This window comes from Sphingobacterium allocomposti (assembly GCF_008124885.1).
GTDB classification, from domain to species: Bacteria; Bacteroidota; Bacteroidia; order Sphingobacteriales; family Sphingobacteriaceae; genus Sphingobacterium; species Sphingobacterium allocomposti.
The window spans coordinates 173014-230684 of record NZ_VNHX01000003.1; the positions used below are offsets into that span (position 1 = coordinate 173014).

General features: G+C 46.4%; 35 protein-coding genes and 1 tRNA gene (2 of these 36 only partly in view). 11 read left to right on the forward strand and 25 right to left on the reverse strand.

Annotation, left to right across the window (positions count from 1 at the left end):
• Positions 1–415, forward strand: partial view of a peptide chain release factor N(5)-glutamine methyltransferase gene (prmC, locus tag BC792_RS03650; RefSeq protein ID WP_148907630.1) — the 3' portion only. 446 nt of this gene lie to the left of the window's left edge; the window shows 415 of its 861 coding nt (coding positions 447–861); the start codon falls outside the window, past its left edge; the stop codon is at positions 413–415.
• A gap of 143 nt (positions 416–558) precedes the next feature.
• A tRNA-Lys gene (locus BC792_RS03655) sits at positions 559–631 on the forward strand.
• 188 nt (positions 632–819) lie between these two features.
• Here the strand turns inward: BC792_RS03655 and BC792_RS03665 are convergent.
• From BC792_RS03665 to BC792_RS03715, 12 genes are all read right to left on the reverse strand, one after another.
• Positions 820–1458 (reverse strand): DNA alkylation repair protein, encoded by a 639-nt coding sequence (locus BC792_RS03665; protein ID WP_148907631.1) that lies wholly within the window; start codon positions 1456–1458, stop codon positions 820–822.
• A gap of 443 nt (positions 1459–1901) precedes the next feature.
• Positions 1902–3854, reverse strand: a complete 1953-nt coding sequence (locus tag BC792_RS03670; protein WP_148907632.1) for a RagB/SusD family nutrient uptake outer membrane protein — start codon at positions 3852–3854, stop codon at positions 1902–1904.
• A gap of 11 nt (positions 3855–3865) precedes the next feature.
• On the reverse strand, positions 3866–6925 hold the full coding sequence (locus BC792_RS03675; RefSeq protein ID WP_211357464.1) for a SusC/RagA family TonB-linked outer membrane protein: 3060 nt from the start codon (positions 6923–6925) through the stop codon (positions 3866–3868).
• A 297-nt stretch (positions 6926–7222) separates the two neighbouring features.
• Positions 7223–9874 carry a glycoside hydrolase family 3 C-terminal domain-containing protein gene (locus BC792_RS03680; protein WP_148907633.1) on the reverse strand — a complete coding sequence of 884 codons (2652 nt, stop codon included), beginning with the start codon at positions 9872–9874 and terminating at the stop codon, positions 7223–7225.
• A 160-nt stretch (positions 9875–10034) separates the two neighbouring features.
• A complete protein-coding gene (locus BC792_RS03685; RefSeq protein ID WP_148907634.1) occupies positions 10035–12131 on the reverse strand; it encodes a hypothetical protein in 2097 nt (698 codons plus the stop codon).
• Between the two features lie 12 nt (positions 12132–12143).
• Positions 12144–13730, reverse strand: a complete 1587-nt coding sequence (locus BC792_RS03690; RefSeq protein ID WP_148907635.1) for a glycoside hydrolase family 43 protein — start codon at positions 13728–13730, stop codon at positions 12144–12146.
• A 24-nt stretch (positions 13731–13754) separates the two neighbouring features.
• Positions 13755–15665, reverse strand: coding sequence for a sialate O-acetylesterase (locus BC792_RS03695; RefSeq protein ID WP_211357466.1), 1911 nt, complete (start codon positions 15663–15665; stop codon positions 13755–13757).
• Between the two features lie 29 nt (positions 15666–15694).
• Positions 15695–17059: a glycoside hydrolase family 43 protein gene (locus BC792_RS03700; protein WP_148907636.1), complete on the reverse strand. Its 1365-nt coding sequence runs from the start codon at positions 17057–17059 to the stop codon at positions 15695–15697.
• 248 nt (positions 17060–17307) lie between these two features.
• On the reverse strand, positions 17308–19770 hold the full coding sequence (locus tag BC792_RS03705; RefSeq protein WP_148907637.1) for a glycoside hydrolase family 95 protein: 2463 nt from the start codon (positions 19768–19770) through the stop codon (positions 17308–17310).
• 23 nt (positions 19771–19793) lie between these two features.
• The gene (locus tag BC792_RS03710) at positions 19794–20621 is read right to left on the reverse strand and encodes an alpha/beta hydrolase (RefSeq protein WP_148907638.1); all 828 of its coding nucleotides are present in this window, start codon (positions 20619–20621) and stop codon (positions 19794–19796) included.
• A 15-nt stretch (positions 20622–20636) separates the two neighbouring features.
• Complete coding sequence (locus BC792_RS18280; RefSeq protein WP_170249943.1) at positions 20637–20774, reverse strand: hypothetical protein; 138 nt, start codon at positions 20772–20774, stop codon at positions 20637–20639.
• A gap of 12 nt (positions 20775–20786) precedes the next feature.
• On the reverse strand, positions 20787–21671 hold the full coding sequence (locus BC792_RS03715) for a transketolase (RefSeq protein ID WP_246154828.1): 885 nt from the start codon (positions 21669–21671) through the stop codon (positions 20787–20789).
• A gap of 638 nt (positions 21672–22309) precedes the next feature.
• Here BC792_RS03715 and BC792_RS03720 point away from each other — a divergent pair.
• The 7 genes from BC792_RS03720 to BC792_RS03750 all read left to right on the forward strand — a co-directional run bounded on the left by BC792_RS03720 (position 22310) and on the right by BC792_RS03750 (position 36320).
• Positions 22310–25483, forward strand: a complete 3174-nt coding sequence (locus BC792_RS03720) for a SusC/RagA family TonB-linked outer membrane protein (protein WP_246154831.1) — start codon at positions 22310–22312, stop codon at positions 25481–25483.
• A gap of 96 nt (positions 25484–25579) precedes the next feature.
• Positions 25580–27490, forward strand: coding sequence for a RagB/SusD family nutrient uptake outer membrane protein (locus tag BC792_RS03725; protein WP_148907639.1), 1911 nt, complete (start codon positions 25580–25582; stop codon positions 27488–27490).
• Between the two features lie 32 nt (positions 27491–27522).
• Positions 27523–30354 (forward strand): SusC/RagA family TonB-linked outer membrane protein, encoded by a 2832-nt coding sequence (locus tag BC792_RS03730; protein ID WP_246154834.1) that lies wholly within the window; start codon positions 27523–27525, stop codon positions 30352–30354.
• Between the two features lie 20 nt (positions 30355–30374).
• Positions 30375–32132: a RagB/SusD family nutrient uptake outer membrane protein gene (locus tag BC792_RS03735; protein WP_148907640.1), complete on the forward strand. Its 1758-nt coding sequence runs from the start codon at positions 30375–30377 to the stop codon at positions 32130–32132.
• 33 nt (positions 32133–32165) lie between these two features.
• Complete coding sequence (locus BC792_RS03740; protein ID WP_148907641.1) at positions 32166–33227, forward strand: DUF5627 domain-containing protein; 1062 nt, start codon at positions 32166–32168, stop codon at positions 33225–33227.
• A gap of 29 nt (positions 33228–33256) precedes the next feature.
• Entirely contained in the window at positions 33257–35416 is a 2160-nt protein-coding gene (locus tag BC792_RS03745) for an endo-1,4-beta-xylanase (RefSeq protein WP_148907642.1), read from the forward strand.
• A gap of 64 nt (positions 35417–35480) precedes the next feature.
• Positions 35481–36320: a sialate O-acetylesterase gene (locus tag BC792_RS03750; protein ID WP_148907643.1), complete on the forward strand. Its 840-nt coding sequence runs from the start codon at positions 35481–35483 to the stop codon at positions 36318–36320.
• Positions 36321–36404: 84 nt separating this feature from the next.
• Here the strand turns inward: BC792_RS03750 and BC792_RS03755 are convergent, their stop codons facing one another.
• From BC792_RS03755 to BC792_RS03790, 8 genes are all read right to left on the reverse strand, one after another.
• Positions 36405–38153 (reverse strand): glycoside hydrolase family 43 protein, encoded by a 1749-nt coding sequence (locus BC792_RS03755; protein WP_148907644.1) that lies wholly within the window; start codon positions 38151–38153, stop codon positions 36405–36407.
• Positions 38154–38486: 333 nt separating this feature from the next.
• Complete coding sequence (gene xylA, locus BC792_RS03760; RefSeq protein ID WP_148907645.1) at positions 38487–39815, reverse strand: xylose isomerase; 1329 nt, start codon at positions 39813–39815, stop codon at positions 38487–38489.
• 26 nt (positions 39816–39841) lie between these two features.
• Positions 39842–40507: a fructose-6-phosphate aldolase gene (fsa, locus tag BC792_RS03765; protein WP_148907646.1), complete on the reverse strand. Its 666-nt coding sequence runs from the start codon at positions 40505–40507 to the stop codon at positions 39842–39844.
• 166 nt (positions 40508–40673) lie between these two features.
• Positions 40674–42707: an alpha-glucuronidase gene (locus BC792_RS03770; protein ID WP_148907647.1), complete on the reverse strand. Its 2034-nt coding sequence runs from the start codon at positions 42705–42707 to the stop codon at positions 40674–40676.
• Positions 42708–42724: 17 nt separating this feature from the next.
• Positions 42725–43693 carry a glycoside hydrolase family 43 protein gene (locus BC792_RS03775; protein ID WP_148907648.1) on the reverse strand — a complete coding sequence of 323 codons (969 nt, stop codon included), beginning with the start codon at positions 43691–43693 and terminating at the stop codon, positions 42725–42727.
• A 4-nt stretch (positions 43694–43697) separates the two neighbouring features.
• Positions 43698–44849, reverse strand: coding sequence for an endo-1,4-beta-xylanase (locus BC792_RS03780; RefSeq protein ID WP_148907649.1), 1152 nt, complete (start codon positions 44847–44849; stop codon positions 43698–43700).
• Positions 44850–44866: 17 nt separating this feature from the next.
• The gene (locus BC792_RS03785; protein WP_148907650.1) at positions 44867–46279 is read right to left on the reverse strand and encodes an MFS transporter; all 1413 of its coding nucleotides are present in this window, start codon (positions 46277–46279) and stop codon (positions 44867–44869) included.
• 44 nt (positions 46280–46323) lie between these two features.
• On the reverse strand, positions 46324–48930 hold the full coding sequence (locus BC792_RS03790; RefSeq protein ID WP_246154837.1) for a glycosyl hydrolase 115 family protein: 2607 nt from the start codon (positions 48928–48930) through the stop codon (positions 46324–46326).
• A gap of 187 nt (positions 48931–49117) precedes the next feature.
• On the opposite strand from BC792_RS03790, the gene BC792_RS03795 reads away from it, so the two are divergent.
• Positions 49118–53128, forward strand: a complete 4011-nt coding sequence (locus BC792_RS03795) for a hybrid sensor histidine kinase/response regulator transcription factor (RefSeq protein WP_148907652.1) — start codon at positions 49118–49120, stop codon at positions 53126–53128.
• A 182-nt stretch (positions 53129–53310) separates the two neighbouring features.
• On the opposite strand, the gene BC792_RS03800 is transcribed toward BC792_RS03795, so the two are convergent.
• The 3 genes from BC792_RS03800 to BC792_RS03810 form a co-directional block, all read right to left on the reverse strand.
• Positions 53311–53901 carry a YdeI/OmpD-associated family protein gene (locus BC792_RS03800; RefSeq protein WP_148907653.1) on the reverse strand — a complete coding sequence of 197 codons (591 nt, stop codon included), beginning with the start codon at positions 53899–53901 and terminating at the stop codon, positions 53311–53313.
• A gap of 2 nt (positions 53902–53903) precedes the next feature.
• On the reverse strand, positions 53904–54296 hold the full coding sequence (locus tag BC792_RS03805) for a RidA family protein (protein WP_148907654.1): 393 nt from the start codon (positions 54294–54296) through the stop codon (positions 53904–53906).
• A 74-nt stretch (positions 54297–54370) separates the two neighbouring features.
• Complete coding sequence (locus BC792_RS03810) at positions 54371–55060, reverse strand: helix-turn-helix transcriptional regulator (protein ID WP_148907655.1); 690 nt, start codon at positions 55058–55060, stop codon at positions 54371–54373.
• 235 nt (positions 55061–55295) lie between these two features.
• On the opposite strand from BC792_RS03810, the gene BC792_RS03815 reads away from it, so the two are divergent.
• Entirely contained in the window at positions 55296–55766 is a 471-nt protein-coding gene (locus tag BC792_RS03815) for a response regulator (RefSeq protein WP_148907656.1), read from the forward strand.
• Here BC792_RS03815 and BC792_RS03820 read toward each other — a convergent pair.
• Together BC792_RS03820 and BC792_RS03825 are read right to left on the reverse strand one after the other, a co-directional pair.
• Positions 55763–56866 carry a hybrid sensor histidine kinase/response regulator gene (locus BC792_RS03820; protein WP_148907657.1) on the reverse strand — a complete coding sequence of 368 codons (1104 nt, stop codon included), beginning with the start codon at positions 56864–56866 and terminating at the stop codon, positions 55763–55765. The genes BC792_RS03815 and BC792_RS03820 overlap by 4 nt on opposite strands.
• Positions 56867–56940: 74 nt before the next feature.
• On the reverse strand, positions 56941–57671 hold the 3' end of the coding sequence (locus BC792_RS03825) for a sensor histidine kinase (protein ID WP_170249944.1). Its footprint extends 1429 nt past the window's final position; only the last 731 of its 2160 coding nucleotides appear in the window; the start codon falls outside the window, past its right edge — the gene reads right to left on this strand; it ends in the stop codon at positions 56941–56943.

Genomic DNA, 57671 nt, shown 5'->3' on the forward strand with positions numbered 1-57671 from the left:
CGAAGCTATACACCTTGCCCGGCGAAATGCATCTCGGAATAACGTTATTGTCGATTTTATTACTGCCGATATAATGGAATGGGAGTATTTTTTAAGCACGGATCAGCGATTCGATATTATTGTAAGCAACCCTCCTTATATCACGCCTAAGGAGAAGAGCATGATGCATAACAACGTGCTGCAATACGAGCCGCACAGCGCCCTGTTTGTGGAAGAGCATACGCCTCTTCTCTTTTATGACGTGATTGCCGACCTCGGCAGATCCCATTTGACCCCAAAAGGAGCATTATACTTTGAAATCAACGAACACCTGGGGCAGGAAACGGCCGAACTTTTAAGAAAAAAAGGATATCGTACGGTGGTCTTGAAGCAGGATCTCAACGGCGCCGACCGCATGGTCAAAGCCCTATTCTAGCTTATCATTTTTTTTGACTGAAAAACAAGACCTTACCTTGCAGAACAAAAAATATGCTTCCGGCTATTTGGCAACTATCAACATTTTTTCTACCTTTGCATCACTTCAAACAACGAAGGGTACTTCGAAAAACTAAGAAGTAAGATTCCGTAGCTCAGCTGGTAGAGCAATACACTTTTAATGTATGGGTCCTGGGTTCGAATCCCAGCGGGATCACATCTTGGGACAAGTCTAAAAACGATAGACTTGTCCCATTTTTTTCACCTTGTAACTTGCTGTTATTCTGATAAATAAGAGCAATCGCGGATCAAGCAGAATTCTTGGGGGGATATAAATAAATTCTTAGTTTAGCAGTCTTAAAATATATTACCTTGAAGATTCCTTAACACGAAGGATAGGTAATCTCAGATGTTTCGCTTGCTGCTTTCTATTGCGATGAACTCCGGCAAATAATTGGGCGTGCATCCTTTTGACACCATTTCATCTTTATAAAGGCCTGTCTTCTCGCCTAGAGCAATACAACGGCTTCGATACTTCCTTTCGTAAACTCCGATCCAGCCCGCCGTAAAATTCATTGCCCACTGGACTTCCTGCACCTCTCCTTCGATACGGCTCTCAATCTTTGCGAGTAATTCTTCGCTGTTCGACGGCTTTTGCCCTACCCAACGTAAACGAGCTTGATAGTACCAATAAATCCGTCTTTGCAGTGGAGATTGCCTGTTTTCCCAAGTTTCCATTAATGCAATAGTGTGTTTGTCTTTGGAAAGCTGGTTTGCCATTAACCAATCCGCTAGTTGAAGTCTTTCGTCTTCAACGTGCTGTGCAATGTCGTTATCGAGCTTATCAATGAGTTCTTGGGAAAGTTGCTTTTTATCCATAATCAAAATTGCCAGCTGTCTGGGCAAAAACTGGCCCGTTGACCAAAGCTCCAAAGCCAGCTCATGGTTCTTTTTGATCTGCGCCGCAATTTTCCGCAGGTCACCGAGCTTCGTTTCAGTATTGATTTGTGCCAAGATGCTTTCTGCCTGTGAAGAGTGTTGCATATACTTTTGATTTTAAGCTGGATAATGCTGACAGCAAATAACTGTGTGCTCCTTTTTGTTGTGCGCTCCGACAACCATCCTTTATGTTTACTTCGATTATGTTTTCTGCCTGATCAATTCTCCTCCGTCTGTTAAAAAGAGTTGTCCGTTCCCGTACACAGCTTAGAATACCTCTTGTTTCATCTCCGCATTGGAATTTGCTTTAGTAACAAACTTAGATAAATTACCTTTTAGGTGCAAAAAAACCGCGTTTTATAAAAAAAGCAATTATAGATCTCTCCTCTGCCATCAAGCTTCTTTCTAGAGGAAATATAAAAGTTATAATATGCACATCCAAGAGAGAGCCGGGGCATCGTATTTAATCATCATCGGATCAAAAAGTGAAGGTGCCATCAAAAAAATGGCACCTTCGGTTGGAAAAAAAAGTGTAACCGTTTTCTCGCTTAATTGTACCCTGGGTTCTGATAAGCCGTCTTGGCGGCGGGCTCCAATTCCATTGCGTCCATTTGTCCTTGCGGTATTGGGCGTAGATAATGATAGGGTTCTATAGTACGATTAAACGTAACCGGCGTGTGATCCTGGATATTTGGCCCTGCAATCTGATATGTTCTGGCCCGTTCCTGCCATTTTTGTGTTCTTACTAGGTCAAACCAGCGGTACCCTTCACCGAAGTACTCTCTGGAGCGTTCGTCTAGGATATAATCCACCGTTATAGTCAACGGCGTCGCCGCTATCATCTGCGCACTTTGATCCTGATTTTTCTCTACGTTTCCATTATTGTCCCAGCGCCATACACCGGCACGCGCGCGGATAACATTGATCAAGTCGCGCGCACTTTTGCCCGCCTGTACAGATGCTCCCTTTACGGCTGCTTCGGCTGCTACAAAGTAGAGTTCCGAGAATTTAGCAATATTGAAAGGTCTTGTGCTTCCGCCATTTGGCTGCCCTAGTCCGCCACCATCGTTCGTACGATACATGCCCAGCTTCCATAGATTCGGGTATTTACGGCGGCTTATGGCGGTTGGCCCCATGACAAAGTCTGCTCTGCCCGGTAGTACGCCAGCCCCAACATTGCTTTTATAAGTCGTATTTGAATAGTCTATCGGCTGCGCTGGCTCTTCGTTCAAAATAGTTAGGATAGCATCCCCCGGGCGTACAGGCATACCATTCGCATTATACAGCACTGCATTAGGTAAGCCCGCTTTATCCCAGTTACCTCTCCAAGTCGTTACAAACGTTCCGTCGTACCGGGAGTCGTTCGTTTTATCGGCAAAGGTATTAATGATCGCGTTTTGGGTGGGAGCCATACGTGTCCACGGTCTGCCATAAGCCTGCGCGGCCTGGCGTTGTACGGAGCGGACAACAGATGCCCAATCTGCTGTCGTTGCACTTTCCAGAAAGGTATAATCCCAGGTGACCATCCAAACTGCAAAGTTGTCTGGCGATCCGCCGTTCCCCCAAGAATGACTTCCGCCATTAAAGTATTCACTTTCCTCGGTATGATCTGCGTATAGCAATATTTCCTTATTTCGGTCATTTGGGGCATAGTTGACATCGTAGTAAGTCGTTTCCAGCCCAAAATTTCCAGGATTTTCTATTCCATCGACTGCAATATTGTAAGCCTGTTGAAAATAGTAGCCCGCATTGTGTCCATCCGGATCAGTACGTGCAGTTTCAGGATAGGTCGGAATGTTGTTTGGGTTTTCTAACCACCACGCATACGTAAGATAAGCCTTTGCTAAATACAGCCTCGCCAAGGTCTTAGTCACACCTCCCGTTACCCGTCCTATTTCAGGTAGATCTTCGATAGCCTGTTTCAGGTCCGGGAAAACGGCTTTAGTATACACTTCCGGTACGGTATTACGTACGGATCCCCGAAAGGTAGAAGTATTAAATTTCAGCTCCCCTGCTCCCAAATCCAACGGTACGCCACCGAAGGTCTGCACCAGAAGAAAGTAGTCAAACGCTCGAAAGAAACGAGCTTCCGCAATCAACGCATCCGATATCGTCCCGACCTCTTCGGCATTTTCAATGATTCCACTAGCGGTGTTGATTGCCGGAAATGCTGCGTTCCATAACACATCGGCCCGGCTTCCTTCAGGAGTAACGATTCCTACTCCGGAAAGATCCAAATCCCTGAAATTGGCATCCGCAGCCTGTGCATAGGTGTACTCGTCTGTTCCTGTCAGGCAGGCGTTAAGATAATACCCATTTCCATATATCCAGCGTAAATGCCCGTATAGCGCCGTCACGCCCCCCATCACGCCCTTTTCCGTTTTAAAATAGTCTGGCGTAAATATATTTCGGGGCTCCTCTTCCAATATTTGGTTGCAGCTGCCAAACAATAAGGCAGTACAGGCGATCCCTATTGAAACCTTGATATGTATATTCTTCATAATCTTCATACTTAAAATGTCAAATTAAGACCAATCATATAATTCCGGTTGGCGGGGGTATTGGTTCCGATAATTAACATACGTTCCTGGAAGGACGTTGTCACCGCCTGATTTTCGTTACCATACGAGTTCGGCTCGGGATCCATACCCGATTCACGGTGATAAGGAGAAAACAACACAAACGGATTCTGGACAGTTCCATACAAACGTAGGCCACTGATACCCCGTTGTTTGAGCCAACCATCATTCCTAAAGTTATAGCCCAAAGTAATTGTCCGTACCTTCAAATAAGAAGCATCGAAGTAACCTAAGGTACTACCGTATTTTGGGTTGTCGTTGCTTTCAATTCCGCCCGGCTTGGGGTATTTAGCATTTGTATTCTCCGGTGTCCAATAGTCTACTTTGACATTGTTCCGTCTACCACTCAACAGATTCAAATAACCGGAGGAAGAATATAGTGAGCTGATCAGCACACCGCCGTTTCTGTATGCCGCAACCATCCCCAAATCAAATCCTTTGTAAGACACCCGGGTGTTAAACCCTCCCTCGAAATTAGGATTAGTATTAATAATCTGCCGATCCTCCGCGTTAATTTGTCGTACCGGAGTACCGTCGGCGTTAAATTCGCCCGTATACTTCACCTTAATCATCCCTACATTCCCACCGGGCTCCAAAATATCTAAATGAGGATCACCTTCCTGCCACAGCCCGACTCTTTCATAGTCATAAATAACATCGATAGGATGTCCGACAAACCACCAGTTGGCCTCGTCGCGCAAACGTCCTGACGACAATGCCAGAAGTTTGTTGCGATTTAGGTAAAAGTTGACACCTGCTTCCCATGACCACCCATTCTCACTATTCAATATGAGTCCATCCAAGGAGAGCTCGAAACCCTTGTTCTGTGTTTCGCCGACGTTGGCCATATAACTTCCGACACCGGCGGTAGACGGTAGACCAACACTTAGTAAAAGATCCTTTGTATGCTGGGTGTAGTACTCCACCGTACCGCGTAACCGGCTGTTAAAGACAGAAAAATCCAGACCGTAATTCCAAGTTGTGGTATACTCCCAACCTAGTGCCGCATTTGGCAATTCCGACACATAATAACCAATTGCAAATTCCCGTCCGAAATTGTATGGGCGCGTGCTTAGGAGTCCCAGCGTTTTGTAGGGATCTACAGATTGATTAGAGGTTTGTCCGTATCCGACTCTCAGTTTCAGCGCATCCAACCAGTTAACATTCTCCATAAAAGCTTCATTCTTTACGTTCCAGCCCGCCGAAATCGCCGGATAGGCATGCCATTTATGACCAGGCGCCAAACGCGAGGAACCGTCCGCACGTGCCGTCACGCTCAACATATAACGCCCGTCATAGTCGTACATCACACGTCCCATCCAAGACATCAGCCCTGTCTTATAATATCCCTGATTGTTCGGATCGACCGTAATTTCGCCTGTGGCGTGTCCGAGGTTATAAAACTGAAATTGATCCGCGGGAATGTGCAGCGCTCGGACCTGCGAACTATTGAACATAACCTGTTCTGCTGAATACAGCCCTACTACATTAATATTATGCTTGTCGGCAAAAGTACGATCATATGTCAACAGATTTTCGATTGTCCATTGCGTATTTAGTGAATTGCTTATGGTCGCATTTGATGGCGTCGTCGGGTCTGCACTAAATATGCCCTCCCCTGTATAGCTTCCACCATTTGTTGTACGGAAGTTCAAGCCCACATTTACCCTATATTTCAGTCCTTCTATCCCTGGAATATTAACCTCTCCAAAAAACGTATTATAGGATCCAAATCCTTTGGTCTGATCTATCCAACGGTTGCCGAGATTTTCTATTCTTTCCCGCGAATACACCCACTGATTATCATTCGACAACCGGACAACATCCTTCCATGAACCATCTTCGTTGTAAGGGTTTGCTATAGGCGTTGAACTCAGCGTACTGTACAGCCCGAGGTTTCCCCCACGATTAATCGAATAGTTGTTATTGGTCGTCAGTCCCAGACGCAGTAAGCTGCCCACCTTCTGATCTAAACTTCCCCTCAACGAAAACCGCTCAAAATTTTGCCCGGGCAGGACGGCTTCGTCCCGAAAATAACCTGTACTGAAATTGTAAGCCGTCTTTTCCGTACCTCCAGAGATACTTAGATCCTGGCTCGTCATGATTCCGTTTTTATACAATAGATCCTGCCAATCCGTATCTATATCGTTAGATTCATCCGCTCCATTTTGGAAACGACCGGCCGTCTCACGTAATTTAATAAACTCTTCGGCATTCATCATCGGGTACCTGCCGAACAACGTTTTAAGACCTGTGAAACTGTTGAAGCTTACACGGGTCTGTTGTCCCGTATATCCTTTATGTGTGGTAACCAACATAACCCCATTGGCGCCGCGGGATCCGTAAATAGCGGTGGCCGATGCATCTTTTAGGATATCTACGCTCTTAATATCGATAGGATTGATGTCGCTTATTGATCCGGCAAAGGGTATCCCATCTAACACGATCAAAGGGTCGTTGCTCGCATTTAAGGAACGCGTACCCCGAATACGTATTTGCATCGGCGCGCCGGGTTTCGAAGAGGATTGCATGATCTGCACACCGGCAACGCGTCCCTGCAACGCCTGCGAGATATTTGAGGCAGGAACCTCGTTCATTCGCTCACCGCTTATCGATGCCACCGAGCCTGTCACCGCTTCCCTCCGCTGGGTACCATACCCAACGACGACGACCTCCTCCACGGCAATATCGTCGGCTTGCATTATAATATCGACGGTAAGCGCGTTCCCAAGCACATACTCCTGCGTTTTATAGCCGACGTTAGAGAACGTCAATGTTGCTCCAGAACGTGCCGGAAGTGTAAACCGTCCATCTGTCCCCGTTAATGTGGCTGTTTCCGTTCCCCGCACCCGCACGGAAACTCCCTCCAAGGATTGTCCATCTACAGCTGTCACCCTTCCTTGGACCGTCCGTTCTTGTGCCAATAGATTACCGGCCATCAGCAATGTCAGTAGCATCAAAATCGGCCAGCATACCAGACTCCCTCTTGCCATTCTTAAGATGCCAAGCGATAAAAAATTAGGTTTTGTCATCATATTAAGTATATATTTAGTGTCTTATCTTCCAGACTAACTATAATACAACCGGTTGCATTTTAAAAACAACAATAACTTGATGCGCTATTATTTTCCGTAAAAGGAGATCAGGTTTATAAATCGAATTCCCCTCAATATTCTCGCATACGAGACTGTTTACATATTGGTTGCTAACGCAATATTACTGCGATTTCTCGCTTATTGTATTTGTAGATGTAACATAAACGTTTCAATTTGTTACAAGCCATGGTTTCATCAATCGACAACGCGTATTTCCACTGCTTTTAACCCATCTGTTGCGGAGGTGCCTCCGTACAAAATGGTATAATAACCCGTTTTCAGTATTAGTCCGTCTTCCCTTTCGTCATAAAAATAGAAAGATGCCGGATCAATACGTAGCCGTACGTTCTTCGTCTCCCCCGGATTCAACGGAACCCGGGCAAACGCCCGAAGGGATTTCACCGGTGCCGATTGGTCGTTCTTTCGCGTAACGTATACCTGGACAACCTCCTCCCCACCGATCGATGAAACATTCGTCACAGGAATCGATAGATCCACACCCTCGTTTCCCTTGACGGTCGGATTTTCAAGCTGTATATTTTCGTACGAAAAACTAGCATAACTCAATCCATGGCCGAACGCATACAACGGCTCTTCTTTCATGTATCGATAGGTACGCCCTTGCATATCGTAATTTTCAAAACTGCTGCGTTTTGTATCGCCTGTGCCGGTTAAAGCATTGTCCAATTGAGCCAGTGTCTTATAAAAGGTAATAGGCAGCCTGCCCGCCGGATTATAATCTCCGAAAAGGACATCGGCTACGGCGGTTCCGGCTTCCTCGCCTCCGTACCAAGCGCATAAGAGTGCATCGTAGTTCATCTCATCCTGCTCAAGCGCCAAAGCGCTGCCCGTACAGAGAACGAAAACAACAGGTTTTCCCGTTTTCCGCAACGCGGCCAACAGCTCGCGTTGGATTTTCGGCAAGTCAATCGACGTTCTATCTCCACCTTTAAAACCCTCTGCGTCAACGTACATTTCCTCTCCTTCCAATTGTGGAGACAAACCGCCCGCATAGACGATCACATCAACTTCCTTCAACCGCTGTGTGAGATCCGTAAAATCAGCCTTCTCTTTTTTAAATACCGATAGTCCCATGGTCAGAATACTCCCCTTCTGACGATGCTCGAACACGACGGGATATACCTTTCCTTTCTCCACCTGCACGGCGTATTCCGCGCCACGCACAGCGGCGTGGCCTTCCATTTTACCAATTTCCTTTCCGGCAAACCGCAGGATGTAGCCGTCGTTAGCATTTGCCTTGAATACTACTTCCCCTGTATAAGGGGCGACAAACAGGCCCGAAATACGCGTCGACGTGTTTTCCATATTGACGCCTTGAGCCAAGGCTGTACCGCCACGGTTGGAATATTCGATTCCTAGGCTATTCGTCAACGTGCGTACAGGCTTACCTTCTAATGCATTATTGTTGTAAAACTCTACTTTCAGCCCCTTTTCGCCGTTTTCGGCAGTCAAGAACGACCCGTAAAGCGAATTTCGTACCCAGGGATCAACGAGATCGCTACCTTTCTCATAGATAATTTCTGCTGATGGCACCTTTTTTCTGATGCCTTCTAAAATAGTCACGGTCGAGGTTGGTGTACCGTTGTAGTTGCCCCAGAGCATCATACTGTCAGCAGCATTCGCTCCGACCACAGCAATCCGCTCCAGGCTTTTATCCAGGGGCAGTGTCCCGTGTTCATTCTTTAACAGGGTCATCGATTGCCGGGCGACATGTAGCGCTTGCTCCCTGTGTTTTTCTGACGCAACGATATCATAGGATAGCTTACTCCACGGAACCCGATCTATCGGATCGAACATACCCAGCTGAAACCATCCCCGCAATATCCGGCGAAGCGAGATATCAATCTGTTTTTCCGTAATTAACCCCTCTTTAACAGACGCCAGCAAATGCTCGTAAGACTGTCCGCACTCTAAGTCGGTAGACGTTAACACGGCATCTGCCACAGCATCCACAGGTGTTTCATGGGACTCGTGGTGTCCTTTTTTATAAAAATCGTCAATAGCCCAGCAATCGGACACGACCATTCCTTCAAATCCCCACCTATTCCGAAGGATATCAAGCAATAGCTTGTCGCTACCGCAGCATGGTTTTCCATCAAAAGCGTTGTACGCACACATAACCTCCTGTACATTTCCCTCCTGTACCAGCGCTTTAAAGGCGGGCAGGTAGGTCTCCCATAGATCGCGGTTAGAGACGACTGCGTTGTAGGAATGTCGGTTCCATTCTGGTCCGCTATGTACAGCATAATGTTTGGCACAGGCGTGAGTCTTAAAGTAGGTCGAGTCATCACCTTGCAGCCCCTTGACTGCTGCAAGCCCAAATCTGGTGGTCAGATATGGGTCTTCGCCGTATGTCTCCTGTCCGCGTCCCCATCTGGGGTCGCGAAAGATATTGATATTTGGCGTCCAAAACGACAGTCCGTAATAGCGTCCCCGCTCGTTGCGCCGAACAGCCTCATTATATTTCGCCCTCGCTTCGTCAGAAATAATTTCAAAAGTTTGGAGATGATTTGTCTCGTCCCATGTGGCTGCCATACCGATCGCCTGTGGAAATACAGTGGCTTTTCCAGAGCGCGCTACGCCATGTAGCGCCTCATTCCACCAATCGTATGCGGGAATCCCGAGCCGGGGCACGGGCTTTGAACTATTCATCATCAATCCGACCTTCTCTTCCAGCGTCAGCAGCCCAAGCAGGTTGTCAATGCGCTCTTCCACCGGTAGATCTGGGTTCCGAAAAGGGTAGCTATCTTTCGTATTCCCTTTGCTCGTGCAGGCTATCACGACGGTGACAAAAAATGTACCTATCAAATAACGTTTCGTTTTCATCAGCATATTTTTTTGGTATTCATAAACCCTTTCTCGCAGTTCATGCTGCCTTCGGTGGTTCAATGACGTTCCTGGCTCACTGCGTTCTGTTTCTTTAAATTAACAGCAGCCTATACGGTGCTATAATCCACTCCCCGGCCGGTTAATTACGTAAAACTTTCTATTCCGGTTCGAAAACAACCTCATATTTTTTTAACACCCCTTTGTAATCGAACTCGACGGTTGCCTTTTCCGACGCAGATGACGCCTGAGTAACGCGCACCTGGACATCGGGGTGGTCCGCCGCAGCTGAAACTACGGGCGTTTTTCCTTTAGAAATTTTGGCTTTAGCTTCGTAAATGTCATAGCCGACAATTCCGTTGTCCGCGGTCGACCGGACAGGCACAGCAGGTAGCTGAATTTCTTTGCCGTTGACGGCGATCTGCACGGCAGGTACCTTCGGCCGGTGGATTTCCTTTTCCTTGGAACTAAAGCCTAGACCGGTTAAGACGAAAAGTTCTTCATCTTCGACGCCTTCGGCAACCAAGTAGATAGCATGTTTTTTATCCAAGTGATCTACAAATTGCGCCACATCGACCGTCCATTTGGTGTCTATCTGTTCTGTACCGGCGGGGACGACAATTTCGCCGATTTTTTTACCGCCCCAGACGTGGTTACTCCAAGGACCATCCAGCCATACGTGGATCTTAAACGGATGTTTGCTTTTTGGGGTTAAAAACAGGTTAAAAGCAGTATTGTTGCCATGTTCCGTACCTTTAAACGCTTTTAAGCCCAAGGTATCCTTTTTCAAGCCTCCAAAACCAAAATGTTTGTAACCAATGATATGGCCGTTTTTAACAGGACTAATCGGCATGTGGTTATCCCAGATGTCCCATGAGTCCTGCATTGTGCTTACATCGGACAGGTAGCAAGCATATCCGGCTGAGTAGTATTGGTAGGGATCCAGCCCAAAAACATGGAATCCTTCTGACGTTACCTGCGCGCCCTGGTATTCCCTTCCTTGGCCGTCTTTAGCTGTCCAAATCTTATTTTCAGCATAGGGGTCGTATGCACGGATTGTGACACTCCCGCCCTCTGCGACCGGCTTCTCGTCCCATTGTACCTGAATCGGTTCGACAACCGCTTGACGGGCGAATCCGAATCCGCGTGGGGGGCGATGATAGAAGACATACCATTGACCGTTAATTTCTTCGATGCTGCCATGCGTATTATGACCGCCGTTGGTTGGCTGTAGGGAACTCCCATCTTCATTCAGCACGGGGGCACGTGAGTCGATCAGGACGCCACCGCTTTTCCAAGGACCTAATGGCGAGTCGCCAATTAAGTATCGTAAAGTGGAGTTGGAACTGCTCAGGCCATATTCAGGCCCAGAGTACCCACTGTAAACAGAAACATATTTGTTGCCCACCTTCCGAATAGACGACGCTTCAAAGAAATTAAAAGCGCCCAGATCTTCACCGGGTAATATATGGGGATACTGGGTTCCTTGAGGATCCCGTAGAACACCATAACGTGCGCTAGCCGGAATAAAATGGTCGATCACTTTTGTCCCGGGCCGTATGGAATACATGGTGTTTTGGTCCAATTCTGCTGCCAGCGAACGCTGGAATCCCCAATAGGCGTAGGCTCGGAAGCCTATATCGAAATCGGGGTCGGCGGGATCCGTGACATATTCAATATAAACAGCCGGATCAAAACCTATTATACTGCCTTCAACTGTCCGACGGCCGTCCGAAGTTAAGTTAATTGGCGTAAATGGTCCGTCAGGTCGGCTTGCCTTAGCGACCATTGCTTCCCTGTTTGCGCCGCGGCTATGCGGATAAAGATAATATTCTTTGGTTCCGTCCTTTCGCTTAACTTCAACGAGGTCCGGTGCATACATCACATCCCATTGTCCATCGACTTCGTAAGTGAAAATAGCGCCTTCGTCGCGCCAACTGGATAAGTCTTCTATGGGTGCAGACCACATACGTATATCCGGCCCGCAATAGCTGTCATAGCGGACATCGTGCGAACCGACGATGTAGACGCGATATTTCCCGTGGTTATCCGGGTCTTCAAATACCCGAGGTTCGCCATCCGGTAGATGTTCCCATAGCGGCAGGTAAGGGTTGCCCTGAGCGGTGTGTACAAAAGGCTGCTGCTCAACTCTCTGTGTCGACGGAATCTGAGCCTCGAGTTCGGTCATCGACAATAAGGATACTGTGGCGATCAAAAGCAGGTCTTTTTTTAACCGAGAAAAATAATATCTTTCCATACATAATACGTTTTAGTTTTTAGCGGTCAAATTGTCGCTTATCTTAAAATAGTCAAAGTCAACATATCCGTTGATTTTCTGCGTAGCATAATTGAACAAAGCGAAGCGATACCCCATAAAATGGTCTAGCGTGTAAACCATCTTTAAGATCTTGCCTATAGACTTCCAGTTTTTCCCATCTATACTATAATAAAAGTAGCCTTCGTCTCGCTGATTTATATAGTTCGCTTCTACTTTCAAATAAACAATATCACCTGCGAACGGTATTACTTCATCTTCTTGATAATACTCGTTGTCCTTGTCGGCGCGCTGTGCATTGCCAGCGAAAATGTAATATTTCCCCTCTTTCTTTTTGACACCGATCAATCCGTACTTACGTTGCAAGAGACCTATACCCGCCACATCTCCATCGTTCATTTCCGACACATCCAAGGCAACTTCCCCGCTACACGTTGGCCCGAAGGTTCGTTGTGTAAGGGTATTTTTAGCCGTTAGGAAGCTATTCGTTATGTGTCCTGCTTTTAATCGAAGATATCCCTTTCGTTCTCTCACAGACCAATTTTGGTGATCCGGGTTATGGTTCCATTGCCAGACTAAAGGTAAGTCAACGTCTCCACCTGTACGCGAAAAATCGTCAGACGCGACAATCGCGGGTACAACAGGCTGCTCGGCGGGAATATTTAGTGTCATGGGAACCATTCCCTTATCGCCAAACACTGGCCAGCCATCTTCCCATTTCATAGGCACTATATATGGGATACGCCCTACAGCGCCCGAGTCACGAAAAAAGTATCCGTACCACTCCCCTTCCGGGCTGTCTATGAAGCCGCCTTGCGCCACGCCTTTGTCTTCTAAGACAACTTTCCCCTCATATGGCCCCATAATGTTGTCTGAACGAAACAACAACTGGGTTCGCATGCTTCCTTTTGGCCAAGTAATCAGAAAAAGATAATATTTACCGTTGGCTTTAAACAGTTGTGCGCCCTCCGCTGGTAAACCTTTCGGTTTACCAGTAATCGCGTCAGCATCTTCGATGATGGTTTTCTTTTCACTTTCTTCTTTAAAACCTGATAAATCACTTTTCAGCTCACGTATACCTATTCGCCCCCCTGCGGTAACCATATAGACCTTACCATCATCATCAAAAAACAATGAGTGGTCGTGCACCATTGGTTTAAACGTTTTGACCTCCCAATCTGAAGTATTTGGATCTGTAGATGAATAAATATAATTCAATCCAGAACTATTGGAAAACGTAGAAACATAGTATATACCATTATGGTACCGTAAACTACTTGCCCACGAACCTCTACCATAGGTATCCTTGCCATTTTCCATTTCGAAATCGTCCAGATTTCCTAACGTATTATACGCATAGCCTGCTATTTCCCAATCCACCAAATTTTTAGATTTCATGATGGGGAGTCCTGGATTCATGTGCATTGTTGTGCTACTCATATAGTACGTGTCACCTACTCGGATCATAGACATATCCGGTACATCGGCCCAGATAACCGGATTCCGGGCTTGTCCACATACCAAAATCAACATGCCGTATAACAGGAATGTTAAAGTCAATATACTTTTTAAGCGATTCATCTTCTTATGTCTCCCATTTTTTATTTACCAGTAGTCAGTCCTAAAAGGGCTAGCCAATAACCCTTCTTTATTCATTAGATTGGCTTGCACTGGATTATCGCTCCATGCATAACGAACAGCAACCGGATGCTTTACTTCATTGCTACTAACAACAATGGTATTTCCTTTGATAACCGCATCCGCCCATACAAACTTCTTATCGGGTCCGGCTACTGCAAAATGCTTTAACTTGCCATTCCGGGCTTGTAAGCCCCCGCCAATCTCTGAAAAGGAAATAATAATCTTATCGTTCACAATTTTCATGTCACTATATAACGGCCCAGAACTCACCAACTGCTCCCCAAATACAAGCCTTCTGGCCCCAAGCAACAACCGGTGTGCGACGTCTTTTTTATTAAGTGGATGTAAATCGTTCCATTCTCCTACATCATATGTTACAGCAAGCGCCGTATAGGGCACCTGCGTAACAACATTAAGTTGTGCTTCCCGTATCGAAGCCCAGCCGCTGTATATCGGAGGAGTTGTAGGTTCAGTAGAATAATTTGGCAGCTGTACCAACAGAAAAGGCATTTCTGCGCAATGGAACAATTCCCGCCAATTTTCAATTAAAGAGGTTAATAAATGCTGGTAATTCTTCGGACTCCCCGCGTTTGACTCTCCCTGATACCAAATAGCTCCTCTTATTTTATAGTCGCGCAGGGGGTAGATCATGCCGTTATATAAACTCGATCCGGCTGTTTTAATATTTTCCAGACGTTGCCGATATTCTTCGGTGACAGCTAAATCGCTTCCTACTTTATATTTCCACACACCTGTCAAGTCAATTTCCAATTGATCACCGGAAATTTTATACACTTTTCCCGGTATGAAACCGCCATCTCCTGCGTTGGCAGTTAACTTTACGGTGATGTTATTTTTCCCACCTTTTAAAATTCCCCCCCGAACATGGTAATTTCTTGGTGGGTACATATACGACGTCGAACCAACAAAATGACCATTTATAAAGACCGAATCGCTGTCGATCAACGTTCCCAAATACAGCTTAGCATACCGGCCTGCCATAGAATCGGGCAAAACAAAGTCCTTTCGAAAAAAAACTGTTCCCCGTGCATTTAATCCCTTATCACGCCAGAATCCCGGCAGTTCCATCACTTGCCAGTCGGTGTCATCCCAATCTAAAGACGTCCATTTCGCAGTTTCGCCAGCGAGCTGTGAAGAGTTCATCGTACGCCAAGCTTCTTGATCTACTAATAACTCTGGAAATGGCTTCAGGTGTTCCTGGCTGATCCAGCTTTCTATTGCCGATCCCCCTAAACTGGCGATCAACATCCCCTGTGGCACGCGGGTATGCTCGTAGGCCTGCTGTGCGTAAAAAAAGGCCAATGCCGTCCATTTCAGAACATCCGAAGCCGTTCCCGAATACCACTCTCCGCCAAGAGGAATGTCATCTTTTCCGTCAACTGCACTATGCTGTGTGGGCACCTTAAAATACCGTATCATATGGTTGTTCGATATCTCTATTTCGGGATACCGATCGGTTAAACGGGTAATGGGAGTTTCCATATTCGACTGCCCAGATCCTAACCATACGTCGCCAATCAAAATATCGCGAATGGTTATTTCATTAATTCGCATAATAAAAGGGCCGCCTGCTTGCTGTGGTGGAAATGTAACAATCCACTTTCCGTTCTCGTCAGGCTCGGTATGATACACCTTTTCTTTAAATCGTACAGTCACTTTCTCCCCTTTATCTGCCCACCCCCAAATATTGAGTTCTATATCCCGTTGCAGCACCATCCGGTCGCTGATCAGTTGTGGCAACCGGATTTTTCCATAACCGGCTGTTACAAACAAACAACAAACCAGCAAAGCCAATATATGGCGAAGAGGTTTCGTTAATGGACTTTGGCTACACACTTGCTCCTTTTTGTTCATATGCTGACTTAAAAATTCATTTTACTTAGTCATTTCCCAAACTTCCAACAATCAAAATACATGATGTTTGAAGCAGCCTTCCCTTTAAATACAAAATAGAGATCGTGAACTCCAACTATTTTATTCTTGAGTTCTACCTCTAGTGCCATCCACCGGTCATCACCTCCTGTCATCGGTACTTTAACGGTTGCTAAAACGGGACCATCAGTCGCCCCCGATCGTACTTCCATATGCACGTTACCATTGTGGGTGGTTCCCACTCGAGCAAAGAACGAAGATGCACCTTCTGTACCGAAATCGACATTTTTTACACAAGTGAATGCATCATTTTTTTTAGCTTTAATAAACACTCCAACCTTGTCGTTCTGAAACGATTTGACATGCTCAGACCAAGAAATTGTCTCGGCTTGCGTTAATTCAAAAGGATTGACGGTCGCAATAGCTTCGGTAATGCCTCTTGCCATCGTCATCGGCCGTACACTTCCGTCCTCGTTAAATTCAAGTTCCTGAACTGCCACTGACCGTGTGAATCCACTACCACCGGGTAGTGCTGCATTATGGTAGAAGAAATACGTTTTTCCTTTAAAGTCAATAACACCGGGATGATTTGTAAACGCCCCCCCCTCCGCTGGCATGATAATTCCCGCGTATTTCCACGGCCCCTCGGCTTTATCGCTTGTAGAGTAGCCGATAAACTCGGGGAGCGGCCCTCCCGGCCAGAATAGATAGTATAAATTATTCCGCTTGTAAAGCCAGGGGCCTTCTTCGTATTTTGTGGGCCGTTCTGAGTTTCCTTCGCGCCGTCCAAACGACTCTTCAATCATTGGAACTTCGATGGTCTCACCGGAATACGATATCATATCCTCATTAAGTTTCAGATATTTGAGCTTTGGATTTCCCCAATACATATGGACTTGTCCGTCATCGTCAATGAAAACGGTCGGATCGATATCTCCCCACTCACTTTGAACTAACGGTTTACCCAAGGGATCATAAAATGGCCCTATTGGACTATCGCCGACTGCCACGCCAATTGCTCCTTTATTATTATATCTAGAAATAGCTGGGACATACAAATAGAATTTACCATTCTTCTCTACGCATTGTGCGGCCCAGGCATCACCTTTCGCCCATTCAAAGTCAGTATAGGAAAGAATAACACCATGATCTGTCCAGTTAACCATATCGTTTGTAGAGTATACACGCCAGTTGTTCATATTGAACCAAGTCGATTCATCTTCATCATGGGTCGTGTATACGTACAGCCGATCATTATAAACCAAAGGTGCAGGATCAGCCGTGTAGTTCGTCTGGATAATGGGATTTTGAGCAAGAGCATTCGTTCCTAAACATAGGAAGGAGCAACCTGCAATACATTTAATGATGTTTTTCATACGTTCGTTAAACTTACTCGATTTGCTACTAACGTTGTGACTATCTGTCCGGTATGCCCAATGATTGATTAAAATGTTCATGACCTCTCCTGGAACCGACACCAGTTTCTTTATCAAGACAACACGATGCCTATTAATTTCACACAACTTACCACAACTTGCTCGATGGCAGCTCTGTTTTTATGTGTTATTCCAACTAAAAGAGGTCAACACTTTATTATAAACCTAATTTGAAGTATTCATTTTAATTACATTGGGTAAAATGTATATGTCTTCCCTTCTACTGTTTCTATATCGTATTCATATATCTCTTTCAATTTATTCCCTTTTAGTGATGCCTTATTGGAAATCGTTGCTTTTTTAACAGCTACTGCTGCGCTCATTAATCGGTTCTCGCTGTTCACAGCCGCGGTTTTAAGCCCTTTACCTTTTAGTGGCACATAGGACCGAAGCCGAAGGTTCCCACCTATTCTGGACGTTACAAGTGCACGCTGTATTGTTCCGTTTTTCCATGTAATGTCAAATTCGAAATTACCTCTTGCAACGATCCCCGATACCGAACCTGTTGGCCAGGAGTCGGGAAGAGCAGGCAATAGATGTACTGCACCGTCATGGCTCTGCAGCAACATCTCAGCCACACCAGCAGTTAATCCAAAATTTCCGTCGATCTGAAACGGCGGATGGGCTGTAAACAGATTAGGATATGTACGTCCATCTTTATTATCCTTATCTGCAATGGAGAGCATATTGTTTATAATCTTGTACGCATGATTTCCGTCCAAAAGCCTAGCCCATAGGTTAACCTTCCAGCCTATAGACCAGCCGGTCGCTAGATCCCCCCGATAAAGCAAAGAATTTCGAGCAGCTTCAAACAGCTCGGGCGTTTTATATGGGGTAATCTGGTTCCCAGGATATAATCCATATAAATGTGATACATGGCGGTGGTCACTCTTCGGATCGTCCACATCCTCAAGCCACTCTTGCAATTGCGAATATTTTCCGATCTGCATAGGTGGAATACGTTTAGCAACTGTCAGCAACTTCGCTCTGTAGGTAGAATCTTCTCCTAATATTTCGCTGGCTAAAGCAGTCCTCGTCAACATGTCGAAAGCCAGTTGATTATCCATGGTTACACCCGCCGAAATGGAGCCGTGTTCGGGAGAAATCGACGGAGCTAGAACCAGCCATCCATCTTCTTTATATTTTGGGTGATCAATTAAGGTTGAAAGCAAAAAATCAGACGCGCCCGTCATAATCGGGTATATTTCTTTAAGAAATTTATTATCTCCCGTGTAAAGATAATGCTCCCATAAGTGTTGGCATAGCCACGTTCCTCCTGTTGGCCACATCCCCGCTGCCGCAAAATCTATAGGACTTGTTACACGCCAAATATCTGTATTGTGATGTGCTACCCATCCCTCTGCTCCGTAAAGCTTTTTCGCCGTTATTTTACCACTTTCCGCCAATTCTTTAATCATTTTGAAAAGCGGCTTATGGGTCTCCGGCAAGCTCGTGACCTCCGCCGGCCAATAATTCATTTGCGTGTTAATATTTATTGTGTATTTACTATCCCATGCTGGGTAGAGCGACCTATTCCAGATGCCTTGGAGATTCGCTGGCTGTCCGCCCGGTTGAGACGAACTAATCAAAAGATATCGGCCGAATTGTGCTAGTAGCGTCACCAATGAAGGATCTTGTGTCGCTTTGAAGTTTGCGACTCTCTCGGGAGTTGTTTGCCGTGACGCAACCGGATGCTGTCCTAAATTCAGCTTAAACCGATCAAATTGTTCCCTATAAATCGCGGTATGGCGCTCTTTCGCGACCTTATAGCCATACTTTGCAGCAGCTAACATTTTCTCTGAGGCACGCTTTTCAGGATCTGCACCTACTCGCCTGTAGTTTATGAAGTTAGTTCCAATAGAAACATACACAACAGCGGACGTCGCGTCGGACACGCTCAATATATTATCTGCAATTTGGACTTTTCCGTCCGTGGTCTTAACACATGTATGCGTTTGGTAGACTATTTCGCCTTCGATTCCCTCATGCGCGGTTCCTTTTCCTTCCAACACCAAACTGTTACCTGCTTTAAATACCGTATGTTCAGCCGGATTTTCGTATTTCACATCAAAATTTAGTGCGCCCTTTTTGCTGGAAGTAATCTGCATTACAATAACATCATCCGCAAATGATGAAAATAGTTCGCGGGTATAGGTCACACCATTGACAGTGTAGCGGGATAATACGACAGCTTTGTCTATATCCAGTTCGCGATAATAGTCTTGGTATCGCTCATGTCCTTCAAAATTTATCAGTACACTGCCTGCGGACTGATAGGGCATACCGTGCGTGTCGGTAAAAAACGCTTCGTTTATCAGGCGATCCGCCGCTTCTGTCTGTCCTCGAAATACATAATCTCGAATCTGCGGCAATGCCGATAGGGCCTTTTCGTTGTCATTACGGTAGGGGCCGCCAGCATATATTGTTTCTTCATTTAGTTGCAATTCCTCCTGTTGGGGAATGCCATAAACCATGGCCCCTAAGCGGCCATTTCCGATCGGCAACGCCTGCTCCCATACATCATCCATCACAGGCTTATCATACCATAGTTTCAGTTCGTGGAAACGTTGTCCATAACTGTAAGAACAAATGCATATGAGACTGAGTGAACCTACAACAGTAAGAAACCGGATGTATTTATATAGATACATGCTTTTCTGAATGCTAGTGGATGCTACTTAAATAATAGTTGGGAAATCAGATACAAGTCGTTTTTCCAAACGGTAAAGTCGTGCCCGCCTTGTTCGATGTAATATGTGTGCGGTACATTATGCTTCTTCAAATACTCGTGCGTCCTCGTTGTAAAATTTATCAAACGGTCTTGATCTCCGCAAGACAACCATAGCAATGCTAATTGTTTGCTTGCTTTCGTCGGATCCGGCACGAGCTCCTCAGGTGTCTTCGTGTTGGGAGCAGATGAAAAGCCACCTACCCAGGCAAAAACATCTAAATTTCCTAAACCAAAATTTAACGCTTGCCCCCCACCCATTGACAGGCCAAACAACGCCCTGCTCATTCGATCTACTTTTACCGGGTAATGGTGTTCCACATAAGGTATAAGATCTTCTAAAAGGTCTTTTTCAAACGCCGCAAAGGCTGCCACTTTGTCTGGCGCCATCACGTTGCCAGAAGCGCGGTCATCTTTCATCGCCCGTCCATTGGGAAATACTACGATCATAGGTTCTATCTTGCCCGCTGCATATAAATTATCTAAAATAATATGTGGAACGCCGTTTTTAAACCATTCAAATTCGTCCCCACCGATGCCGTGCAAAAGATAAAGTACAGGATATTGTTCTGTAGGTTTAAAACCAGGAGGTTTGTATAGCAGTGCCGTCCGTTTGACCCCGACCGTATGGGAATTATAACTAATAGTGTCCATGCTACCGTGCATTATATCCGGTTGTTCTACATCAAAGCCTTTTGGAGCTGCCTGTAGGTCTTGTGCACTAGTTGTCACACAAATCGACAGTAAAAAGGTTAATATCAAAATCGTTTTCATATGGTTATAAGTCTTCTAATTACCTTTCCAACACACGTTTGTCGCGGCACAGCGTGCGACAGACAACGTTACTATCCTAATTCCCTGCCTCCAGAAGTCCTGCTCCGAAGCCTGACGGGGTGTCTTCATTTCTGTCTGTGGATACTTTTTCATACATTTAATTTTTTAATAATCACCCAAGGTCTCCATATTTTGTGCTAATGCGGATGTCAGCTGCTCATCATTTGGCGCAACACCGTGCCAATTGTCCGATCCCATCCTAAAATCGACATCGTTACCCATCTCCGTATTCAATATGATAACTACGGGCACACCCTTTTTAGCAGTTTCTTTTGCATGATGAAGGCCCTCTACGACCAATGTCATATTATTACCGCGCTTTACTTCTATCACTTTCCACCCAAAGGCAGACCACTTGGCATGTAGATCTCCCCAAGAAAGTGCCGCCTCGGTGGCACCATCTATTTGTACATCGTTATAGTCCACAATGGCGATAAGGTTGTCTAACTGATTGGGCGGTGCGTACAGCGCGGCCTCCCATATTTGTCCCTCCTGCAGCTCCCCATTCCCCATCAGCACATATACTAGATGATCGTCTTGATTCAGTTTCTTTATCTGTGCGGCCCTGATAGCAACCGAAAAAACCTGTCCCAACGAGCCTGAAACAGCTGGTATACCCAGCAACCCCTCACGCGCGGTAGCGTGTCCTTGTAGCCGTGGATCGATTTCGCGGAAAGTAGCCCGCTCCTCCAAAGGGAAGTAGCCGACACGGGCTAAAACACTATAAAATACAGGAGAAATATGTCCATTGGATAAGAAAAATAAATCTTCACCATGGCCCTCTAGATCGAATTCTTCATGACGAACCATAACCTCAAAATAAAGCGCCACAAGCAACTCGATGCACCCTAACGATGCTCCCAGATGTCCGGACTGAGACGCGTGTACTATTCTTACGATATCCCGTCGCACCTGCGAAGCAATCGCTTTCAGATTATATATACTATTCCTTGTCATGACATGACCGTATATATCTAATTTTTTTAACATTTGTTTTTACTGGTTCGCTCCTATATGTCATCCGATTTGGATCCACAGGTCTTTCCTCGATTACTTAAATAGATTAGCTTGTCACTAAGCTACAAACTTCCTTAAATCTACACGAACTTTAAATGACGGAATTGGATAATAAAACCCCGATAAACGAACAAATGACATTAAATGAAATAAATAGAAAGGAACTTGCAACATAAACAAAGATAGATTGCGTAACATATCTAAAAAATCGAATTGAATAAATTGAAGAGACCTTAGCAAAGAAATACAACATATCTGCCTGATAATCTTACCATTAACCAAACGTGTTACAAAAAGAAATTAGAATGAAACACAGAAATTTTAGCTCTTAAAATGTTTTTTTGACATTTACTGCGCAGACCAGTGTGTCTTTTATTGCTAACACAAAAAGAAACCTATTTTTCCATAGTTCGTTGCCGCATACACTGGAATGACCTTAAGGTAAGTTCGAAAAGTAACTAATTTATATAACCAAGTAAACGTAAAAACCATATGTGCAATATCAACACCTATACAAGATTTATTATTCAGTAGCGAAACCAAAATAGCGCAATAATATTTCGAACAGCGCTTACTTTCTACTTAAAAATTAATAACCAATTAATAAAACTATGATGATAGGATCTACTAATTCTCATTGGAGATATTGGAAGAGCTGTTGGGGACTCTTCCTTCGTTTTTCGGTTCTCCTTTTTATCGGATGGATCAGCTCCTTGCCGACTGCATTTGCCCAAAATACGCGTACGATACGGGGGGTTGTGCTGGACCAAGACAAAAACCCGGTAGAAAATGCAACTGTCGCCGCAGTAGGCAGTAATATAGCCGTGTCGACCGAAGCGGACGGAACCTTTACACTGCAGCAAGTCCCAAATTTTGTAAAGGCAGTGGTCGTATCAAAGGTTGGATTCGACCGTGCGGAATTGACTATCGGGGATAGAACAAGTTTAACAATAACACTTAACAACCATGCCTTCGACATTGAAGAAACCGTAGTCGTCGGCTATGGCACCCAAAAGAAGGAAACTGTCGTAGGTGCTATTACACAGACCAGCGGAAAAGTGCTGGAACGTGCCGGTGGTGTCTCCAGTGTCGGCGCGGCGCTTACAGGGAATGTTCCAGGCGTTATTACCACCGCTAGTACCGGTATGCCCGGCGAGGAAGATCCACAAATCGTTATCCGTGGCCGCAGTACATGGAATAGCACGGAGCCACTCGTCATGGTTGATGGTGTAGAACGCCCCATGACGAGTGTCGACATCGGTTCTATCGAAACAATATCGGTCCTAAAAGATGCGTCGGCCACCGCAGTTTACGGTGTCAGGGGAGCTAACGGGGTAATCCTGATTACCACAAAAAGGGGGATTGCTGGACGTGCATCGGTGCGCGGAACGGTCAATAACATTGTGAAAACGGTTTCGCAGCTCCCCGGGAAAATGGACTCCTACGACGCACTCATGCTTCGTAACCGGGCGATCGAATACGAATTAGCTTTGAGACCTGATAACTGGAGCTATTATGTACCACAGGATATTATCCATAAATATCGCTACCCCGCCAGTATTGAAGAAAAGGAGCGCTACGTGAACACCGATTGGGCGGACGTCCTCTTTAAAAGCGCAGCCTTCTCTCAAAACAGCAATGTGAATATTGCTGGAGGTACGGAAAACGTACAGTATTTTGCCTCTGCCGACTATCTTTATGAGGGCGATATGTTCCGCTCCTTTGATAATGCCCGTGGATACAATGCCGGTTACGGTTTTAACCGAGTGAATGTACGTTCTAATTTAGACTTCCAGCTCACGCCCAGCACCAAGTTTTCCACCAACCTCGCCGGCTCACATGGCATCCGCAAAAGCCCGTGGGGAGGCGGAAACGACTATGCCTTCTGGATCGCTGCATATACCGTGGCACCGGATCTCATTTACCCGCGCTATTCCGACGGTACCTGGGGTTATTACCAACCGGATACACAAGCAGGCATCAACTCGGCGCAGGTTCTAGCCACTTCCGGTATAGAGAAAACCACAACCAACCGCATTACCACCGATTTTATTGTTGAGCAAGACCTAAGCATGTTTCTAAATGGCTTAAATGTACGCGGTACGGTCTCGCTGGATAATACTTTTGTAGAGGCTGGAAGAGGTGTAAACGATTTATATAATAATGTACAGACCAAATGGATCAATCCAGAAACCGGACAGGCCGTCTACGGACAAACACTGGACGGAAGCCGTTTCAATTTTGTGGAGGGCATCAACTGGGCACAGCAAGCAGGTTCACTGAACAACGGGCAAAGTTATCGTCGATTGTTTTATCAGCTACAACTAAACTATAACACCCGGATCTATGAAGACCACAATGTTACGGCTATGGGCCTATTTAACCGTAACCAATATGCAACCGGTAGCGAACAGCCTTTCTTCCGTGAAGATTGGGTGTTTCGGACAACGTACAATTATAAAGGAAAGTATCTCCTGGAATACAACGGTTCCTATACCGGATCAGAGAAATTCTCATCTGAATACCGCTTTGCCTTCTTTAATTCTGGAGGTATTGGCTGGCTGGTCTCTGAAGAAAACTTTATGAAAGGCCTCTCTTTTTTGGATATGTTAAAACTAAGAGCGTCATACGGCGATATCGGGGATGACAATGTCTATGGCCGCTGGCTATACCTCACCCAATGGGCTTACGGCGGACAGTCCAAGATGGGCGTCGTTGGAGAACAGCCGGAACTTAGCACCTATACGTGGTTTCGAGAAAGTGTGCTCGGGAACCCCAACACCCATTGGGAAAAGGTACGCAAAATTAACTACGGGCTTGATTTTGGCATTCTGAACGGTTTATTGAGCGGACAGGTAAACTTTTTCCGGGACAAACGGACCGACGTACTTATCCCCGGCGGTAGCCGTGCTATTCCCGAATACCTCGGAGTAGCAGCGCCGGCAGCAAACCTCGGGATCGTAGAAAATCAAGGTTACGAAGTAGAGATAAAGGTAAATAAGCAGGTCAGTAATAATTGGCGTCTCTGGGGCGACTTAAATTTCACCCACGCGAAAGACAAAGTCATCGAAGGCGACAGTCCAGCTCTACTCCCACATTATCAGAAACTTGATGATAAACAGATCAGTCAAACCTATACGCACGTAAGCGCGGGCTATTACAACACCTGGGACGAACTTTATGCGAGCACTATACACGACAACAACGATAATCAAAAGCTTCCCGGAAATTTTCATATTATCGACTATAACGGCGATGGAATCATCGACACACGCGATAACATTCCCTATGCCTACCCTTCCGTTCCACAAAACACCTATAACCTTACCTTGGGTTTCGACTGGAAAAACCTCAGCGTGATGACGCAGTGGTATGGCGTGAACAATGTCACCCGTCAAGTTGTATTTGGCAGCTTCGATCGCCAGCGTAATCTGGCCTACCACGAAGGAAGCTACTGGGAACGCGATAATATCCATGCTGATGTTCCGATGCCGCGCTGGCTATCCATGCCGAGTAGCTATAACAACGGTAGTCGCTTCATGTATGACGGCTCCTACGTTCGGCTGAAAACAGCTGAAATTGCCTACCATTTTACGCAGGATCATCGTTTTATCCAAAAAATAGGCATGCAAAGCATCCGGCTGTTTTTAAACGGACAAAACCTCTGGTTCTGGTCGCGTATGCCGGACGACAGGGAGTCTAATTTCGCCGGCACCGGATGGGCCTCGCAGGGCGCTTACCCTACCGTCAAACGTTTCAATCTTGGTGCAAACATTACATTCTAAACGACAGGATGATAAAACCTGCATGAACTGCCATTAAAAAAAGCATAATTAATTCAGCTCATGCACGCTGATCTCCTTTAAGTAACAAATAATGAGATGAAAAAATTTACAACATATAGCCTATTCTTCACCGCATTTTACTTGGGGGGCTTACTGACTTCTTGTGAAAAATATTTGGATAAAGAAGAACAATCCATTATCTCCGAGGAAGAGGCCTTCAAAAATTTCACAAATTTCCAAGGTTACACCGAAGAGCTTTACCACTGTATTGTCAACTTCAGTAATAACTACTGGACAAACTCCTGGAACTGGGGAGAGGATGAAATGACTTCTACTGCGGGAAACTACCATTTTGTGCATCAGATAGATAATGGTAATTTCTGGGGCTGGCAGGCGCAGCATGATGGCTGGGGATCCGGCTGGATGGAACAGTCAGATTTTACTACCGATATTATTCCAAACGACAGAAACACTAACAAAGATCTATGGAATGCTGCTTGGTACGGCCTTCGCAAAATCAGCATCGGACTGGAAAACATCGACTTAATGACCGATGCCACACAAGAGGAACGCAATTTGATTCGTGGACAGCTCCTATTCTTCCGCGGCTGGTTTCATCACCGCCTGATGGAGTATTTTGGTGGACTACCGTACATTGACCACGTACTTCCTACAGATGGAACTCCTCTAACACTCCCTCGCTTAAGTTACCACGAGTGTGCGGACCGCGCTGCGGCAGATTTCCGAGAAGCGGCAAACCTACTGCCTATCAACTGGGACGATACCGATGCCGGAAGGCGTACCCTAGGTAAAAACCAACTACGAATTAATAAGGTCATGGCGCTCGCCTATTTGGGTAAAAACTACCTCTGGGCCGGCAGTCCGCTGATGAACCGATCCAGCACAGGCAGCACAGGCTATAACAGCGAATATTGCCAGCAGGCGGCACAAGCTTTCGGCGAACTCCTATCTTTAGTCGAAGGTGGACAAACAAATTACGCGCTGCTTCCTTTCGAAAATTATTCGCTTAATTTCTACACCATGCGCGACAACTGGGCACATCCAGGCGGTACCGAAGTGATTTTCAGAGGGCCTTATATTGCAGCTAACAATACGCATTACGGCACTAGTAAACAATACTTACCGAGCTTAGTAACAGAAGGAGATGCTTTAAAATTTATCCCAACTTCCAATTATGTAAATTACTACGGTATGGCCAATGGCTTACCAATTCCGGATGTCACCAACGCGGATCCTGTATCGGGCTATGACCCACAATACCCTTGGCGAAATCGAGATCCGCGATTCTATCATGATATTCTTTACGATGGGGTTAAAGTAGTAAACGGCACGATTACCCATACAGACCTCCCGGAGGAACAACGGCGGTATGCACAATTGTACACCGGTGGTAGCTACCGCAACGTACAGAATGGTAGCCAGACGGGTTACGTGTTGCGTAAATTCATTCCATTAACGGCCAATACTTACGATCGGGCTTATGACTGGGGTTCGAACTTACACATTTACATACCCTATATGCGCCTAGCCGATGTGTACCTCATGTACGCTGAAGCGGCATTAATGGGCTACAACAGTGTGTCAGGACAAGCTCCGAACTTTAGCAAAACCGCTGCGGGTGCCATTAACGTCGTTCGGGCACGTGCCGGCGTAGATCCGGTGAACGTACGATTTTTGGGTTCCGTCAATGCCCTTTTAAGCGAATTACGTCGGGAGCGGGCGGTAGAACTGGCCTTTGAAGGGCATCGTTTTAATGACCTCCGTCGCTGGCTGCTTCTTACCGATCCCGATTATGCTGAAAAAAGAGCGGTAGAGTTTGACCGTGCCAGTGGACATGATGTAAACAATCCGCGGGAAAACCGCGTGGTTAATCTGCGCGAACGTGTACTGTTGGAACGTCGATTCACCAACAAACACTATTGGCTACCCTTAAAGGTTAGTGACGTCAACCTCTATCCAGAATTTTACCAAAACCCAGGATGGTAAAAAGAATGAATTTAATCATCAAATCTAGACAGATGAAAATGAAATTAATAAAGTATACAACACGAATAATAGCCACTTATCTCGGCGTCATGGGATTGCCGGTACAGATCCGTGCGCAGCAGGCTGCTCAAGATAGTAGTGTAACAGATAGTATACAGTTGGTGCAGGTGGCCTTCCGGAAGGAAAACAAGCAAGACCTGATGGGCGAAGTTCGTTCTGTTAATATCGCAAAACTGATGGATAAGAACTACAGCACCTATAGCCTAGACAACCTCGATGCTTTCACGTCTGGCTTTAACGGTAACATATGGGGAATGAGCGACTACCTCGTCTTGGTCGACGGTTTTCCTAGAGATGCCGATAATGTACTACCCACAGAAATCGAGGAGATAAGCGTGCTAAAAGGTGTAAATGCCGTAGCGCTTTACGGTAGCCGTGCGGCAAAAGGTGTCGTCTATATCACTACAAAACGCGGGAAAGTTGGCGAACAGAAAATCAATATCCGTACGAATGCCGGTATCCACGCGCCTGTGCAGTATCCGGAATATCTAGGTTCTGCCGAATATATGACCTTATATAACGAAGCGCGCCGCAATGATGGTTTAACAGATTTATATTCGCCCGAAACCATCTATCAACATGCGGCAGGTGCAAATCCCTATCGATATCCAAATGTGGATTATTATTCTTCGGATTTTCTCCGCAGGTACTACAACCGCTACGACGCGACAGCAGAAATATCCGGTGGCGGCGAACGCGCGCAATACTATACCAACTTCGGTTTTTGGTCGGCAGGTTCTTTACTCAACTTTGGCGAAGCCAAAAAACATAACTCCTCCAACCGCTTTAATGTCCGAGGTAACATCGACATGAAACTCAATGACATCATCAAACTTAACGTGGATGCAGCTGCCTCCTTTTATACGCAACAGGGTGTGAATACAGATTATTGGGGAGCTGCGGCAACGGGGCGTCCGAACAGGTTCGCACCACTCATTCCCATCAACATGTTGGAACCCGATGATGTAAACTCCTGGGTGTTTGTCAACAACAGCAATTTCCTGATCGATGGCAAATATCTATTGGGCGGGAGCCAACTCGATCAAAGAAATGCCTTCGCCGATGTTTATGCCGGCGGAAACAGCGAGTATAGCAACCGTCAGTTTCTGTTCAACACCGGATTGGATTTTGATCTGAAAAATGTGCTGGAAGGATTAAGTTTCCACACCGCGCTGGCCATAGACTACCAATCTAACTACACCCAGTCATATAACAACAATTACGCGATCTACCAAGCTACTTGGAACAATTATGCCGGCACTGACCTCATCAGTCACCTCACCCGCTATGGCGACGATCAGATTTCCGGCGTACAAAACATTTCCGGTAGCGCTTACCGGCAAACTGTCGCCCTGAACGGGCGGTTGAACTATAGGCGTAGTTTTGCCGAAAAGCACCATGTATCGGCCATGCTCCTGGCCAACGCCTTTCAAATTGGTCTGTCGGAAGAATACCATAAACATAGCAATGCCAACTTGGGCTTACAATTGGGCTATCGCTACGCAAACAGATATTACGCCGATTTCAGCGCTGCCCTCCCCCATTCGGCAAAACTACCAAAAGGAAATCGCCGGGCAATCTCCCCGACATTATCGCTTTCTTGGCGGCTCTCCGAGGAGCCTTTTATGCAAGCGTCCGTTTTCAATGACTTGCGCCTTACGGCATCCGGCGGTATCCTGAATACCGACTTGGACATCGAAAGCTTCTATCTCTACAAGGGCTACTACACCTACAACGAAGCCGCATGGTACAGCTGGGCGGACGGCGAGTTGGTACACACCTTTGATCGCTTTCGTGGCGATAACCCGAATATGGGCTATCCCCAACGCCGGGAAGTGTCCTTGAGTATAGACGGAGGCCTGTACAATAACTTAGTTACCTTCAACGCCTCCTACTTTTATAACCGTATGAACGGCTTATTGGTACAACCGACTACCCTCTACCCGATGTACTTCATGTCTTACTGGCCGGTATATTCGGATTTGCCCTACGTCAATTTCAATAGTGACGAACGTACCGGCATAGACTTCGCGATAAATGTTAACAAGCATCTGGGCAACACTTTCGTGTCGCTGGGCGCTACCGCGATGTATTTTGACTCAAAAGCCACCCAAAGAGATGAACTCTACGAGTTTAGTTACCAAAACCGGACGAACCGTCCGCTCGACGCGCTATGGGGCCTGCAAAGTGATGGCTTCTATCGCGATCAAGCGGATATAGACAGCTCACCGCTCAGCACGTTCGGCGAGGTTGCTCCGGGCGACATTAAGTATATCGATCAAAACGGCGACGGTACCATCGATGATCGCGACGAGGTTTATCTCGGAAAAGCGGGGTGGTCGGGTTCACCTTTTTCGCTAGGAATCAACCTTACCGCAAAATGGAAGAATATCACGTTCTTCGCTATCGCCAGCGGCAGGTTTGGCGCCTACGCCATGCGGAACAGCTCCTATTTCTGGGTGGATGGCGAGGACAAGTACTCCGCCATCGTACGTGATCGCTGGACACCGGAAACACAGGCTACGGCAACCTATCCGCGCCTCACAACCGGTAACAGCGACAACAACTTCCGCAATTCGGATTTCTGGATGTACTCTACTAATCGCTTTGACCTTACACGCGTGCAGATCTCTTACGATCTGCCGAAAAACATACTCGGTAAGGGCATTGTGCGTGAGCTCGGCGCCTACATAAACGGATCAAATCTGCTGACCTTCGCCAAGGAAAAGGATATTCTCCTCCTTAACATAGGTACAGCACCGCAAACGCGCTTTTTTAATGTGGGATTAAAAGCATTATTCTAATGATGAGGAAACTAACAACAATGAAAAAGATAATCTATATAGGTCTGATAAGCACCGTTCTGAATACAGCATGCGAAGACATGTTCGAACCGGCCATTGAAAATATCCTGCCTATCGAAGAGGCCTACACACGTCCGCTATATGCACAAGGCTTATTGCTGAACGCCTATAATCGCGTGCCAACCAACAGTTTTAACGATGTGGCCACAGACGATGCCGTAACCAATGACAGGGCGAGTGATTACCTAAAGATTGCCACTGGGCAGTGGACCGCCATCAATAATCCTACGGATCAGTGGCGAAACAGCAAGTCAGCGATCCAATATATCAACAACTTTCTGGAAATTACGGATCGGGTGAATTGGGCGACAAACGAAAATATCACACGAATGTTCAACGACCGCATGAAGGGCGAAGCCTACGGCCTACGTGCCTTGTTTATGTATTATCTCTTGCAGGCACATGCTGGAAAAACAGATGACGGTCAGGTTATGGGCGTCCCTATCGTGCTGAAACACGAAGGCTTGGACGATGACCATAACCACGCTAGAAACAGTTTTGAAGACTGTATGCAGCAAATCTATAGCGATCTGCAACAGGCCGAAGCACTGCTGCCGATGGACTATGAAGATATCAGCAATGCTTCGCAAATCCCAGCAAAATATCAGAATATGGGGCTTAGTTACGAGGACTATAACCGCGTATTTGGAGCCGATTTCCGCTTGAGGATGACCACGCGTATCGTGCAGGCCATACGTGCCAAAGCTGCCCTGCTAGCTGCCAGCCCCGCCTTCAGCGACGGCAGCAGCACCAGCTGGAACGACGCGGCAAATTATGCAGCTATCGTAATCGAACAACGCGGCGGTATTACGGGTATAGACCCTAACGGGGGGCGCTTTTATGAAGCGGCCAGTGTGAACGCCATGAGCGCCGGTGCCAATACTACTGAAATTCTCTGGCGTACCGACCGAGGTGGTGTTAACACCGACCTGGAAGCGCAACATTTCCCTCCTACACTATTCGGTAGCGGCCGTATCAACCCTACGCAAAATCTGGTCGACGCTTTTCCTATGGCAAACGGTTACCCCATAACGCACCCTCAAAGTGAATATAATCCCGCAACCCCTTATGCCAATAGGGATCCTCGCCTAAGCAGCTATATCCTGCTCAACGGCAGCACCGCAGGGGTAAACAACAGCAACATCAATACGAGTGCGAATAGTCCGACAAACGACGGTCTGAACAGAGTAGAAACCTCTACACGTACAGGTTATTACCTGCGCAAGTTGCTCCGGCAAGATGTCAATCTGAATCCCTCTTCGGTATCGGGCCAGTATCACATCACACCGCGCTTGCGGATGACCGACATTTACCTCGCTTTTGCCGAGGCCGCAAACGAGGCTTGGGGACCAACGGCGGCGGGTAGTCAGGGCTTTTCCGCGTATGATATGGTAAAGGCGATCCGCGCACGCGCCGGCGTCGGAACCGATAACGGTGATGCTTATCTGGAGTCGATAAAAAACGATCAAAGTGCCATGCGTGAGCTTATCAGGAACGAACGGCGCCTGGAACTTTGCTTCGAAGGCTTCCGTTTTTGGGATCTACGCCGCTGGCAAAGCCCGCTCAATACAACCGCCCAAGGGGTTAGCATTCAAAACAATGTGTACAACGTCATCAATGTCGAGAACCGACGTTATGATAGCTACATGATCTACGGACCGATTCCTTATAGTGAAATACTCAAATACAATAACCTGCGTCAAAATCAGGGTTGGTAATTTAATACTACGATAACTAAAAAGATAAAAACCATGAAGATAAAAACGATATACTGCGGAATTGCCTTGCTTGTGTTCAGCTTTTCTGCCTGTAAAAATCAAGATTGGGAATTTCCAGATTACGACTACCAGTCAGTATACTTTGCTTATCAATCGCCCATCCGCACCCTCACTCTAGGAGAGGATATCTTCGATACCAGCCTAGATAACGAACATAAGTTCATGGTCATGGCGACAACCGCCGGCGTATATAACAACCTAAAAGATATACGTATTGACTTTGAAGTGGACAATAGCTTGACGGACGATATCGTATTTGGTCCGGGCGGAACCGCCCCTGCCGGAGCCCCCATTGAGGCGTTGCCGCAAAATTACTATACGTTGGCATCCAATAGCATACTTATACCTAAGGGAAGTTTGATAGGTGGCGTGGAGGTACAACTCACAGATGCTTTCTTCGCTGATCCAAAATCGCTAAGTACGAACTATGTCCTACCCATTCGGATGACTGGCGTTAGCAATGCAGATACCATCTTGTCCGGACGCCCTATAGAATCGGGAAGCCTACTTAGACCGACGAGGGAAGAGGATTGGGAGATAGTGCCGAAAAACTATACCCTATACGCCATTAAATACATCAACACCTGGCACGGCAACTACCTACGCCGTGGCGTTGATAATATTGACGGAAAAAATGGTCGTGAAAGCCTAACGCAAAGGATCGTCCGTAACGAAGGACTAGTGGAACGAGATGAAGTCGTCAGCCTTCACACCCAAGGGTTACAAAAACTGATTCTACCGCTAACGTTCGCTAATGTAGACCAAACGAATATCAACCTAGAGCTGATCCTGACTTTCGATAGCAACAACAATTGCAGCATTAGCTCGGGGACTTCTGGCGTCAATGCCAGCGGAACGGGATCCTTTGTGAAGCGCGGCGATAAAAATTCATGGGGAAATACCGATCGCGACGTCCTGTACCTAGCCTATGAAATTGATATGGATGCCATGCATGTTTCCAGTAAAGACACGCTCGTAATGCGTGACCGAGGAGTGAAAATGGAAACCTTTGTGATTGCTCCGAAAGAACAATAAACCGATAAAGAACTTTAATCAATTCGCATATGAACCTTCGTTATAGAACCAGCACTTATCTCCTTGTTGCAGCCCTCCTCGGGAATTCCTGCGCCAAACAAATAACCGCAGATTTTCCCGTAGGTAAACCAGAGAGCATTATCGCTCAAGAAGATATCGATTCGTACGCCCCACTCCTCAGCTATTTGGATAAAGAGGCAAATGCCGACTTCCGCTGGGGGGTAGCTGTCAATATTTCGGACTACCTAGGTAAGGGCGTGATGCATCGCTTAGTGAACCGAAATTTTGAAGAAATCGTGACGGCAAATGCCATGAAGCATTTTTCTATTGTGCAAAACGATGGATCGCTGAACTTGGCCAATGTCCGATCCCTTATCGAATTGGCCGCGGAAAACAATATGAGGCTGTACGGGCATACCTTAGTATGGCATGCCGGACAAAATGCCGCTTACCTCAACGGCCTGATTGCGCCCGTCAACGTCGGCGGACCGAGTTGGGATGTGGTCACTGCTATTGATTTTGAAACCGACGACAATGCCAACTACCTTTATACAGATAACGTAGAAGCCTCTTTCACAGCAGATGGGCAAGGCGCTAACGGTCAGGGGCGCGCATTAAAAGTGACCAACAGCTCCGTACGTACTAACGACTGGGATGTACAGTTTTTTATCCGTTTGGACCAGCCGGTGGCGGTCGGCGAACGCTATGAACTCTCGATGGATGTTCGCTCGAATGCGGCAGCAAGCTATAGCTCGCAGGCACACCGTGTACCGTACGAGTATATACACTATGATTTCTTTGGGAATATTTCGACTACACCGACATGGACTACCTATACAAGGGAAATTACTGTTTCCGAAGACATGGCAGGCGCAGCTGCGATTGCTTTTAATCTGGGACTGAACGCCACTACCTACTATTTCGATAATATCAAGGTTAGCAAGTTCAACGAGCAAGGCGGTGGAGGACCTGTCGGCGATAGAGGCTACGCTCTGACGCTGACCAACCCATCGGTTGTCAACCCATGGGAGGCGCAGACGGCTTACGATTTCGATGCGGTAGATGCCGGTACTGCATTCACACTAAGCATTGCTGCTAAAGGTTCCAAAGCTGGTTCTATCGGCGTAGATCTTCAAAATTCCGCCGACTACTCCGGCAATAGCTTTGGCAACATCAGCTTAAGCACTGATTATCAGGAATACACTTTTACATTAACCAGCACTGGTTTGCGTAACCGATTTATCGTAAACCATGGAGCTTATGATGGTACGGTGTATATCGATGACGTACGCTTAACCGTGGCCGGCGGTACAAAGAATCTCATTGCTAACGGCAATTTCGAAAATGGTATGGGTGGTTGGATCGGCTGGGGAAATGGCTCTAACCGACAGCTATCTGCCGACGGTGAGGGGTACGGTGGATCCGGTGGAGGTGTCATTGAAAAAACACCGGAAGAAAAAGAACAAATTATTTCCCAAGCGCTGGAAACCTTTATCGCCGGCATGATGGAAGTCACAAAAGGCCACATCAAGGCTTGGGACGTTGTTAACGAGCCCATGTCAGACTGGCCGGATCAGTATGCCTTGAAAACAGGGGTAGGTAAAGAGAACATGGCAGCCGATGAGTTTTATTGGCAGGATTACTTAGGCAAAGATTATGCTGTTAAAGCTATCCAATACGCAAGACAATACGGAGATCCAGACGATAAACTCTTTATTAACGACTATGGTCTCGAAGGTGGTGGTGACAAATGCAAAGGACTTATCGCCTATGTTGAATATGTAGAGAGTAAAGGTGTTACCGTAGATGGCATCGGCACACAAATGCATATTGATATAAACACGGATAAGGATAACATCGTAAGGATGTATGAGTTGCTTGCTGCAACCGGCAAACTGATCAAAGTATCCGAACTGGATATCGGTCTCGGAAACAATACGCAGACACCGAATGCGACAGCAGAACAATATGCAGCACAGGCAGAAATGTATCAATTTGTGATCGAGAAATATTTCGAGATTATACCTAAAGCACAACAGTATGGTATTACGATCTGGAGCCCATTAGACAGCCCGAACGCAGAGTATTCGTTCTGGAGAAGAGGAGAACCTGTCGGCTTGTGGACCGAAAATCTGGTGCGAAAACCGGCCTATCAAGCTGTTGCAGAGGCGTTGCAAAAGCAGAAGTAATAATACGTTGGAAAGGAGGATCCATACGGGGCATCCTCCTTTCCTTATAAAGAACCGATATAAAATGAAACAGAAAACACCATTTTTATTTCTAGTAATTTTCTCACTCGTGGTCTCTTGCCATTGCAGTTACGCCCAAAACCCTAATTTCCATATATACATCTGTTTTGGTCAGTCCAATATGGAGGGCACAGGCAAAATCGAAGCACAGGATACCATCACCCATCCTAGGATACTACAACTGCAAGCCGTGAATTGTCCAGAACTAGGTAGACAAAAAGGGCGATGGTACCCGGCTAAAGCTCCACTGTGCCACTGCAATACAGGTGTAAGTCCCGCCGAGCACTTTGGCAAGACACTTATCGAGAATTTACCCGACAGCGTTACGGTCGGGTTAGTACACGTCGCGGTTGGAGGCTGTCATATCCAATTGTTTGACAAAGACAGCACAGCTGGTTATGTTGAGCAGGCCCCTGATTGGATGAAAAATAAACTGGCTCTATACGGCAACAATCCCTACAAAACACTTGTTGACATGGCAAAACTTGCACAACAGCGAGGCGTTGTCAAAGCGATCTTATTACACCAAGGTGAGAGCAATACGGGTGACAAAGATTGGCCAAATAAGGTAAACCGAGTATACAACAACCTACTTAACGATCTAAACCTGCAAGCCGACAAGACGCCCCTCCTTGTCGGAGAATTATTAGCTGCAGAGCATGGGGGAAAATGTGCCAGTATGAACGCGATTATCGAAACACTTCCACAAACCATCCCCAATGCACATGTCGTCTCATCAGAAGGATGCGAGGGTGTGCCAGATGGTTTACATTTCAGCGCTGCAGGCTACCGTTTATTAGGTAAGCGCTATGCGGAAACCATGTTGCGTATACTAAAAGATTAGGGAGAGGACGAGAGAGAGGCATGGATGCTGTCTAGCCGTTCGTTTTGATAAGTTTTACGAGCGGCAAGACAGCCTCCCTTGCTTCTACTCTACTTTTATATCATTTGCAGATGTTGCATACAGTCCAATCATGGCGCCGGTAAACCCGCCAGCTACATCCGTCGAAAGGATGTCGCCTGACACGGTGCCGCCTAAATTCTCGAATGTTCCATTGTTCATCGCATAGTAAAATCGATAATCATCACCATTGGCGGTAACTTTCAACGATATTTTACCCATTCTTTCCAACCTCGTTTGCGCGATAAGCTTAGATGTTCCTTTTTCTGTTCGTTCTAGTACCAGATAATAATCCTTACCCGACTTCGTGACGCCGAATACATAATTGAATGCCTCGCTTTGTACACAGGCTAACCCCGCCAAATCGCCGGCCGTCTCGGGCTTATAATGCATATCGACGGATGCCGAAAAAGTAGCATGCTGCTGACGGTGGAATAATGTAGAAATGGGCTTTAGAGCTTTAATATTAACATTAAATGGCTTGATGACAAGCCCGTTCTTGCTCTTTCGGATAAATTTTTCACGCGGCCCACGCAGGGCTATCCATCGATCATCCAAACCAGTTCCCTCAAAATTATCAACAAACGTAAAATTGCCGCTAGGAAAAAAGTCGTCCATACCCGTCTTGTTTTCTGCACCTCGCGGCATCTCGATGGACGGCTTAAGCGGCTCCATACCACCTTGGAATACCGGCCATTCGCCCGACCAATCGACCGGCAAGATAAATGTTTCGCGACCGGTATTTACTCGTCCCTTTTCATTCGGACGAATGGCAAGGAATACGCCATACCAGTCGCCGTTCGGTGTTTCCACCAGATCCGCATGACCGGCCCACTCTACAGGGTTTGGTCTGCTCTTATCCAAATGCCGTTGCGATAGAATAGGATTCTTTTCAGCAGGTTTGTAAGGCCCTCGAGGGCTGTCACTGACGAAAATGACTTCGCTGTGGTTGGCGCCAGTTCCGCCTTCGGCACACATTAAATAGTATTTTCCGTATCGCTTATAGACATGGGGCGCCTCAATCCATATCGGCTTTTTGGAAATGTCAACCCCACCGTCAACGATAATCTTGTCCGTGCCGGCAATAACTTGATCTTTTTCCACATCGTAGTCCCACACTTTGATCACGCGATGGCCTTGGTAAAGTTCTTTACCCTCATCCGGTGCATCGTTGTGCACTACGTAGGCTTTTCCATCATCATCAAAGAATAGCGCTGGGTCAATCCCATCAAAATTTAACTTAATTGGATCCGACCAATTGCCTTGAAGCGGATCTTTCGTTTTTACGACGATATTTCCAAATCCACCAGCAAATTGCGTCGTAATCAAGTAAAACGTATCATTATGTGGGTTGTACAGAATATCCGGTGCATAAACACCCATGCTAATGCCCGCATCGCCCACTTTCAATTGCGATTCTCTTTCCAACACATGTCCTATCTGTTTCCAGTTCACCAGGTCCTTAGAATGAAAGATAGGCACACCGGGAAACATTACAAAAGAAGAAGTCACCAAATAATAGTCATCTCCCTTACGGGTGATGCTCGGATCGGGATAACATCCCTGTAAGATCGGGCTATAAAAATGTCCTTCAGGCAAGGGATTTTCCACATATATCTCATCCTTTCCAACATATTCGAAGTTTTGGAAAATCGGTTCGTTACCGGCAACGATTCTGCCGCCGTCCTTATCTTGAACATGCCGACATGCGGACAATACCGCCAATAAAAGCAGGCCTAACCACACTGCTGTCTGTTTATGTTTACTCTTTTTCATCTCGTTTCGGATCATGTTTTTTCTTTTTTCTTCGATTACTTCGCACACCCAAGAGAGCGGCGTTTCCTTTGACTTAACGGTAGCCACAACTTCCGCGGCTTTATCGGCAAGGCATTTGACTGGAAACTAACGCCGTCTACACTATTGAAAATCAACTTCGGTTGCTTATTCAGCACCATCATTAAATCCAATGTTAACGTCAAAGTCTTATCCGCTGCGTTTACGCCTGCAGCACCCTGCGGTCGCTAACCAACTCTAGCAAACACTGACCTTCGTGGGTTTTCATTCACCAAAGAGGGGTGGGAACAAACCCCACCCAAAGAGAGAAATGGTTTATATGAATCGACTAATCATGTTTTCCAGATATTCCTGACGCCCGCTGATTGCCTGAGGCTCTCCATTCGCCAAAGCGAAGGCGCGCAGGTCTTCCAGCGCCAACTTGCCTTGTTCAAAATCAGAGCCAATTCCGCTGTCGAAACTTGCGTAGCGTTCCGTACGGACTTTCCTGTATGCCGAATGTTGTAGGATATTGTCTGCCGCAATCAAGGCGCGGGCAAAATTATCCATGCCGCCTATGTGTGCGTAAAACAGGTCGGCAGGGTCAGTCGAGTTGCGGCGGATCTTCGCGTCGAAGTTCACGCCGCCGCCCTGTAAGCCGCCTCCTTCAAGTATAATCAGCAGGGATTCGGTCAACTCGTGAAGGTCATTGGGAAACTGATCGGTATCCCAACCGTTTTGATAATCGCCACGATTCGCGTCAATTGATCCCAGAAGTCCCGCATCTACCGCGACCTGTAGCTCGTGTTGAAACGTGTGGCCAGCCAATGTAGCATGGTTAACTTCCAGGTTTAGTTTAAAGTCGTCTAACAGGTCGTATTGCCGCAAAAAACCAATAACGGTAGCCGCATCGTAATCATACTGATGCTTTGTGGGCTCACAGGGTTTAGGTTCGATAAAAAAGGTCCCCTTAAAGCCATTTCTGCGGGCATAATCTTTTGCCATGTGTAAAAAACGAGCCATGTGCTCTTGCTCCCGTTTCATATTCGTGTTCAAAAGAGACATATATCCTTCCCGGCCACCCCAAAAAACATAATTCTCACCGTCAAGGGCAATCGTCGCATCGATAGCGGCTTTCACCTGCGTCCCTCCGTGGGCCACGACATGAAAATCCGGATTGGTTGCTGCGCCATTCATATAACGGTGATGGCTAAACAAATTCGCCGTTCCCCAAAGAAGCTTAATGCCGCTCTGTTGCTGCTTTTCTTTCGCATAGGCGACTATCTGCGACATATGCTCTTCGTTTTCTGCTATGTTTTCGGTATGATCTATCAGATCCACATCATGAAAACAGTAGTACTGCAGCTGCATCTTCGTCATAAACTCAAAGGCTGCATCCATTTTATCCTTCGCGCGTTCTAGAATGGTCTTCTTTACGTCCCACGGAAAAAATAACGTCGGCCCACCAAAAGGGTCTGATCCTTTGCCATTGAAAGAATGCCAATAAGCGCAGGCAAACTTAAAATGTTCTGCCATGGTTTTGCCCGCTACGACACGATTGGCATCATACCACCGAAACGCCAGCGGATTATCTGATTCTATACCTTCATAGTTTATCTGTCCGATATTCTTGAAATACTCCTGATCTCCGGTTAAAACTTTCATGTTACGTTCATTATAGTGTTAAATAATTACATTTTCTGTTCTAATGCTCTCTTGTGATCTGCTAGGAACTGCGCCAACCCGCTATCTGTAAGCGGGTGTTTCAATAATCCCAGTATGGCCGACAAAGGGCCTGTCATAACGTCTGCCCCAATCTTGGCACATCCCAGGATGTGCGCACTATGTCGGACCGACGCTGCGAGAATCTTTGTGTCAAACGCATAGTTGTCGTAGATTTCACGTATCTCTGCGATGAGCGCCAATCCGCTAACGGAAATATCATCCAAGCGGCCAATAAAGGGCGACACATACGTCGCCCCAGCTTTCGCGGCAAGAAGTGCCTGTCCCGCAGAAAAAACCAATGTACAATTGGTTTTGATACCTTTCTGGCTAAAATAACGGATTGCTTTTACGCCGGCTTGGATCATTGGCACCTTAACGACAATCTTACTGTCCAAGGCGGCAAGTTCCTCGCCCTCCTTGATCATCTCCTCATACGTCGTAGAAATCACCTCTGCACTCACGTCCCCGTCTACTATGGCGCAGATCGCTTTATAATGATTTCGTACCCTCTCATCGCCGCTGATACCTTCCTTAGCCATTAAAGAAGGGTTGGTCGTTACACCATCGAGTACGCCTAAATCGTGCGCCTCCTGAATGTCGGCCAGGTTTGCCGTGTCTATGAAAAATTGCATATCAAATATTACTTAAGTTTATTTTTGCTCAGCTGGATCACCTTACCATATGATAGAACAGCATCGTAGTCGTTCTTAAGTAGGGAGGATCCACATACTCGCTGTCCATCACATATCGCCTTTTTAGGTCGAGCCACCCGTCCAGATAACACATATAAGGTAGTACCTAATTATGGTGCTTCATGTCTAATTTTATTTTTTTTAATGCTTCCAGCTCGTGAATCGGCCGTTCCAGTTCATAAGGAATAGGCAGCTGCGAAAAGGTCTGAAAATACAGAAGACATGCATCTCTCCACCATACAGCATCCTTTGTTTGAATCTTCAACTTCGATTGCACATGTTCAAAACGCGACTTATCAACGAAGGGCTCCAGTCTGTCCCATACCTTTTGGAATTCACGCACCGTCTGAACACCAAGGTCATAGCGATTACACAGCTCCGCCCATAGCGTACGGCCGTTCTTCATCTGATGATCCCAAGGCACGTGGTGAAACCACAACAGCAGGTTTTCCGGGCACGTTTGCCTATCGTTAAAGACGCTTCGCAGCGGCTCATTGTACTGCGATACCGCGTTGCTCCCATTTGTGGTGCGATCGAACCCAATTCCAGCCGTGTCCGCGTTATGATAATACCATGGCATCCAGTCGGGTCTTCCTCCTTGAATGTCGCCCCACGGTTCCGGTCCGTAATGGTGATTGAACGCGAAAATATGATGTAAGCCAAGCGGCATCATATAGTTTACCGCGGCTTCACGGGAATCCATCATCATCTGCCTGACAGGTTTTACAAAACCGGAAGAATCGGTAAAGGTTTGCATAATCCACTCTTCTGCAATAGCGCTTGCAGACAATTGATGGTTCCACGCTAAGCGGCCGTAGGCGTACCAGTTTGCCTGGGCAAAATCATGTCCTGTCCAGTTTCGGTCTTCTCCGATATTAGCGACCGCGGCAATTGCGGTTTTCTTTTGTCTCCAGATACTGCCGTCCGTCACTCGAGCGACCGTGCTTCCCGCTCCACTGCAATACGTATCCGCATCCAACGTCTCCTTGAATAGTGGCGCCAGGTAGACTAAATGGTTAGAGAAGCCTAAATACTCCTGCGTAATCTGGAACTCCACCATTTGTGGGGTTCGTCTCATTGCGCCAAAAAGGGGCGTAAAAGGTTCCCTCGGCTGAAAATCAATGGGGCCATTTTTTATCTGAATGATCACGTTATCGCGAAAGTCGCCGTCTAACGGAACGAACTCCTGGAATGCCTGCTTGGCCCGGTCCTCCTGCGTGGGGTTATAGACGAACGCCCGCCACATCACCGTCCCTCCGTGTGGCCTTAGCGCGTCGGCTAACATGTTGGCCCCGTCGGCATGAGTACGTCCGTAGTCCTGCGGTCCCGGTTGTCCTTCTGAATTCGCCTTGACCAAGAAACCTCCAAAGTCCGGGATATGTCGATAGATCTCGTTTACCTTATTTTTCCACCAATCTTTTACTTCTTTCCGCATCGGATCTGCGTCGACCAATCCGCCGAGGACCTTTGGTGACGAAAAATTCGCTGATAAATACACCCTGATCCCATATTTACGAAAGATATCCGCCAATGCCTTAACCTTCAGGATGTAATCCAGCGTTAAAATTTCCGGCGATGCGTTGACATTATTCAATACAGTGGCATTAATTCCGATAGAAGCATTCGCACGGGCATACTGTTCGTATCTTGGAGACAGCTTGCCCGGCAACTCATTCCAACGCCATAAGGAATAACCTGCATATCCCCTTTCCACTGTCCGGTCGAGGTTATCCCAGTGGTTCAACATCCGGATATCATAACTAGGAATTTCTTCGACGTTCAGGCTATGGACATCTGCACCGGTGTGCTGGAGTCTCAACAAATGGTAAGCTCCATATAGCAGTCCTACTGGTGCTGCCGCACATATTTCGATACGTCCCTTTTCCGCTTTGATCTGGTACCCTTCCTTCAGATGCGCGGCTTTCCTATCCACATGCATCGAGACGGACGGCCCTCTCCAATAGCTGTCGAGTTCTTTTTTTGCCAGCTGCGTTATTGCATCACTATGTTGCAGGTTAATTGTACGCTGCCGCGCCGTATGGTCGTCTACGGCAGTGTACCGCAACCATAGTCGGCTGCCATCTTCTGCGTATAGCAGACCGGAAAAAAGTGAAATCAGTAAAAAAAGGTGTCGTATCATCGATGTAGAGATATTGTTCAGTCCTTCCGTCCGTCTATCGTTTTGATTAATCCTTGCTCATCGTATTCGAGTTCGATCATTTTCATGCTTCGCAGCCAGGTTTTTCCGCCAGAGGGTACTGAGTCATGATAAAATAGAAACCATTTTCCTTTAAACTCCAGAATGCTGTGATGCGTTGTCCAACCGACTACCGGCGTAAGAATAATGCCTTGATAGGTAAAAGGCCCATATGGGTTGTCTCCGACCGCGTAACATAACAAATGAGTATCGCCGGTTGAATAGGAAAAATAGTATTTCCCATTGTACTTGTGCACCCACGATGCTTCAAAAAAGCGACGCTCGGTGTCGCCTTGCTTCAGCGGTTGGCCATCTGCATCGAGCAGGAGCACATCCTTTGGTTCCTCGGCAAACTCAAGCATATTATCTTGCAGCTTCGCGATCTTCGGACATAGCGCCGGCTCATGAAAATGAGGCAAGTCGCAAGGTGGCTGCAATTTATTGTTACGGTAAAACTGCAATTGCCCGCCCCATATACCCCCGAAATAAAGGTAATATTCGCCATTGTCTTCGAATGCACAGGGATCTATGCTATAGCTCCCTTTCATAGGATGCGGCTGGGGCAGGAACGGCCCCGTAGGTCTGTCGCTGACGGCCACACCCAAACGAAAAATATCGTTTTGATCTTTCAGTGGAAAATACATATAGTACTTTCCGTCTTTATAGGCCACATCGGTGTCCCACAGCTGCCTGCCGGCCCACGGAATATCTTTGATGGTCAGGGCGACACCATGGTCAACGACTTCCGCATCTTCATTATCCATGGAAAAAACATGATAGTCCTGCATATCAAAATGATCTCCGTTATCGTTTTCGGGTATACCACTCTCCCGGTCATGGGAAGGGTATATATAGATTTTATTTTCAAACACATGAGCGGATGGATCGGCCATATAATCATGAGGAAACAAATATCTGGAAGTCTTCATTGTATTACTTTTTTTGAGAGTTACTTGCTAAATCAATAAGGTCTTGAAGAAACGGTTTGGGCTGGTATTCGCGATCAAACAGCAGGGGATAATCGGTCCGCCCCTGTATTGGCCAGTCATTCTTCCAGGAATCGCCATCGCCGACGCCCCACAGCGTTACCCGACTGATTTTATCCTGATGTTTTAGGTAAAGTTCGAAAAATGCTTTATAACGATTACCCAATTCTTCCATTTTTTTTGCCGGAAGTCCCTCTGTATAAGGATTCAATTTCTCGTCGTAGGCTGTCGTATCACTTATTTCTGCGCCTACGTTGGCTCTTCCATGTGGTAAAACCGAAATATCCATCTCTGTTACCATCACTTTCGTGCCAAGCGCGGCGAACTCAACAATTGTTTTCTCCACTTCTGCTACATCAGGGTGATACAGCCCATGATGTTCCTGCATGCCTATGCCGTCGATTTTTACGCCCGCTTCCTGCAATTTCTTAACCATCCGCACTATCCCCGCCCTTTTTGTGGGCACCGCCGTAGAATAGTCGTTGTAGTATAGCTCCGCATCAGGGTCTGCCTCCTGAGCAAATTTAAATGCCAATGGAATGAAGTCTTCGCCAATAATCTGATAGAACTTACTATTCCTGTAGTCTCCGTTGTCTAAAATAGCTTCGTTGACAACGTCCCAGCCGTGCACACGTCCTTTATAACGGGACACAACGGTATGGATGTGATTCCGCATTCTTTCGATCAGCACTTCCCGGGATACGTCCTTTCCTGAGGCGTCTACGAAAAACCAGTTGGGAGCCTGGGAGTGCCATACGAGCGTATGTCCCACGATGTGCATGTTGTTTCTCTCTCCAAATTCCACGAACTTGTCCGCATCCCTAAAATAGAATCGTCCTTCTTCAGGCTGCACATGCATACTTTTCATGCAATTTTCCGCTACAATAGAATTGAATTGCTGAAGCACTACTGCAACCGCGGCCTCGTCCTTTTCCCAGATTTGATTGAGGTTCAGCGCGGCGCCCATATAAAATTTATCTGCATAAGCTTCTTTTAAAGAAGTGGCGCGAGGCTCTTCTTTCGTACCTGATAATGTAGACGAACAGGCGACTCCCAAAGCCACCGCCCCAAACAGGACAATCGTTTTTACTGCGTTCATGGTTAACGTTTTTGTTTTCAAATTTTATGTCTATTTTCTATTTCATGATTGATTCTATCGATAACATCATCTTCCAGCTTATACCGGGAAATAATAAACATGCCTACCAGAAGCAGTGCTGCCGGTATAACGGCGACAAGCCAAAGGATACCCTGCTCTGCAAATGCGGATTGAGCGATCGCGTTGTCCTTGTCAAAGCCCACATAAGCCAGGACCAAGCCCGGAACAACGCCCCCCAGGGCCATTCCTGCTTTATAAAAAATACCGGTCAAAGCGTTCACTATTCCTGAGATACGTTTGCCTGTAGCGTACTCACCGTACGATATGACCTCTGGCACGAGTGCCCACATGTAGCCCGTAGCCACGATTACGCCGGTCGACTTAACAAATTGCGCCACAAGCACGAGCCACACCTGCGTTTTCAGCGTCGGAACAACGGAAATCACATAGAGCATGATCATTCCGCCGATGGCTATTGTCAGGAATACATAAAACATCTGCTTTTTACCGATTGCCCTCTTTATTGCTGGCACCAAGGGCATAAAAATGAATGCCGGGATGGACCCCAGCGCCATGAAGTAAGGCAATATCTCCGGTGCTTGCACATTGTAGATCATGTAATAGGAGCCGGCCGAATTTCCGATAGCCATCATGGCGAATGCCGTAATAAAGAAGAACGCCAGCACGCGTAAGGGGCCATTATGTTTAAACTCTACCCATAAATCTGATACCTTAACTTTCTCTGTGTCTTTTTCATCCATGACGACCCGCTCTTTGGTGTGTTTGTAACAGAACACAAGCAGACACAGTCCTACAATAGCATAAATAGTCATCGTAATAAACCAAGCGTCGCCGGATTCACGGGAGTTGATCTTCCCGTCGGGCGAAAGGTATTGTACCACAATCGGCACACCGTATCCCACAGCCAAACCGCCCAGATTAGCCATAAACATACGTGCGGACGTCAGCTTTGTAATTTCATCGGTATCACGGGTCAATGATGCGTTTAAGGCTCCATATGGCACATTGATCAGCGTGTAAAGCATCGACAGTCCAACATAGGTAACGTACGCGTATACCAACGACCCTGAGAAGCCGTTCCAAAAACAGAGGATCGCGAAACCTGTAAGCGGTATGCCTCCGAGAACGAGATACGATCGATATTTTCCCATTTTGGGATTACTTTTGTCCACAAAGGCGCCGACGATAGGATCCCACACGACATCCACAATCCTGACTACAAGAAACATGACGCCGGCGGCAGCAGCGGAGATGCCGAAGACATTCGTATAGAAAATCAGAAGATACATGGAAACCGTCTGATAAATCAGGTTCTGCGCGAGGTCGCCAGACCCAAATCCAATTCGTTGTAGTAATGAGAGCTTATAAAAGCCTTTCGACTCGTCTGCCAGACGTGTTTGTACCTTCATGTTGTTAGTCGCTAGTTTAAATATTTAAATGTTATATTTTTGCTTTAACGTCGTTTGCTTTGCGGCGGTCCCAGGTAAGACGGTTTGACACCACCAAAGTCCAATACCAACTTTTGAATGACAATACCATGTTCGAGAGGCCGGACGCGGATAGTATATTCGCCCGGCCCATCGAAATGATGTTCGGTGATGTTCTCAATAATGCGCCGTGCCTGCCACTGACCAAGCTCTCCCTTGTAATGTCCATTAATATTTACCACCTGCTCTTCGCCATTGTTGATGGAAACCGCATAACGCAGCCCCTTATTTGCGTTATAGTTTAAGGTAGGCGATGTCAATACAGTTAGCTTTGCTTTTCCGGCCGATTTGACGTCGACCTTATATATTAAATATACGTTCTCGTCCAATGGTGCAGTCACCGGCACAGTCGTCACTGCAGATTCTGTTTTTCCCAAGTTTGGGATTTCGGCCCACTGCACGTGGGAAGAGCCACTTGCCGAATGAAAATTTGGAGCCTCAATCGCTATGTGGCGATCCTGCTCAACGAAAACATTCGAAACCGCTTTTACGGAAACCGGGTCTATATACGTTACTTTGGGCATGATGCTAAAAGGCGGTTCGTTCCAGCTCGTATAGCCAATACGGACCTGATCCATCATATGCTTCCATTTTCCGTCCGCCAGGGTATGGAAATGGACAGTCAACAGCGAGTCGCGGGCGAATGCTTCTTTCACTTTATCAGCCCAATAGTTGGCCTGTATATCGTTTTTCGCCGCAAAAAAATCGTTTTTCGCCTTGGCATAATACATATCATACAAGTTGGACATGCCGTTGATGGGAAACAGTACCAGTTGGTCGAAAGCATCCTTGTAACGGAGGGGCAACTGATTGTACAAACGCATGGCGTCTAAAAGCAGCGTACGATATTCCTGCACAACACGATCGAATTCATTGTAGTTTTCCAGACTATAGGTTTTATGATTCAGCAGCTCCGGCGTTACGCGATGATTAAACTTTGTGTACATATCGATCAACCGTGCCGCTTCCTTTGCATATTGCTCTCCAAACTGTTGTGCGCACCATCGCTCGGTGTGTGTGATTAAGTTTGCGGGTCTAAAACGCTTCGGGTCCCAAGCCATATCCAGGAAAAACGAAATCGGGTACTCCATCGGCTTTAGATCGCCGACATTTACAATCCATATCCTGTCTACGCCGTGTTCATAAGTCAAATTCATCTGCTCCCAGACACGGGATATCTGGGTGACGTTTAACCACTTTGTGTTGCGGGGAGCTCCGACATAGTCGAAGTGATAGTACATGCCATATCCCCCTTTGCGGGTTTGGCTTTGGGGGTCGGGCAGCTTGCGTACATTGCCCCAATTGTCGTCACAGAAAAGCAAAGTTACATCATCCGGCACACGCATACCATCGTCGTAGTAGTCCTGCACCTCTTTATACAGCGCCCAGACTTGGGGCGTATGCTCGGGATCTTTGCCTGTAACGTCTTTTATGATCTGCCGTTGATCTTTAACAATGTCCTCCAGGAGACTTATATTTTGTTCATCACTCATGGGTTCATCACCATCCCCGCGCATAGCGATGGTTACTACCGTTTCCAAATCGCTGACACGTTCAATACCGCCTCGCCAAAAATCCCATAACCCCTGCTTGTTCTTACTATAGTCCCACGCACCGCCATTGCCATACCGCTTCCACTCGTCCTGCGCTCTTGCCATAGGTTCATGGTGGGAAGTTCCCATCACGATTCCCATTTCATTCGCCAAAGCACCGTTTTTTGAATCGTCGTCATAAAATGCGTTACCCCACATGGCGGGCCACAAAAAGTTGCCTTTTAAACGGAGCAGCAACTCAAACACTTTTTCATAGAACCGGCTATTGTATCCGCCAAATGTATAATTGGTCCATCGGGTCAATGCGGGGTATTCGTCGTTTAAAAAAATTCCGCGGTAGTGAACAGCAGGCTCACCTTCCGTGTAACTGCCTGGCTTTAGATAGAGATCAGTGGCGCGTTCTACAGGTACATCGGCCCAGTAGTGCCACGGCGAGACGCCCATTTGTTTAGATAATTCATAGATACCGTAGATAGTGCCTCGTTTATCGCTACCTGCGATGATTAGCACGGGGGTCTCCGCTACCCGCGTATCGTCCACCACCGTGATGATAAATTTCTCACGCTTCCCTTCTAGTGCTCCGCCATCGATCAGACCTTTGCCCAATAAACCATCTATTAATGCTGATTGTCCAACCGTGCCAATCCATATACCCCCCGTAGTACCCGTTCCGCTTTCGGCACGCCTTCCGGCAACCCGCTCGAAGTCCCTTTGCAAGCTTTCGACAGCCCGTAAAACGCCTTTGTGGTCATTGCTATCTACTTGTAAAGGTATAGGATTACCATCTTCAATAAGCGGTACATAGTTCTGCTCTGCCTCGCGAAAAACAAACTCCGCTGCCGACAACAGTTGTGCATGGGTGAGCTTTCCGCAAAAGAAAAAGCAAAAGAAAAAAGATATATGTTTAATATACATCAAAGGCTTATACATCGTGTTTAAAATTGGCCAGTAAAATAAGGAGTATCCAGCTACGCCGCTATCTTCAAATTTTACAGAAGTAAAGATAGCGCTATTCGACATGTCGGGCCCCGCCATTTGTTACATTCTACTTTGCTTTTGTTGCGCAGCGGATACTGTTTGTTTCATTTTCGTTTCCACATGTTTCATCTCGTACAACCGATGTACATTTCAACGATAAAAAAAACTTTTCCATCAGGAAATAAATAATGGATTATGTATCTTTCGGGAAGTAACCAATAAAAAAATTATGTTGAGGGCAATTTTCGTATTGTTGCTGCTACTTAGTTTACCGATAATTCAAGCAACGGCACAAGCAACACGTATCTACGACCATAGAGACTATGGATTCGGAGAACTTTCTTCGAATCTTATTACCAGCGTTTCTCAGGACAAGCATGGCTACATCTGGATAGCGACGGAATACGGCCTCAATAAATTTGATGGTATACGCTTTGTACAATATCTCCATGACATACAGGATAGCACTTCCGTTTCCAGCAACCATGTTACCATCCTACACCGCGACCGCGACGACCGTCTGTGGGTCGGTTGCTCAAACGGACTACAGTATTATAACGAAGACAAGGATCAGTTTCAACGAATCCGGTTCCCCGATCAGATAGCCCCGCATATCACCGATATATTGACACGTCACGACGGATCGCTGTGGGTTGCCACCTCAGGCTGGGGAGTTTTCGCTATCGATGTTATTAATGAAACAGCAAATGCCTTAACGGGAATCAACGAGCTGGCCGGAGGCATGTATGGCCGGCGGCTGATCGAGGACAGCCAACGTCGTATCTGGATAGCGATAGATCGGGCAGGCGTGACCTGTATTGCGTCCAACCTCAGTAGGAAACACGAGCTGCCTAAAAGCGATATTCCGTTTCCCAAGGGTGGAAAATACAACATGGTCAATACCGGAGACGGTGGAGTGATATTAGCGTACAATTCACATGTGGCCCTCATAGACAAATCGCTCAAAAAAGCTGTTTCAGTACCTTTCGAAGAAGGACGACATCCTATTATCAATGAAATGCGCATCGCACAAGATGGACAGATCTATTTTATGACAGAAGGAGAAGGCGTTTGGCGGATGGATCTGTCAGCATCTCCTTTACGTATCCGGCAGACCGAACTTTCAAGTCTGGATAAAAACTACAGCAAAGCGGGTATACGTACATTTTTTCAGGATAGGGAAAATAACTTTTGGCTTGGTTGGTACCAGCGCGGGCTCGTCTTTATTCCTGCGGCGGGCAAACAGTTCGAATTTTGGCGCATTTTGGACATCGAAGAGTCTGATCGAAAAAAAATAAATGCGATCATGAAAGATCGGGATGGCTTTGTCTGGTATAGCGTAAAAGGAGCTGGTGTATTCCAGGCAGATGGCGCGGGCCGCGTTCTCAGAAGGTACACCGACCTCCAAAATATAACCCAACTGCTGGAAGATACCAACGGAGACATATTGTTCTTGTCTTTCGATCGGGGACTTGGCAAAATACTCCGCGGAAGCGGAAAAGCTACATACCTGGATTTATTGGCGGAAAAGGAGAACATGACTATGACTCTCGGGAAAAACGGCAGATATTATATATCTACGTTCGGCCGCGGCTTTGTCGAATACGACCCACACACAGGGAGATGCAGACAGTTCAGTATGAACAACAGTACAGCCGACGGCGGAGCATTGGGAAACGACTGGATCAATGCCATCCTTTGCGATCAGAGTGGACTAATTTGGTTAGGTCATCACAAAGGGGTAAGCTGCTACGATCCTCAAAAGAACATTTTTACAAACGAATGGGCAAACCGCGGACTATCCGAGCAGATCGTTCTTTCATTGCTGGAAGATGCGGACCGAAATATATGGGCTGGAACATACAATGGCCTTCACGAGATTAGCAGGGAGACACAGGAACTTTTCAGTTACACGACAAACAACGGCCTTTCAAGCAACGTCATCTCGGGACTGGGCAAAGACCAACTCGGTAACATATGGTGCAGCACGTTCAACGGCATCAACTACATTAACCCCACCACAGGAAAAATCATCACCTACTATACAGGCGACGGCCTGGTCGACCGGTCTTACAATCGATCCGTTTACTACCAAGATGCAACCGGTAGAATCTATTACGGCGGAAAGCAGGGAATAACGTCGTTCCTTCCAAAACAGATCCAAACATCGGAATATACGCGTCCGGTATTTATTACCAATCTATATGTCCGAAACCAATCTGTCAAACCGGGGGCGCTGTCGGGGCGAAGGTCTATCTACGACCAAAGCCTTGCGACGGCAACTGATTTTTACTTTGCCAGCCAAGACGATAGCTTTACTTTGGAACTATCGACCATGGACTTCAACAGTCCCGAAAACATTCATTACGAATACCGAATGAAAGGCTTTAATAAAACGTGGAATACAACGTTGCCAGGCGTAAACCTCATCACATACAACAACCTCTCGCCCGGAACGCACGAGTTGGAAATCAGGGCTTGTAAATTTGGTGCCTATTCCGAAAGCAGATGGGTTACGTTGCATATCACCCCGCCCTGGTACCGTAGCACCTTTGCGTATATTGTTTATCTCGCCATATTTATAGGACTTCTTACGTTGATAGCCAACTACCTTCGTGAACGCCGTTTGGAGAAGTTGCATGCGTATAAACTCCAGCTGTTTACCGATATTTCGCACGAAATCAGATCCCCCCTTACTTTGGTACTCAGCCCGATCGACAAGCTGATTCGAAACACATCTGATATCCACACGAAGGAAACATTACTGAATATGCAACGGAATGCCCGTCGCATTCTGCATCTTGTAAATCAGTTATTAGACATCCGGAAGTTGGAAAGCGGACAGCTCCACATGACGTTTACAGAGATAAACCTGACCGACTTTGCGAAACAATGTGCACAGGCATTCGAAGAGCAAGCCCGTGAGAGAAATATACAGTTTCAGTTAAGTCCAGATGCAGCGCACGTCAACGTTTGGGCGGACGTCAACAGTCTCGATAAGATCATCAACAATTTGCTGTCCAACGCTTTCAAATATACACCGGACGGCGGAAGCATAGGCATCCATGTTTCGTCGTCTGTCAATGGGCAAGCGACCAAGCAACAGCATTACGCAGAAATAACAGTAACCGACACGGGCCCCGGCATCCCGGATGGCGAAAACGTTAATATCTTCAAACGCTTCTATCAAGGGGCGAATCAGACCAGTAGCAGGCAACAAGGATCCGGAATAGGCTTGCATCTGACTCAGGCTCTCGTAAAAAAACACGGGGGAAAAGTTTTTGTCGAAAACCGGACAGAAGTAAAAGGAAGCCGCTTCTGCGTCCAGATTCCAATGGGCACAGCTCATTTGCCGAAAGCAAGCCTGCTACAGTATAGCAACGACAAACCGATGCCGTCTGAAGAGCCCGCCGAAGCGCCGCCGGTACTGCAAATGCCGGCAGTACGGCCCCTGTCACGGAAGTCGAATTTTAAAGTGTTAGTCGTCGACGACGAAAAAGATATTTTAAACTATGTGAGTCAGGAGCTACAGGGGCTTTACAGGATTCTGTCGGCAGAAAATGGAACCGACGCCTTTCAACTTGCATTATCGCAGCTCCCTGACCTAATTATTTCTGACGTATCGATGCCCGACATGGACGGCTTTGACCTCGTAAAAAAGATAAAAAGTAACAGCAGCACCAACCACATTCCTGTCATCTTGCTCACTGCTAAGATAAACCATGAAGACAGGATGCAAGGTATCGGATTGGGCGCCGACGCTTACCTTACTAAACCCTTTCTTATCGAAGAATTATTAGCCATGGCAGACAATCTCATAAAGAATCGGATGACGGTCAAAGGCAAGTATTCGGGTGCGCAGCAGCAGGAAGGAAAAGTAAAAACGATTACGTTTAAATCAAGTGATGAAGTACTGATGGAACGCATCGTCAACGTCGTCAACAAATATCTTGAGAATCCAAGTCTGAACGTACAACTGCTGGCCGACGAAGTCGGTTTAAGCCGGGTCCAACTGCATCGAAAGGTGAAGGCCCTGACGGGTGTCTCGACCAGCGAATTTATCCGGAATATACGCCTTAAGCAAGCGGAAAAGCTGCTCTTGGATAAGCAAACAAACATATCACAGGTAGCTTACGCGCTAGGGTTCACCAACCAAACGCACTTTTCTACGCTTTTCAAAAAGATGTATGGACTAAGTCCATCGGAATATATTAATCAGCATGCAAACCAAGAATGTTAGTTGCTTGTTCGGTTGTTAGAAAACGCGCGTAAAGGCCAGCGCCTGCCGAAGAAGTTATCTCGCTCCAACATGTAGCAGGCTCTGATGCGTGCTAAGCCGCTGTGCAATCCACCCACAGGCACTTTAGCCAGGGGTCTTAAGCCCTCCGATTCCGCTCCGGGCAAAAGCACGCTCTGTCCTGTTCAGACGTTCAGGCGATCGTCGACTGCGCGCGGCAGTTTATTATCCGCGGCAAGTTCGGCGATTTCGGTGATCCTCTTCTGTCGGGTTTCGGGGCGCCTAGCTAAGACAACCCATTGTAACACTCTCTTTTTAGCTGTCTTGCTTAAACCTAGAAAGTAGTCCTTCGCACCTTCGTATCGCGCAAACGCTATTTCCAGATCGTCAGGGATCTTCAGTTCCTCTACCTCATCCAATAGGGTCCATGAGCCATTTTGCCGGGCAATTTCGATGCTCTCATATCCAGCTGCTTCCATCTGTCCTTCAGCGATGAGCCGCTGAACTTTTTCTTTGTTGATCTTTGACCATGTACTCTGAGGCTTCCGTCTGCTAAAAAGCTGCCGGGACGCTTCGTTGTCTATCTTAACCTTCTTACTATCTATCCAGCCAAAACAGAGCGCAACATCGACCGCCTCGCTCCATGTTAGAGAAGGTTTGTTAGATGACTTTCTATAGAAAACAAGCCAGACAGCGCTCTTTGACAAGTGATATTTAACCAGCCACTGTCGCCACGCTGCCTGACTCGTCGGATAAAATATGTCTATTTCGTTCATGCTTATTTAACAACCGTGGCTTCCAATTCGACGGTCAATGTAGCAAAAAGTTCCTTAACACCGAGCAACGTTGTTGCCTGTTTAATACCATACTTTTGAATGAAAGGAACATAAACATCCATACACGTGGCAAAAAATGTTTCTGTTGATGTTGTGTAGACATTCAGCCGGACAATGTTCTTACAATCGTAGCCCGCTTCGTTTATCAACTGTTCCAGATTTTGTATAGCCAGAATAAGTTGCGACCGCATGTCTTCATTACTCGGCATTCCATTGGCATCTATAGCGACCTGACCCGAACAATAGAGTGTCCCCGTAATATTTTTTACTTCAACAGCCTGTACTGAATTTGTGTTTTGCCCCCATTCCCAGGGGTCGAAAGTTTTCTTCTCCATTTTAGTATCCGTTTTATTGATGGAACAAAACTAAAATGCAGCTAGGACAGCCCTATGTCAGGGGTAAAAAAAAGCTAATGGTAGCGATCAAAATATTCCTGTAGCGTCATTTTATGGGGATCGAATTTTTCGGCGAGTACCTCCAGCTTCTTTATCCGGTCGAGCCGGAAAAAACGAAATTCTTTACGCAAATGACAGTAAGCAATCAATAACCAGTTGTCCGTACTCAGCAGTGCAAAAGGCTCCACCAATCGGACGGTGGATTCATTGGATTCATTGGTATACTCCACCTTTGTCAGGTAAAAATTTGTCAAGGCAAACTGCAGTTCGGAGAGGTTGCTGCTTGTCCGCTCACGGTTGATATTACGGTCAAAGCGTGTTCTTTCGGACAGCAGATTAACCTTGTCTTTCACGTTGTATTTTAGTACGGCCTTAATTTTTTCAATAGCCTCGGTATAGTCTTTAACAAAAGAGGCATCCTTATTTTTAAGAACCAGCTGCTCGGCCATGATCAGCGCATTAGCCTGGGCTTCGGTAAACATAACCGGCGGAATCCGGTATCCTTCCATCAGCGCATAGCCTTTTCCCTCTTCGGTTATTACGGGAACACCGGCCTGCTCGAGCGCTCTGATATCTCTATAAATTGTTCTGATGCTGACGTTAAACTTTTCGGCAAGACTTTTGGCGGTCAAAAGCCGCTGCGTCTGCAGTCTGGTTAAAATCGCAATTAATCTCGAAAGTCGCTTTATGTCGCTATTACTCATCACTTTGAACTAAACCGCCACAAAGTTAGAAAAATAGTCATAGGTTACACCGCCAAGCGGTAATCTGCACAGGAACGGACCGCAACCGGAGCGCCCACGAACTAATAATCCAATTGTCAAATAATGACCGACGACGTGTATCCCAGGGCCGCCGCGCTTTTTTAGAAAGAAGCTTCTTTTGATTCACTCGGTATATTTGTATTTTTGTAGTTGTCACACTTAAAACGGACCAAGCATGGAAAATAAAAAAGACAAAATCGCCATTCTATATGTTGACGATGAAGAAAACAACTTAATATCCTTTAAAGCAACATTCCGTTTGAAATATAAGGTTTACACAGCTATAAATGGCCCGACTGCAATAGATATCGTCAAGAAGAAGCCTATCGATATCATCATCACGGACCAGCGGATGCCCGACATGACCGGAGTGGAGTTTCTAGAAGAGGTGATTAAAATTAACCCCGAACCTATGCGCATCCTGCTTACCGGATACACCGACATGGCTGCCGTAATAGATGCCGTAAATAAAGGCAAGATTTTTCACTACCTCAACAAACCTTGGAGCGAAGAGGAGCTTGATAAAACAATACAACGGGCGTACGAAGTTTATGCTGAACGAAAAAAAATAGTTGAGCAGAATTCCAAACTTGAGGTTTCAAATGAACAGTTAGAGTTTTTATTGCGTCAAAAACTACTCTCTTAAAGCAGATCGATCTCGCCTTTATTAGGAATAACGACTTCAAACGTGGTACCTACACCGAGCTGCGACTTCACCTCAATACTTCCCTGTAGCTTTAGCAGCGCACTCTGTACATTATAAAGACCAAATCCCATCCCTTTCGCCTGGTCGCTACCTCTGAAAAACAACTTAAATATGTCGTTCTTGTGTTCTGACGCGATGCCGATACCCGTGTCTTTGACAACTATTGTGGCTTTATCGTTCATCACATTAACCGATAAGCTAACCGATTTATTGTCAGCATCCCGCCGTTGATATTTAAACGCATTCGATAAGAGATTATGTAAGATCAGCTCCAACACCGCTTTGTCACTCTTAAAAGTGGTATGCTGAACGACATCGATAGCAAAGACTACGTCGTTGTTCTGTGTATACATCTTGTAAAACTGTCCGATATCTTCGAATAAAGCATGGAAATCAATGTCGGACAACAGAAGCTCTCCCCGTCTCAACAGGTAGTAATCGCGCAGGCTGTCTATATAAGCGTCCAACCTGGTCAGGGAGTCATCCATCAGTGATAGCAATTCGTGGATACGTTCGACCTGATCGAACTCTAACCCCAGCTTGACAGCAGAAAGTATACCGGAAAGCGGATCACGGAGGTCATGGCTTACACTATAGGCAAATTTATCCAGTTCGTCGTAGGCTCGCTGGAGTTCCTCGTTTCTAATGTCCAACATCGAATTAGCAATATAGAACTTATCAGCTTCTTCGATAGAGGATATGATCTCCTCCTCCAGCCAGGGTTTACGGACAAATCTGAATATATGTCCTCTATTGACCGCTTCCACGACGGTCTCCATGTCGGCGTAAGCGGTCAATAAAATACGGATCGGCCTTGGAAATTCACTTTTTATACGCGCAAAAAAGTCCACGCCGAACTCACCGGGCATACGTTGATCGCAAAATATGACGCGTATGTGCGGATTTGCAAGGAGCTTCTCTCTTGCCTCAGCAGTTGTTTCCGCCGTGTGCACTACATACTGATGTCGAAAACTAGCCTTAAAACCAAGTAAGTTGTTTACTTCGTCATCAATGTATAGTATTTCCAACCCTTTTTGCATAGTTTTTATCAAAGTATTATTCCACCCAACAGACGAAGTTACAGATTATTTCTTGGACATCTAAGAACTGTCTATTATTTAGGTTGATTTACCGGCAGAACCAGTTTAAACGTTGTTCCACTACCCACTTCGGAGTCTATCTCTATCTTTCCGTGATGCCGTGCTATTGTATTATAGGCGATAGACATGCCAAGTCCGGTCCCTTCTCCCACACCCTTCGTCGTAAAAAACGGTTCAAAAATTTTATCCTGGATTTCAGCGGGAATACCGATACCATTGTCGCTAATTTTAATGAAGACCGTCTCATCCTCGTTTACGCCTGTTTCAATACTGAGTTCTCCGCCTTTCTTCTCCGGATACCGCTTATTAATTGCATAGACCGCATTCGTTAAAATATTCAGAAAAACCTGGTTAAGCTTTCCGCTATGACACTCAACCGGAGGCAGTTCACCCAGTCTTGTCTTTACATCAATACCGTCCCGTATTAAGCTTCCGATAATTACCATCGTAGACTCCAAACCTTCGTTTATATCCGCGTATTTGAATACATCTTCATCTACGCGTGAGAAAATACGCAAGCTTTTTACGATTTCTGCTGTGCGGTATGCGCCGTCATGCATGCCTTTCAACAGAAAATCAATTTCCGTTTTCAGGTAATCGATGTCCATTTCTTCCTTATAAGCAAGGATTTTTGAACGCTTGGCTGATAAGGACAAATCCTCCGTAAGTGCAATTCTTTCCACCTCCTCCAGTGTCTCCCAAAGCATGTTGACGTCCCGTTTTAATGGTCCTACGTTGGATGTCA

Coding starts and splice junctions, on each gene's coding strand:
- BC792_RS03665 (WP_148907631.1), bottom strand. CDS start 1,458: ATGCAACACTCTTCACAGGCAGAAAGCATCTTGGCACAAATCAATACT.
- BC792_RS03685 (WP_148907634.1), bottom strand. CDS start 12,131: ATGGAAAGATATTATTTTTCTCGGTTAAAAAAAGACCTGCTTTTGATC.
- BC792_RS03790 (WP_246154837.1), bottom strand. CDS start 48,930: ATGTCGAATAGCGCTATCTTTACTTCTGTAAAATTTGAAGATAGCGGC.
- BC792_RS03725 (WP_148907639.1), top strand. CDS start 25,580: ATGAAAAAATTTACAACATATAGCCTATTCTTCACCGCATTTTACTTG.
- BC792_RS03745 (WP_148907642.1), top strand. CDS start 33,257: ATGAACCTTCGTTATAGAACCAGCACTTATCTCCTTGTTGCAGCCCTC.
- BC792_RS03670 (WP_148907632.1), bottom strand. CDS start 3,854: ATGAAGAATATACATATCAAGGTTTCAATAGGGATCGCCTGTACTGCC.
- BC792_RS03700 (WP_148907636.1), bottom strand. CDS start 17,059: ATGAAAAACATCATTAAATGTATTGCAGGTTGCTCCTTCCTATGTTTA.
- BC792_RS03785 (WP_148907650.1), bottom strand. CDS start 46,279: ATGAAGGTACAAACACGTCTGGCAGACGAGTCGAAAGGCTTTTATAAG.
- BC792_RS03740 (WP_148907641.1), top strand. CDS start 32,166: ATGAAGATAAAAACGATATACTGCGGAATTGCCTTGCTTGTGTTCAGC.
- BC792_RS03775 (WP_148907648.1), bottom strand. CDS start 43,693: ATGAAGACTTCCAGATATTTGTTTCCTCATGATTATATGGCCGATCCA.
- BC792_RS18280 (WP_170249943.1), bottom strand. CDS start 20,774: ATGAAAAAGTATCCACAGACAGAAATGAAGACACCCCGTCAGGCTTCG.
- BC792_RS03800 (WP_148907653.1), bottom strand. CDS start 53,901: ATGAACGAAATAGACATATTTTATCCGACGAGTCAGGCAGCGTGGCGA.
- BC792_RS03730 (WP_246154834.1), top strand. CDS start 27,523: ATGAAAATGAAATTAATAAAGTATACAACACGAATAATAGCCACTTAT.
- BC792_RS03805 (WP_148907654.1), bottom strand. CDS start 54,296: ATGGAGAAGAAAACTTTCGACCCCTGGGAATGGGGGCAAAACACAAAT.
- BC792_RS03680 (WP_148907633.1), bottom strand. CDS start 9,874: ATGAAAACGAAACGTTATTTGATAGGTACATTTTTTGTCACCGTCGTG.
- BC792_RS03770 (WP_148907647.1), bottom strand. CDS start 42,707: ATGATACGACACCTTTTTTTACTGATTTCACTTTTTTCCGGTCTGCTA.
- BC792_RS03820 (WP_148907657.1), bottom strand. CDS start 56,866: ATGCAAAAAGGGTTGGAAATACTATACATTGATGACGAAGTAAACAAC.
- BC792_RS03755 (WP_148907644.1), bottom strand. CDS start 38,153: ATGAAAAAGAGTAAACATAAACAGACAGCAGTGTGGTTAGGCCTGCTT.
- BC792_RS03815 (WP_148907656.1), top strand. CDS start 55,296: ATGGAAAATAAAAAAGACAAAATCGCCATTCTATATGTTGACGATGAA.
- BC792_RS03715 (WP_246154828.1), bottom strand. CDS start 21,671: ATGTTAAAAAAATTAGATATATACGGTCATGTCATGACAAGGAATAGT.
- BC792_RS03720 (WP_246154831.1), top strand. CDS start 22,310: ATGATGATAGGATCTACTAATTCTCATTGGAGATATTGGAAGAGCTGT.
- BC792_RS03675 (WP_211357464.1), bottom strand. CDS start 6,925: ATGGCAAGAGGGAGTCTGGTATGCTGGCCGATTTTGATGCTACTGACA.
- BC792_RS03695 (WP_211357466.1), bottom strand. CDS start 15,665: ATGAACAAAAAGGAGCAAGTGTGTAGCCAAAGTCCATTAACGAAACCT.
- BC792_RS03750 (WP_148907643.1), top strand. CDS start 35,481: ATGAAACAGAAAACACCATTTTTATTTCTAGTAATTTTCTCACTCGTG.
- fsa (WP_148907646.1), bottom strand. CDS start 40,507: ATGCAATTTTTCATAGACACGGCAAACCTGGCCGACATTCAGGAGGCG.
- xylA (WP_148907645.1), bottom strand. CDS start 39,815: ATGAAAGTTTTAACCGGAGATCAGGAGTATTTCAAGAATATCGGACAG.
- BC792_RS03735 (WP_148907640.1), top strand. CDS start 30,375: ATGAAAAAGATAATCTATATAGGTCTGATAAGCACCGTTCTGAATACA.
- BC792_RS03780 (WP_148907649.1), bottom strand. CDS start 44,849: ATGAACGCAGTAAAAACGATTGTCCTGTTTGGGGCGGTGGCTTTGGGA.
- BC792_RS03810 (WP_148907655.1), bottom strand. CDS start 55,060: ATGAGTAATAGCGACATAAAGCGACTTTCGAGATTAATTGCGATTTTA.
- BC792_RS03795 (WP_148907652.1), top strand. CDS start 49,118: ATGTTGAGGGCAATTTTCGTATTGTTGCTGCTACTTAGTTTACCGATA.
- BC792_RS03710 (WP_148907638.1), bottom strand. CDS start 20,621: ATGAAAACGATTTTGATATTAACCTTTTTACTGTCGATTTGTGTGACA.
- BC792_RS03705 (WP_148907637.1), bottom strand. CDS start 19,770: ATGTATCTATATAAATACATCCGGTTTCTTACTGTTGTAGGTTCACTC.
- BC792_RS03690 (WP_148907635.1), bottom strand. CDS start 13,730: ATGAATCGCTTAAAAAGTATATTGACTTTAACATTCCTGTTATACGGC.